Source organism: Tessaracoccus lacteus (assembly GCF_029917005.1).
In the GTDB taxonomy this organism is placed as follows: Bacteria; Actinomycetota; Actinomycetes; order Propionibacteriales; family Propionibacteriaceae; genus Arachnia; species Arachnia lactea.
Window position 1 is genome coordinate 2855397 of record NZ_CP123967.1, and the last position, 57671, is coordinate 2913067.

Annotated in this window: 50 protein-coding genes and 2 pseudogenes (1 of these 52 only partly in view); 22 read left to right on the top strand and 30 right to left on the bottom strand. The window is 69.1% G+C overall.

Annotation, left to right across the window (positions count from 1 at the left end):
- The 6 genes from QH948_RS13220 to QH948_RS13245 all read right to left on the bottom strand — a co-directional run.
- On the bottom strand, window positions 1-1033 hold the 5' portion of the coding sequence (locus QH948_RS13220) for a DNA cytosine methyltransferase (RefSeq protein WP_281144795.1). Its footprint begins 452 nt before the window's first position; 1033 of the gene's 1485 nt are visible here — the first part of the coding sequence; it begins with the start codon at window positions 1031-1033; its stop codon lies beyond the left edge, outside the window.
- Window positions 1034-1999: 966 nt separating this feature from the next.
- Window positions 2000-3439, bottom strand: coding sequence for an MFS transporter (locus QH948_RS13225; protein ID WP_281144796.1), 1440 nt, complete (start codon window positions 3437-3439; stop codon window positions 2000-2002).
- 177 nt (window positions 3440-3616) lie between these two features.
- Window positions 3617-5131, bottom strand: a complete 1515-nt coding sequence (locus QH948_RS13230) for a C-glycoside deglycosidase beta subunit domain-containing protein (RefSeq protein WP_281144797.1) — start codon at window positions 5129-5131, stop codon at window positions 3617-3619.
- A 38-nt stretch (window positions 5132-5169) separates the two neighbouring features.
- Window positions 5170-6354: an ROK family transcriptional regulator gene (locus QH948_RS13235; RefSeq protein WP_281144798.1), complete on the bottom strand. Its 1185-nt coding sequence runs from the start codon at window positions 6352-6354 to the stop codon at window positions 5170-5172.
- A gap of 29 nt (window positions 6355-6383) precedes the next feature.
- Window positions 6384-7772: an MFS transporter gene (locus QH948_RS13240; protein WP_281144799.1), complete on the bottom strand. Its 1389-nt coding sequence runs from the start codon at window positions 7770-7772 to the stop codon at window positions 6384-6386.
- A gap of 194 nt (window positions 7773-7966) precedes the next feature.
- A complete protein-coding gene (locus tag QH948_RS13245; protein ID WP_281144800.1) occupies window positions 7967-9142 on the bottom strand; it encodes a Gfo/Idh/MocA family protein in 1176 nt (391 codons plus the stop codon).
- 142 nt (window positions 9143-9284) lie between these two features.
- Here QH948_RS13245 and QH948_RS13250 point away from each other — a divergent pair, with 142 nt between their 5' ends.
- From QH948_RS13250 to QH948_RS13275, 6 genes are all read left to right on the top strand, one after another.
- Entirely contained in the window at window positions 9285-10550 is a 1266-nt protein-coding gene (locus QH948_RS13250) for an ROK family protein (RefSeq protein ID WP_281144801.1), read from the top strand.
- 132 nt (window positions 10551-10682) lie between these two features.
- Entirely contained in the window at window positions 10683-11684 is a 1002-nt protein-coding gene (locus QH948_RS13255) for a sugar phosphate isomerase/epimerase family protein (RefSeq protein ID WP_281144802.1), read from the top strand.
- A gap of 11 nt (window positions 11685-11695) precedes the next feature.
- Window positions 11696-12694, top strand: a complete 999-nt coding sequence (locus tag QH948_RS13260; RefSeq protein WP_281144803.1) for an ROK family glucokinase — start codon at window positions 11696-11698, stop codon at window positions 12692-12694.
- On the top strand, window positions 12691-13698 hold the full coding sequence (locus QH948_RS13265; protein WP_281144804.1) for a sugar phosphate isomerase/epimerase family protein: 1008 nt from the start codon (window positions 12691-12693) through the stop codon (window positions 13696-13698). The genes QH948_RS13260 and QH948_RS13265 overlap by 4 nt, the downstream gene beginning before the upstream one ends.
- A gap of 1 nt (window position 13699) precedes the next feature.
- Entirely contained in the window at window positions 13700-14086 is a 387-nt protein-coding gene (locus QH948_RS13270) for a C-glycoside deglycosidase beta subunit domain-containing protein (protein WP_281144805.1), read from the top strand.
- Between the two features lie 15 nt (window positions 14087-14101).
- Window positions 14102-15799: a GMC oxidoreductase gene (locus QH948_RS13275; RefSeq protein ID WP_281144806.1), complete on the top strand. Its 1698-nt coding sequence runs from the start codon at window positions 14102-14104 to the stop codon at window positions 15797-15799.
- A gap of 161 nt (window positions 15800-15960) precedes the next feature.
- Here QH948_RS13275 and QH948_RS13280 read toward each other — a convergent pair whose 3' ends face one another.
- Window positions 15961-16929 carry a hypothetical protein gene (locus QH948_RS13280; protein WP_281144807.1) on the bottom strand — a complete coding sequence of 323 codons (969 nt, stop codon included), beginning with the start codon at window positions 16927-16929 and terminating at the stop codon, window positions 15961-15963.
- 87 nt (window positions 16930-17016) lie between these two features.
- Between QH948_RS13280 and QH948_RS13285 the strand changes: the two genes are divergently transcribed.
- Entirely contained in the window at window positions 17017-17361 is a 345-nt protein-coding gene (locus QH948_RS13285) for an iron chaperone (protein WP_281144808.1), read from the top strand.
- A gap of 153 nt (window positions 17362-17514) precedes the next feature.
- On the opposite strand, the gene QH948_RS13290 is transcribed toward QH948_RS13285, so the two are convergent.
- Entirely contained in the window at window positions 17515-18183 is a 669-nt protein-coding gene (locus QH948_RS13290; protein WP_281144809.1) for a PepSY domain-containing protein, read from the bottom strand.
- 122 nt (window positions 18184-18305) lie between these two features.
- Between QH948_RS13290 and QH948_RS13295 the strand changes: the two genes are divergently transcribed.
- Window positions 18306-19490 carry a winged helix DNA-binding domain-containing protein gene (locus tag QH948_RS13295; RefSeq protein ID WP_281144810.1) on the top strand — a complete coding sequence of 395 codons (1185 nt, stop codon included), beginning with the start codon at window positions 18306-18308 and terminating at the stop codon, window positions 19488-19490.
- Window positions 19491-19501: 11 nt separating this feature from the next.
- Here QH948_RS13295 and QH948_RS13300 read toward each other — a convergent pair whose 3' ends face one another.
- The 3 genes from QH948_RS13300 to QH948_RS13310 all read right to left on the bottom strand — a co-directional run bounded on the left by QH948_RS13300 (window position 19502) and on the right by QH948_RS13310 (window position 22989).
- Window positions 19502-20800, bottom strand: a complete 1299-nt coding sequence (locus tag QH948_RS13300) for an MFS transporter (RefSeq protein ID WP_281144811.1) — start codon at window positions 20798-20800, stop codon at window positions 19502-19504.
- Window positions 20801-20990: 190 nt separating this feature from the next.
- On the bottom strand, window positions 20991-21521 hold the full coding sequence (locus tag QH948_RS13305; protein ID WP_281144812.1) for a YbaK/EbsC family protein: 531 nt from the start codon (window positions 21519-21521) through the stop codon (window positions 20991-20993).
- 94 nt (window positions 21522-21615) lie between these two features.
- Window positions 21616-22989 (bottom strand): hypothetical protein, encoded by a 1374-nt coding sequence (locus QH948_RS13310; RefSeq protein WP_281144813.1) that lies wholly within the window; start codon window positions 22987-22989, stop codon window positions 21616-21618.
- Window positions 22990-23084: 95 nt separating this feature from the next.
- Here QH948_RS13310 and QH948_RS13315 point away from each other — a divergent pair, with 95 nt between their 5' ends.
- Both QH948_RS13315 and QH948_RS13320 read left to right on the top strand, forming a co-directional pair.
- Window positions 23085-24305: an SLC13 family permease gene (locus tag QH948_RS13315; RefSeq protein WP_438874144.1), complete on the top strand. Its 1221-nt coding sequence runs from the start codon at window positions 23085-23087 to the stop codon at window positions 24303-24305.
- Between the two features lies 1 nt (window position 24306).
- Window positions 24307-24786 (top strand): universal stress protein, encoded by a 480-nt coding sequence (locus tag QH948_RS13320; protein ID WP_281144815.1) that lies wholly within the window; start codon window positions 24307-24309, stop codon window positions 24784-24786.
- 2 nt (window positions 24787-24788) lie between these two features.
- Here QH948_RS13320 and QH948_RS13325 read toward each other — a convergent pair whose 3' ends face one another.
- The 13 genes from QH948_RS13325 to QH948_RS13385 form a co-directional block, all read right to left on the bottom strand.
- Entirely contained in the window at window positions 24789-25910 is a 1122-nt protein-coding gene (locus tag QH948_RS13325; RefSeq protein WP_281144816.1) for a L,D-transpeptidase family protein, read from the bottom strand.
- 476 nt (window positions 25911-26386) lie between these two features.
- On the bottom strand, window positions 26387-28183 hold the full coding sequence (locus QH948_RS13330) for an ABC transporter ATP-binding protein (protein WP_281144817.1): 1797 nt from the start codon (window positions 28181-28183) through the stop codon (window positions 26387-26389).
- 49 nt (window positions 28184-28232) lie between these two features.
- Complete coding sequence (locus tag QH948_RS13335; RefSeq protein WP_281144818.1) at window positions 28233-29243, bottom strand: LacI family DNA-binding transcriptional regulator; 1011 nt, start codon at window positions 29241-29243, stop codon at window positions 28233-28235.
- A gap of 58 nt (window positions 29244-29301) precedes the next feature.
- Complete coding sequence (gene manA, locus QH948_RS13340; RefSeq protein ID WP_281144819.1) at window positions 29302-30441, bottom strand: mannose-6-phosphate isomerase, class I; 1140 nt, start codon at window positions 30439-30441, stop codon at window positions 29302-29304.
- A gap of 55 nt (window positions 30442-30496) precedes the next feature.
- Window positions 30497-32626, bottom strand: coding sequence for a cellulase family glycosylhydrolase (locus QH948_RS13345; protein WP_281144820.1), 2130 nt, complete (start codon window positions 32624-32626; stop codon window positions 30497-30499).
- A 126-nt stretch (window positions 32627-32752) separates the two neighbouring features.
- Complete coding sequence (locus QH948_RS13350; protein ID WP_281144821.1) at window positions 32753-33571, bottom strand: carbohydrate ABC transporter permease; 819 nt, start codon at window positions 33569-33571, stop codon at window positions 32753-32755.
- Entirely contained in the window at window positions 33568-34521 is a 954-nt protein-coding gene (locus tag QH948_RS13355; protein WP_281144822.1) for a carbohydrate ABC transporter permease, read from the bottom strand. The genes QH948_RS13350 and QH948_RS13355 overlap by 4 nt, the downstream gene beginning before the upstream one ends.
- 64 nt (window positions 34522-34585) lie before the next feature.
- Entirely contained in the window at window positions 34586-35917 is a 1332-nt protein-coding gene (locus tag QH948_RS13360) for an ABC transporter substrate-binding protein (RefSeq protein WP_281144823.1), read from the bottom strand.
- 219 nt (window positions 35918-36136) lie between these two features.
- Window positions 36137-37513, bottom strand: coding sequence for a phosphomannomutase/phosphoglucomutase (locus tag QH948_RS13365; RefSeq protein WP_281144824.1), 1377 nt, complete (start codon window positions 37511-37513; stop codon window positions 36137-36139).
- Window positions 37510-38676, bottom strand: a complete 1167-nt coding sequence (locus QH948_RS13370) for a glycoside hydrolase family 130 protein (protein WP_281144825.1) — start codon at window positions 38674-38676, stop codon at window positions 37510-37512. Before QH948_RS13370 ends, QH948_RS13365 begins: the two co-directional genes overlap by 4 nt.
- A complete protein-coding gene (locus tag QH948_RS13375; protein WP_281144826.1) occupies window positions 38673-39926 on the bottom strand; it encodes an AGE family epimerase/isomerase in 1254 nt (417 codons plus the stop codon). Before QH948_RS13375 ends, QH948_RS13370 begins: the two co-directional genes overlap by 4 nt.
- A complete protein-coding gene (locus QH948_RS13380; RefSeq protein WP_281144827.1) occupies window positions 39919-40902 on the bottom strand; it encodes a glycoside hydrolase family 130 protein in 984 nt (327 codons plus the stop codon). The genes QH948_RS13375 and QH948_RS13380 overlap by 8 nt, the downstream gene beginning before the upstream one ends.
- Before the next feature lie 234 nt (window positions 40903-41136).
- Entirely contained in the window at window positions 41137-42078 is a 942-nt protein-coding gene (locus tag QH948_RS13385) for a sugar-binding transcriptional regulator (protein WP_281144828.1), read from the bottom strand.
- A gap of 115 nt (window positions 42079-42193) precedes the next feature.
- Between QH948_RS13385 and QH948_RS13390 the strand changes: the two genes are divergently transcribed.
- Window positions 42194-43804, top strand: coding sequence for an alcohol dehydrogenase catalytic domain-containing protein (locus QH948_RS13390; protein WP_281144829.1), 1611 nt, complete (start codon window positions 42194-42196; stop codon window positions 43802-43804).
- A 540-nt stretch (window positions 43805-44344) separates the two neighbouring features.
- On the opposite strand, the gene QH948_RS13395 is transcribed toward QH948_RS13390, so the two are convergent.
- Window positions 44345-44716: an RNA-binding S4 domain-containing protein gene (locus QH948_RS13395; RefSeq protein WP_281144830.1), complete on the bottom strand. Its 372-nt coding sequence runs from the start codon at window positions 44714-44716 to the stop codon at window positions 44345-44347.
- 298 nt (window positions 44717-45014) lie between these two features.
- The gene (locus QH948_RS13400) at window positions 45015-45806 is read right to left on the bottom strand and encodes an HAD-IIA family hydrolase (protein ID WP_281144831.1); all 792 of its coding nucleotides are present in this window, start codon (window positions 45804-45806) and stop codon (window positions 45015-45017) included.
- 66 nt (window positions 45807-45872) lie between these two features.
- Here QH948_RS13400 and QH948_RS13405 point away from each other — a divergent pair, with 66 nt between their 5' ends.
- On the top strand, window positions 45873-46553 hold the full coding sequence (locus tag QH948_RS13405) for an SDR family NAD(P)-dependent oxidoreductase (RefSeq protein WP_281144832.1): 681 nt from the start codon (window positions 45873-45875) through the stop codon (window positions 46551-46553).
- Window positions 46554-46607: 54 nt separating this feature from the next.
- Here the strand turns inward: QH948_RS13405 and QH948_RS13410 are convergent, their stop codons facing one another.
- A complete protein-coding gene (locus tag QH948_RS13410) occupies window positions 46608-47903 on the bottom strand; it encodes a resuscitation-promoting factor (RefSeq protein ID WP_281144833.1) in 1296 nt (431 codons plus the stop codon).
- A 235-nt stretch (window positions 47904-48138) separates the two neighbouring features.
- A complete protein-coding gene (gene poxB / locus QH948_RS13415) occupies window positions 48139-49869 on the bottom strand; it encodes a ubiquinone-dependent pyruvate dehydrogenase (protein ID WP_281144834.1) in 1731 nt (576 codons plus the stop codon).
- 145 nt (window positions 49870-50014) lie between these two features.
- Here poxB and QH948_RS13420 point away from each other — a divergent pair, with 145 nt between their 5' ends.
- Window positions 50015-50491, top strand: a complete 477-nt coding sequence (locus QH948_RS13420; RefSeq protein WP_281144835.1) for a cupin domain-containing protein — start codon at window positions 50015-50017, stop codon at window positions 50489-50491.
- Between the two features lie 118 nt (window positions 50492-50609).
- Complete coding sequence (locus tag QH948_RS13425) at window positions 50610-51869, top strand: MFS transporter (protein ID WP_281144836.1); 1260 nt, start codon at window positions 50610-50612, stop codon at window positions 51867-51869.
- 14 nt (window positions 51870-51883) lie between these two features.
- On the opposite strand, the gene QH948_RS13430 is transcribed toward QH948_RS13425, so the two are convergent.
- Window positions 51884-52756: an ArgP/LysG family DNA-binding transcriptional regulator gene (locus QH948_RS13430; protein WP_281144837.1), complete on the bottom strand. Its 873-nt coding sequence runs from the start codon at window positions 52754-52756 to the stop codon at window positions 51884-51886.
- Between the two features lie 79 nt (window positions 52757-52835).
- Between QH948_RS13430 and QH948_RS13435 the strand changes: the two genes are divergently transcribed.
- The 6 genes and pseudogenes from QH948_RS13435 to QH948_RS14260 all read left to right on the top strand — a co-directional run.
- Window positions 52836-53447, top strand: coding sequence for a LysE/ArgO family amino acid transporter (locus tag QH948_RS13435; RefSeq protein ID WP_281144838.1), 612 nt, complete (start codon window positions 52836-52838; stop codon window positions 53445-53447).
- Between the two features lie 95 nt (window positions 53448-53542).
- Window positions 53543-54001 (top strand): MarR family winged helix-turn-helix transcriptional regulator, encoded by a 459-nt coding sequence (locus QH948_RS13440; protein ID WP_281144839.1) that lies wholly within the window; start codon window positions 53543-53545, stop codon window positions 53999-54001.
- Window positions 53994-55277, top strand: coding sequence for an MFS transporter (locus tag QH948_RS13445; RefSeq protein WP_281144840.1), 1284 nt, complete (start codon window positions 53994-53996; stop codon window positions 55275-55277). The genes QH948_RS13440 and QH948_RS13445 overlap by 8 nt, the downstream gene beginning before the upstream one ends.
- A 15-nt stretch (window positions 55278-55292) precedes the next feature.
- Window positions 55293-55637 carry a serine dehydratase beta chain gene (locus tag QH948_RS14250; protein WP_438874103.1) on the top strand — a complete coding sequence of 115 codons (345 nt, stop codon included), beginning with the start codon at window positions 55293-55295 and terminating at the stop codon, window positions 55635-55637.
- Window positions 55637-55699: pseudogene (locus tag QH948_RS14255) on the top strand (hypothetical protein); the annotation flags it as partial. The gene QH948_RS14250 and the pseudogene QH948_RS14255, both read left to right, overlap by 1 nt.
- A gap of 321 nt (window positions 55700-56020) precedes the next feature.
- A pseudogene (locus tag QH948_RS14260) lies at window positions 56021-56464 on the top strand (L-serine ammonia-lyase, iron-sulfur-dependent, subunit alpha); the annotation flags it as partial.
- A gap of 9 nt (window positions 56465-56473) precedes the next feature.
- Here the strand turns inward: QH948_RS14260 and QH948_RS13455 are convergent.
- Window positions 56474-56641, bottom strand: coding sequence for a hypothetical protein (locus QH948_RS13455; protein ID WP_281144841.1), 168 nt, complete (start codon window positions 56639-56641; stop codon window positions 56474-56476).
- A 104-nt stretch (window positions 56642-56745) separates the two neighbouring features.
- On the opposite strand from QH948_RS13455, the gene QH948_RS13460 reads away from it, so the two are divergent.
- Both QH948_RS13460 and QH948_RS13465 read left to right on the top strand, forming a co-directional pair.
- Window positions 56746-57165 carry a DUF8108 domain-containing protein gene (locus tag QH948_RS13460; protein WP_281144842.1) on the top strand — a complete coding sequence of 140 codons (420 nt, stop codon included), beginning with the start codon at window positions 56746-56748 and terminating at the stop codon, window positions 57163-57165.
- Window positions 57166-57190: 25 nt separating this feature from the next.
- On the top strand, window positions 57191-57589 hold the full coding sequence (locus QH948_RS13465; protein ID WP_281144843.1) for an MmcQ/YjbR family DNA-binding protein: 399 nt from the start codon (window positions 57191-57193) through the stop codon (window positions 57587-57589).
- The last annotated feature ends 82 nt before the right edge of the window (window positions 57590-57671 follow it).

The following is a 57671-nucleotide window of genomic DNA, read 5'->3' on the forward strand; positions in this document are numbered from 1 at the left end:
GTGCGTTCCACTCCATCTTCTGGAAGCTGGAGTGCATCTCCCAGGGCTTCCATTGATCCAGCCAGGGGTCGATCCAGGGGCGGTTGTCCTGGTAGAACTCACGGTTCTGTCTGATGAAGGCACGCTTCCATCGGGGGAACTGGTAATCGCTATCGCGGCTGGCGTGACTCGGGATCCGCTCCTTCTGTCCGTCGACCGCGCATTCAAGGCTCTGGCCGAAACTGCCTTTGACACCCATCTGACGTAAACCCCACACCGGTCGACGATCCCACACTCCTGGCGGAGTCTCGTCCTCGTACGGATAGGTGGCGCCGAACTCCATGGACCAGATCGGGAACGAGGGCATTTTCAGCGAGGCCGGCGAACGACGGAGAAAATCGCCCCACATATCGATCGCATGAAGCGTTCGCTCGGGAATCGAGCGAGTGAGGGATGTGTCTCGGCGAAGCACCGAGGTAATGTCCGTCGGGCCACTATGCTTGGTCGGCCACTCGAACCTGCTCAGTCCGTCGAGCGAGCCCACAAAATAAGCGCGATCCCGGACTTGCGGGATGCCGAACTCATGAGGCGAGAAGTGTTCGACTTTGACCGAGTATTCGAGCGAATGGAGCATCTCGATGATCTTGCGCTTAGTGCGGCCGCCATCATGCTTCAGAATATTAGGCACATTTTCGAGGATGAAGCGGCGGGGACGCTTGACGCGAAGGATCTGGTAAACCTTGAAGAATAGGCTGCCCTGTTGGGTGTCGGCGAAGCCCATCTGATCGCCAGCCTTAGAGAACGGTTGGCAGGGAAAACCCGCAGTTAGCACGTCGTGGTCGGGCACCTCGCGCTCGATGTCTCCATCAGTGTCAAGATCGTTGATGTCACTCCAAGGTTGGATACCGAAGTTGGTCTTGTACAGGGCGTTGAGTGTCGGCTCCCACTCGGCTGCAAACACTCCTTCGCCTCGGAGGCTCTCGAGGGCGACATGGAAGCCTCCAAGTCCGGCGAAAAGGTCGACGAACTCGAAGGTTGGTGCTGCGGTTGCCACATCGCCTCCTCATCGGGTCGCTCCTGCCGGTCCTCGGCCGGAGCGAGCGGTCTCACTCCGCCGTGTCAACGAGTCTCCCAGCACCCACTGACATTTCTGAAGTCGACATGCGGTGGCCGTGCGAAGTCAATGAGAGCGGCCGTGACGCGAAGCCTCCAATCAGGACGCGTCAAGCTTCGGCCCCTGTCAGGCTGTTGCTCCTTACGGCGCGCACAACGTCGTCACGGATTCAGACGGGAAGGACTTGTGGACAGCGCAGGCCGCCCGCCCAGGCAGGCCCGACTAGATGTCGCCCGCCACACAGCAGTCTCCCTCCCCAACTTGAGACGCGAGCTTCCCAGGTGCCCTGCCCGGTGAGATTGGGGTCTTGGTGCTCAAGCAGGGTCGCGTTCTGGGGCTGTTGGTCGGACTCCGTCTTCAGTTCATTTCTCGTGGCGAGCTTGTGCACGATCTGCTGAGCCAGTTCTGAAGCCATGAAGACTCGGGACGTCAGGCTCTACGGACAGGGACCGAGCCACTTCAGCGGATCCTGGAGCCCCACAGGGAGAGATGTCCGCACCTCTACCGAGCCAGGGGCGGTGCTGGGCGACCTCGACCCCGAGGCGGACGGCCGCCGCACAAGTGGTAGAATCGTCAACGTTGCAAGCGCGTAGAGGCGTCTCATCTCCCCGGAGAGAGGCGCCTTTGTCGTGAACGGCACCTGCCGCTCATGGCTCGGTAAGCGCACGCGCCGCAGCACCTGGAGGTACTCATGACCAACGAGCCCATCACGTTTGATCCTGCGTTCAAGGACATCGCCCGTGAGGTGTCACGGCTTGTCAGCCGTATCAGGGTCGCCCTCGGAACCGATGGACGCTCTGCGGCCCACACCACGGGCCACTGACCACCTGACCTGACTCGGTCAGCCAGAGGGCCTCGGATGCGCACACCGCGCATCCGAGGCCCTCTTCTTTGCACCGAGCCCGCTCAGGCCAGGTGGACGACCTGCTCGCGCCGGGGCTCTCCCACACCCTGGGGAGCCGAGGGTCGAATGAGGAACCACCCGACCACCGCGGCCGCTGCGAAGATGCCGGCACCGATCCCGAACGCGACGCGGTATCCCTGCACCAGCGCCTCCGGACCGCTGGCCTCCGAGGCTCCCATCGCGACCACATAGGCCGCGGTCACGACGGCCAGGCCGATGGATCCGCCGACCTGGTTGGTGGCCGTCACCGTCGCGGACGCGACGCCGGCGTCATGGTCGGCCACGCGGTACAGCGCAAGGTTGTTCAGCGGAACGACGGTGAACCCCATGCCGATGCCCATGAGCACCAGGCCGGGGAACACCTGCAGCCAGTAGCCGCCGTCGGCGGTCACGAGGGACAGCAGCAGGAGCCCGACTGCGCTGATCAGCGGTCCGACGATCATCTGCCGGCGGGGACCGATCCGGTCGATCATCCGCACGGCGAACGGCACCATGGCCATCAGCGAGGCCGTGTAGGGCAGCGTCGCGACGCCGGCGACGAAGGGCTGCAGCCCCAGGACCAGCTGCAGGTGGAAGGCGAGGTAGACCATCGTCGCCACGCCGACGGCGCCGATCAGGAACTGCACGAGGAACGCCCCGGCGCGGATGCGGTCCGACACGATCCGCAGCGGCAGCAGCGGCTGGCGGGAGCGCCGCTCAATGGCGACGAAGGCGACGAGCAGGAGGATGCCGGCGACCACGCAGCCGATCGTGGCGGGCGCGGTGATCGAATGCTCCGCCAGCGTCAGACCGTAGACGAGCAGGCCGAGGCCGAGCGTCGCGGTGAGAGCGCCGGCGACGTCGTAGGTGGGGCGACCCTCGACGCGGCGCTCGGAGAGCAGCCACAGGCCGAGCACGACGCCGACCGCCACCAGCGGCACGTTGATGAGCAGGCACCAGCGCCACGACAGGAGCTCGGTCAGCACTCCGCCGGCCAGCAGCCCGACGGCGGACCCGATGCCGCCGATGGACCCGAAGATCGCGAACGCCTTGTTGCGCTCCTTCCCGTCGGGGAAGCTGATCGTGACGAACGCCAGCGCGGCGGGGGCCATCAGCGCGGCGGCCGCACCCTGGCCGGCCCGCGCGACGAGGAGTTCCGCGCCGCTGTGCGTGAGCCCGCCCCACAGGGAGGCGGCCCCGAACACCACGAGGCCGAGCAGGTAGGTGCGCTTCAGCCCCCAGTAGTCGGCGATGCGGCCGCCCAGCAGCAGCAGGGCTCCGAACGCGAGCGCGTAGGCGGTGACGACCCACTGGCGGCTGGAGTCGCTGAGCAGCAGCTCCGCCTGGGCCCTTGGCAGGGCGATGTTGATGATGGTGCCGTCGAGGATGATGAGCAGCTGGGTGAGGGAGACGGCGGCGAGCGTCCACCAGCGGTGGGCGGCTGGGTCGGTTCTGCGTGGCATGGGTGTGGCCTTCACTGTTGTCTGATGATGTCCCGGGGGTTTCCAGCCCTCGATCGGCGCCATGCCGGACCAGCGCCGGGTCGAACCCGGCCAGACGGATGGTGATGCGCGACGGCGCATGCGCCCGCGCGCGGGGACGGAGGGGCCGGCTTCGGCCGACCCCTCCGTCGCGATGGATCAGCCGACCAGCTGCGGCTCGCGGTTGGCGAGCCCGGTCAGGATCTTCTGCTCGAGGCGCAGGTGACGCTCGAGCTGCTCGTGAGCGTCGTCAAGGTGGAACGCGTGACCCTCGTACTCCGACAGCAGGACGCCCTCGAAGCCGGACTCGACGATCGCGGCGAGCAGCCGGTCGACGGGGATCTGCGGGTCCTGGAGGTCCTCGGTCACGTGGTAGAACTTCGAGTGGAAGTACTGCGTGCGGTGCAGGAGGGTCTTGAAGCCTTCCACGTCGGCCGGCCCGAAGGACAGGAACCCGAACATCTCGGAGATGGCCCACTTCTCGGCCTCGCCGCCGCCCATCCCGGCGATCTTCGCCTGCATGCCGGCCTCGTCGAGGCCGTCGTGGCGGTGCGCGATGACGTAGTCGAGCAGCTTCGGGTCCGCGCCGTTGGCGATGTGCCGGTCGAGCGCGGGCTGCGCAGGGCGCTCGATGAAGCAGCCGAAGTCCGGCACCAACCCGAGATAGGGGCTGTCGATCTCGTCCATGGTCTTCAGCATGGCCTGGACGCTGTCGTCGCTCGGCTTGTGGGGCGCGTGGACCTCGATGCCGATCCGCACGCCGTAGCGCTCGGCCATGGCGGCGGCCGCGGGCATCAGGTGCAGCGGGATGTCGCCCGCCCTCAGGAACGTGGCGCCGAGGTCGCGGGCGGTCATCAGATCGGCCGTGATGTCGAGCATCAGGTCGGCGTCGGTGGCGTCGTGGCCGGTGATCTTGCCCTTGTCGAGGTAGCCGCCGTAGCTGTTGATCTCGACGCCGAAGCGCTCCGACAGCCCGCGGACAGCGGCGATCTCGGCGGCGGTGGGGCGCGGGTACTGCGAGAAGACCATCGAGCCGATCAGCTCGTACTTGCGCACGCCGAGGGCGTTGAGCTCGGCGAACATGTCGGCGAGGCCGTAGTTGGGGTCGTCGACGAGGCGCTGCTCGAAGCCGTACAGCGAGACGGCCTGCTCGATGGTGCCGATCGTCGCGCTGGAGACGCCGGCGCGGGCCGGGACGGTCCCGGTGGAGGCCTCGATGGCCGACGGTCGCGCCAGGGCCGGGCCGTCGGTCAGCGTCAGGGTGCGGGTGACCGAGCTGTCGACCATGCCGTAGGCGCCGGGGCCGAACTGCATGTACACGTTACGCACGTGCAGCACGAGCTCCACCTCGTGGTCCCCCGCGGCGAGGCCGCCGTTGAACACCTTGAGGCGCAGGTCCCGCTTGAGGTCCCAGAACTCGGTGAAGGCCAGGGCGAGCTGATCCGGCATGAACAGCTTCTCGTTGAACTCGAACAGCATCAGCTCTGGCGAGATCGGAGCGCCGTCGACGATGACGTCGAGCTTCTCGATCGACGACAGGGGCATGCCGCGGTAGTAGTTGAGTCCGATGTCGAGCGTGAAGCCGACGGTCTGGTCGCCGAGGACGAGCCTGCGCAGGCAGTCGGGGCGTAGGACCTTCTCCTCGTGGGGCAGCTTCATGAACAGCGTTGGCATGGTGTTCTCCTGGTTTCGTGTGGTGGGTGGTGCGTGGTTCAGCTGGCCAGGCTGTGGTCGAGGATCGCCTCGAGCGCCCCTGGCGAGAGGGCGCCGTCGATGGCGAGTTGCGCGGCGCCGCGGACGCCGCCGAGGGACCCCGCCTGCGCGACGGTGATCTGGAGCCCGCGGCTGGCCAGCGGCAGCGTGCGGGCGAAGACCGACTCGCGGACGCCGGCGAGCACGGGCTCCCCTGCCGCGACGATCTCGCCGCCGAGGACGACGACGGCCGGGTTGAACAGGGCCGTGCAGGTGGCGAGCACGTCGCCGATCGCGCGGCCGGCGGTGCGCAGGGCACGCACGGCGCGCAGGTCGCCGCGTCGCACGGACTCGACGACGTCGCGCGGGGTCTGCACGTCGAGACCCTCGGCCTGCAGCGCCTGGGTGATGGCAAGGCCGCCGGCCACGGTCTCGAGGCAGCCCCTGTTGCCGCAGCGGCAGGGGCGGCCGTCCGCGGCGGGAGAGTAGGCGTGACCGAGGTCGCCGGCCGCGCCATCGGCCCCGTGGAGGAGACGGCCGCCCGAGATGATGCCCGCGCCGATACCGGTGCCGAGCTTCACGAAGAGCAGGTCGTCCACGCCCGGGTGGGCGGCCGCCCGCTCGCCGAGAGCCATCACGTTGGCGTCGTTGTCGACGAAGACGGGGCAGCCGATTCTCGCGGAGATCCGGCCCCTCGCGTCGTACCCGTCCCAGCCGGGCATGATGGGCGGGCTGGCGGGCAACCCGCTGGCGTGGTCGACTGGGCCGGGAAGACCGACGCCCGCCGTCCTGACGGACCCCGGCGCGATGCCGGCCCCGGACACCAGCTCGCCGAGTCGGCTGACGACGAGCTCCATGACGACGGCCGGCCCCTCCGCGATGCTCACGTCGTCGCTCGCATCGGCGAGGACGCGACCGGAGAAGTCCGTCACGGCGTAGGTGGCGTGGTTAGCGCCGAGGTCGACGGCGAGGGCGTGGTTGCCCTCGACGTCGAACTCGAACGCGGCAGAGGGGCGTCCCCGGGTGGCAGCCGAGTGCTCGGCCTCGCGGATGAGCCCTGCGTCGAGCAGCAGGTCCAGCCGCTGGCTGACCGTGGTGCGCGCCTGGCCCGTGAGGTCCGCAAGCTGGCTGCGGGTGCGCGGCCGCAGGTCACGCAGGATGCTCAACACATGTCCGGCGCTGCCGGGGGCATGCTGGGTCTCCATCGTCGCTCCTCTCCCTCTGCCTCCCTCCCTCAGGCCTCGTCGGTCGTCTGCTGAGCCGCCTGGCGCGCCCGGAGACGGGCGGTGATCTCCGCGTACTTCTGCTCGGTGATCGGGTAGAGGGCGACAGGGATGATGGCGAGCAGGCTCGCGGCCGCCGGGAAGAGGTTGACCGTGACGTTGATGCCGAGCGCGGCGACCTCGGTCTGCTGCTGGTTGGCGACGTAGCCGAACGCGCCGAGCAGCATTGCGCCCATAGCCCCGCCGACCGCGGAGGCGATCTTGGTGCCCATGGAGGTGGCCGCGTAGGCGGTGCCGTCGCTGCGGACGCCGGTCTTGTCCTGGGCGTAGTCGATGGCGTCGGGCACCATGGACATCAGGACCGGGACGGCGAAGTTGCCGAGGCCGTACAGGGCGGTGAGCAGGATGACGAGCGTCAGGTTCGACGGGTCGACGAAGAACAGCAGGATGGTCGGGATCGCCGTGATGGTGAGCGACAGGATGACCGTCTTCTTCTTGCCGAGCGTCTTCGACAGGCGGGCGAAGCACGCGATGCCGATCGCGCCCATGATCGAGGGCAGCATCATCAGCGGGGCGATGAGGTCGTAGCGGCCCATCAGGTAGATGTAGTAGTAGATGACCACTGCGAGGCGGCCGAACAGGTTGGTCAGGCTGAGGAACAGCGCAACGGTCACGAGCATCAGCGGCTTGTTGCCGAGGACGACCTTCAGGGTCTCCTTCAGCGGAACGCGCGTCTCGGAGATCTGGGGCTGGATGATCTCCTTCGACTTGGCGAAGACCAGCCAGAACATCGGCACGGCGATGCAGGCGAGGATCGCGGCGGTGATCGTGAAGCCCGTGGTGGTGGTGGTCTCGCCGTCGCCGACGCCGGAGAAGTGAAGGACCAGGGGCATCGTCAGGGCGCTGAGTGCGACGGCGCCGAGGTTGGTGCCGATCATGCGGAACGACATCAGAGACACGCGCTCGTCGCCGTCGCGGGTCATGACGGAGGCCAGGGCGCCGTAGGGCAGGTTGACGGCCGAGTACATGAAGCCCATGAAGAGGTAGGTGGCGCCGGCCCAGAGGAACTTGGTGACGTCTCCGCCGGGGACGGTCATGAAGGTCAGGACGACGCTCACGGCCAGGATCGGGGAGGCGTAGAGGAGCCAGGGCCGGAAGCGCCCGTGCTTGGTGGGGTGGCGCTCGGCGTAGGCGCCCAGCAGCGGGTCGAAGAGTGCGTCGGCGACGCGCGCGACCAGCATGAGGATGCCGACGGACCCCGCGGCGAGGCCGACGTTGTCGGTGTAGAAGAGGACGAGGTAGGACGAGGCGAGGCTCCACATCAGCTGGCTGGCGAAGTCGCCGAGGCCATAGGTCAGCTTGGTCCCGAAGGACAGCTTGCCTTCGGTCGAGGGAGCCACAGCACCATTGTGCTGCTCGGTGGTCGTATGGGTCATGTCGAATGTCTTCTCTCAATGGAACACAACACTGTGTTGCCGGCCAGCGGCCGACAGGGACGGGAGCCTGTCCCGGCCCTGGCGCCGCCCCGCGAGGATGCGGGGCGGCACCGGTTGAGTGGCCCTGCCGGGCCGACGGATGACCGTCTGAGCTGGGCTCAGGCGGGCTGGTAGTTCTGGGCGGCGATCGCGGCCGCCTCGCCGTCGAGGTCCTCATCCAGGCCAGCGGGCTGGTTGAAGTAGACGGGTCGCCCGGTCCTGGCGGAGGTGTAGATCGCGTCGAGGATCTCGGAGACGACGCAGGCCTGCTCGGCGGTCACGAGCGGCTCGGTGCCGTTGGTGATCGCGTCCAGCCACTGGCCGGCCTCCAGGCCGCCCATGTAGCTGAAGCCGGACTGGGACTCGCCGCCGAGGCCGAAGTAGGCCGCGCCCTGCTCGGGCTGCGTGTTGACGAGCATGCCGCCCTGCACCGAGTTGAGCGTGACGAGCTGGTCCGAGCCCTTCTGCACAACGTCGATCCCGCCGTCGGTGCCGAACAGCTCGACACAGGACTCACGCGACTCGGGCACGTTCAGCGCCCAGGAGGCGCGAACCTGCAGCGAGGCGCCGTTGGTGAAGCGGACGAAGCCGAAGGCGGAGTCCTCGACGGTGTAGGTCTCGGGGTTCCACGGGCCGGCCGCGTTGCCCTCGGGCTTGTCACCCAGCTTGTAGTTCACGACGCCGGTGACGGACTCGACCTCGTAGTTGCCCATGTACCAGAGCGCCAGGTCGATCGCGTGTCCGCCGAGGTCGATCAGCGGGCCGCCGCCCTGCTTCTCCTTGTCGGTGAAGACGCCCCAGATCGGGACGCCGCGACGACGGACGGCGTGCGCCGCGCCGGCGTAGATCTCGCCGAGGCGACCCTCGTCGACGAGCTTGCGGATGTACTGCGACTCGTTGCGGAAGCGGTACTGGTAGCCGACGGACAGGGTCTTGCCCGACTTCTCGGCGGCCGCGACCATGCGTCGCGCCTCCTCGCCGGTGATGGCCATCGGCTTCTCGCACAGGACGTGCTTGCCGGCCTCGAGCGCGGCGACGGTGATCTCGCAGTGGGTGTTGTTCCAGGTGCACACGTGGACGATGTCGATCGACTCGTCGGCGAGCAGCTGGTGGTAGTCGGTGGTGACGTAGGAGTCGGCCGAGCCGTACTTGGCCTGCGCGTCCTTCGCGCGGTCCTCGTCGATGTCGCAGAAGCCGACGATTTCGGCCTTGTCGGGGTGCTGCGCGAGCCCGACGAGGTGCTTCTGGGTTCCGATGAAGCCCAGGCCCACGATGCCGATGCGGTGTTTCGTCATTGAAGTCCTCCAGGGGTGATGTTATGACCACGTCTGTCGTAACAAGACAGACCTTATGCACGTTCCGTGCATAAGTCAACCCCTAGAATGGAACCCGGTTGCGGAAGGTCTGGCAGCAACCATCCGAAGGAGGCTGAAGAGCGTGGTCGCGCCGTCACATCAGGACCCCTGGGCCCAGGTATCAGAGGTTGTCCGCCTCATTCACAGCGGCGAGGCACGCACCCGCCCGGAGCTGGCCGAGAACACGCGGCTCGGTCGCAACATCATCACGCAGCGCATCCAGTCCGCCCTCGACCTCGGGCTCATCCGGCCGTCGGGTGAGCAGCGGAGCCGCGGCGGTCGCGGCGCCGAGGTGTACGAGTTCTCCGGCGACCAGGGGCGCATCCTGGCCGCCACGATCGGCACCGCCGAGCTGCGCGTCGCGCTGACCGACCTCGACCTGCAGATCATCGAGTCCCGGAGGATCGAGTGGGATCTGATGGTCAGCCCGCAGGCAACCTGCGAGCGTGTGGCCACCGAGATGGAGGACCTGCTGCGCGCCCACCCGGAACACGCGGCCTGGGGCGTCGGCATCGGGGTCCCGACCCCGGTCCAGCCCGTGACCGGCCGGACGATCGGCCCCCTCATCGCCGGACCTCACGCCCTGGAGTGGGCGACGAAGCTCGACATCCGCACGTGGTTCACCCAGCGGATGAACTCGCCGGTGTGGACTGAGTCCATCTCCAACCTGGCTACGCTCGGAGCCGCCGCCGAGCCCGACTCCCCGAGCGACCTCCTCTACGTCAGGATGGGGCGAGGGGTCAGCGCGGGCATCATCTCCGGAGGCCGCCTGCACCGGGGAGCGGATGCGCTGGCCGGCGAGATCACGCACCTGACCGTCGACCCCTCATCGACCCAGATCTGCCTCTGCGGCCGGATCGGATGCCTCGACACCTTCGCCTCCCAGTGGGCGGTCGAGGCCGCGGCGGGCCGCCTCCTGATGAGCGGCGACGGCGGGGCCCTCGAGTCGAGGGCGGTCACCGTCGCGGACGTGGTGGCGGCGGCCGAGGCCGGCGACCCCGGCTGCGTCGACCTCATCCTGAGGGCGGCCGACGCGACGGGCCGCGCGCTCGCATCGGCCGTCACCTGGTTCAACCCCCGGCGGGTGGTTGTCGGCGGCAACGCGCTGGCTATGAGCCACCTGTTCACGGGGGCGCTGACCCGGACGCTGAACGCGCAGGCACCGGCCGGCGCACTCCAGAACCTGGATCTCACACAGGGATCCGCTGAGCGCACAGAGGAACTGCGCGGCGCAGCCGCGCTCGTCACCGAGACGCTGCTCTCACCCTCCTACCTCATGGAGTGGGGCCCGGGCGGCTTCCCGATCGACGTGACGAAGATCCTCGATCGCTATCCGCTACTTGTGTAGGGACTTCCTTGCAAACCTCCTGTACTTATGCATATAGTGTGCATAAGTACAGGAGGGCGAGCGCTCTCCGCGGGCAGAGTGGCCACACCGGTGTGCCAGCTGTCGTACCAGAGGATCCTGGAGAGATTCACCATGTCGCGATTGGTCACTCTGTTCACCGGCCAGTGGGCCGACCTGCCCTTCGAGGAGGTGTGTCGGCGGGCCTCCGAGTGGGGGTTCGACGGCCTTGAGGTCGCCTGCTCCGGCGATCACCTGGACGTGTGGGCGGCCGCCGAGGACGACGCCTACCTAGCGTCGAAGCAGGAGACGCTCGCCCGCTACGGGCTCGAGGTCTACGCGATCAGCAACCACCTCACCGGCCAGGCCGTCTGCGACGACCCGATCGACGCCCGCCATCAGGGCATCCTGTCCGCCCGCACATGGGGAGACGGCGACCCCGAGGGCGTCCGGCAGCGGGCGGCCGAGGAGCTGAAGGTCACCGCGGTCGCCGCGCGCAGGTTGGGCGCGAAGGTCGTCACCGGCTTCACCGGATCGAAGATCTGGAAGTACGTCGCGATGTTCCCGCCGGCCAGCGAGGACATGATCGCCGACGGCTACGCCGACTTCGCCCGACGCTTCAACCCCATCATGGACGCCTTTGAGGACAACGGCGTGCGGTTCGCGCTCGAGGTCCACCCCTCCGAGATCGCCTACGACTACTGGACCACGAAGGCGACGCTCGAGGCGATCGGACACCGCGAGGTGTTCGGCCTGAACTTCGACCCCAGCCACATGAACTGGCAGCAGCTCGACGCCGCCGGTTTCCTCGTCGACTTCGCCGACCGCATCTACCACGTGCACTGCAAGGACTCGAAGCGCCGCTTCAACGGTCGCAACGCCCCGCTCGGCTCGCACCTGCCCTGGGGAGACCCGCGACGCGGCTGGGACTTCGTCTCCGCCGGCCGCGGCGACTGTGACTGGGAGGCCCTGTTCCGCACCATCAACGCGATCGGCTACGACGGCCCCGTCTCCGTCGAATGGGAGGACGCCGGGATGGAGCGCTTCGTCGGCGCCCCCCAGGCGTTGCAGTTCGTGCGCGATAACTGGCTCGTCCCCCCGACCGCGGCGTTCGACTCCGCCTTCTCCAACCGCTGAGGAGCACCACCATGGACACGAACACGGCAGAACTCACCGTCGGCGTCGACATCGGCGGCACCAAGATCGCGGCCGGAGTCGTCGACGCACACGGCCAGATCCTGGCTCACGCCTACCGCGCCACCGACCCCCACGATCCCCGGCAGATCGAAGGCGCGGTCGCCGAGACCGTCGAGGAACTGCGCTCGCAGTACCCGCAGGTCGACGCGGTCGGCGTCGCGGCGGCCGGCTTCGTTGGCTCCGACCGCACCACGATGCTGTTCGCCCCCAACATCGCCTGGCGCAACCACCCGCTCGGATCGATCCTGACCGACCGCATCGGGCTGCCCGTCGTCATCGAGAACGACGCCAACGCGGCCGCCTGGGCCGAGTACCGGTTCGGGCAGGGACGAGGGGCCGACAGCATGGTCATGCTCACGCTCGGCACGGGGCTGGGCGGCGCCATCATCAGCAATGGCCAGCTGATCCGCGGATCCTTCGGGGCGGCCGCGGAGCTCGGCCACATGACGATCGTCCCCGACGGGCACTTCTGCGGCTGCGGTCAGGAGGGCTGCTGGGAGGCGTACGCGTCGGGCACCGCGCTGGCGAAGCTGGCACGCTCGGTCGCCGTCGCCGACCCCGACGGCGCGCAGGCCATGCTCGCCGCAGCGGGGGGCGACCAGATCGTCGGCGCCCACGTGACCGCCGCGGCGCGCCAGGGCGACCCGCTCGCCCTCAGCCTGCTCACGCGTTTCGGGCACTACCTCGGCGTCGGCATCGCGACGCTCACGGCGGTGGTCGATCCCGCGGTGGTCGTCGTGGGCGGGGGCATCGCCGCCGTGGCAGGGGACCTGATCCTCCCGTCGGCCCGCACGTCGTTCCTCAACAACCTGTCGGGTCGCGGATTCCGCGGGGAGCCGCGGATCGTGACCGCCGACCTCGGCAACGACGCCGGCATCATCGGCGCGGCGGACTCCGCGCGCGTCCCGGCCCGCACCACGGAGCGCGTCCTCGAGGGGGCCGCGCGATGAGCGGCATCAGGACCTCCGTCAGCCTGTACAGCCTGCAGGACTCCTACGCGCGCGGCCGCGTCGACCTGGCCTCGGCGCTCGCCTTCGTCGCCGACACCGGCGCGACGGGCGTCGAGCTGATCAGCGACCAGATGATCGTCGGCACGCCGTTCCCCACGGACGAGACGGTCGCCGCCTGGCGCACGGCGCTGGACGCCTCCGGACTGGCCCCGGTCTGCAACGACATCTTCATCAACTCCACGCTGTACGCCAACCGCGTCCTGCGGCCCCGCGAGCAGCTCGAGCTGCTGAAGCGCGACCTCGACGTCAGCGCCCGGCTCGGCTTCGACCTCGTGCGCCTCGTCTCCGACACATCCGCCGAGGTCACGCTCGCGGCGCTGCCGTACGCGGAGGGGCTCGGCGTCACGATGGCCCTGGAGGTGCACGCGGGGATGAGCTTCGACAGCCCCGGCACCGCCGGGTGGATCGCCATGATGCGCGCGGCCCAGTCGGAGCGGCTCGGGCTGGTCGTCGATACGGGCATCTTCTGCCACCGGCACCCGCGCGTCAGCACGCAGTACTTCCTGGGGCTCGGGCTGACTCCCGCCGTCGCCACGAGGATCGACGAGCTGTTCGCCGAGCACGGCGACACCATGCGGCTGTTCAGCCAGGGCGGGCAGATGGTGTTCCCCGACGACCTGACCGCGCTCTTCAGCGGCCCCGTCGACGGCGAGTATGCCTTCTTCTCCACCGGCTACGAGAACACCCCACTCACAGTGCTCGACGAGTACGCGCCCTATATCCGGCACGTGCACGGCAAGTTCTTCGAGATGACGGGTGGCGAGGAGTACTCGATCGACTACCGGGCCGTCGTGCAGGCCCTCCACGGAATCGGCTACACCGGCTACATCTCCAGCGAGTACGAGGGGAACCGGTTCGTCCCCGTCGACGGTGCCGTCGACGACCAGGGCCAGGTCAGGGCCCATCAACGCCTGCTCAGCCAGCTCGTCGCGGAAGTGGAGTGACATGTTCGACAACTACGTATTCACCGAGGGCTCCGCGCGCAACGTGATGACGGAGACGGGAGAGTCGGCGTTCCAGGCCGAGACGCTGATCACGTACTACCGCGGGATCCCGCTGTCGATGGTCCACGACCTCCAGCTCGTCGTCGACGGCGCCGAGGTTCCGCGCGGCGAGCTCGCCATCTCCCCCGGCGGCGACGAGTGGTTCATGCTCGACGAGGCCACCACCGTCACCAGCTACCGCTGGGAGTACGGGACCCCGCTCACCGTCCGGTGGCTCGGCACCCACCTCTCCTCCGGCGACCACGAGGTGACCATGCGGTTGCGCATCCGCGTCGCCTACATCCCCATTCCGTTCGGTGGCGAACGCACCCGGACCATCACCGTCTGAGCAAGGAGGCTTGGCATGTTGAACCCCGACCACACCTACGACGTCATCGTCATCGGCTCCGGCCCCGCGGGCAGCACCGCCGTCAAGGAGCTGACCGAGCGCGGCCTCGACGTCCTCCTTCTCGAGGCCGGGCGCGAGCTGCGCGAGGAGGACTTCGAGCCCCTGAAGAAGAAGCCGGCCGCCATGGGCATGGACCTCGTCCCGCGGGCGAAGGCCATGGCCCGCGGCCAGTTCCGCCAGGCGTGCCGGCCCTATTTCAGCGAGTCGTCGAACCGTTTCCTCGTCAACGACGTGGAGGACCCGTACACGACCCCGCTCGCCCACCCGTACCTGTGGGTGCGGAGCAAGCTGCTCGGCGGCCGCATGAACAGCTACGGCAAGGTGCTGCAGCGCATGTCGGACGTCGACTTCAAGGCCGCCTCCCAGGACGGCTACGGCGAGGACTGGCCGATCAGCTACGACGACCTCGAGCCCTGGTACGACCGCGTCGAGGAGTTCCTCGGCGTCTACGGCGACCGGGACGGCCTCACGCACCCGCCCGACGGCCGCTACGCCGGGCCCGGCTTCCTCACCGGTCTCGAGAAGGACTTCAAGTCCACGGTCGAGGCCCGCTGGCCTGAGCGCAAGGTCATCTCGTGGCGCGTCCAGGCGCCGTTCCTCGACCGGGTGCCGCCGGGCATCGCGGCGGCCCTGGCGACGGGGCGGCTGACCATCCGCACCGATGCCGAGGTGACCCGCATCATCACGAGCGAGGCGACGGGGCTGGCCACGGGGGCCGTCTTCCGCGACCGCAATTCGAAGCGCGAGCACCGCGTGAGCGCCGACGCGGTGATGGTGTGCGCGTCGACGATCGAGTCGATCCGACTGCTGCTCAACTCCGGCTCGGCGCGCCACCCCGGCGGGCTGGGCAACTCGTCGGGCGTGCTGGGCCACTACTTCATGGACCAGACGATCAGCGTCGGCTTCTTCGACTCCCCGCAGCACGCGGGCACGTGGGACGCGCCGGACAACATGCCGGCCGATCCCTTCTACGGCACGCCCGGCGGTGTGCTGATCCCCCGGTACGAGAACCTCGACGGCCGTTCGGAGGCCGGGTTCCGGCGGGGCATCTCGTTCCAGGGCCTCGGCGGCCGGTTCCCGGTGCCCGCCGGGTCGCCCGCACCGTTCGGGCTGGGCGGCTCCGGCGAGATGCTCGCCCGCTACGACAACGTCGTCTCACTCAGCGGTCGCCTCAAGGACCGCTGGGGCATGCCCGTCCCGCACATCGATGTCACGATGGGCGACAACGACCGCGTCCTGCTGAAGCGCACGATGACGGCGCTGAAGGAGATGGCCGACGAGTGCGGCTACCGGGTCAACTTCATCGGTTCGGCCGCGGGGCTCGAGACCGAGAGGATCTGGCCGGACTTCAATCCGCTGCAGCGGCTCATCTTCCGGCAGGGCATCAAGATGTCCATCGTGCTGGGCGCCGCGATCCACGAGTGCGGCGGGGCGCGCATGGGAACGGACCCGCGCACGTCGATCATGAACGGCGTCAACCAGCTGTGGGACGTGCCCAACGTGTTCGTGCCGGATGCGTCGTCGTTCGTCAGCAGCAGCACCGTCGGGCCCGCGCTGACGATCATGGCGCTGGCCGCAAGGACCAGCGCGTTCGTCGCGGACCGGCTCGCCGACGGTGATCTCCGCGAGACGGCGGCAGACGCTACCGTGTGAGCCCACAAGGGGTCTGACCATCCGCGATACACCCTGGCCACTAGAAACTGTCAGTCACCTGTGGGATGGTGAGGCTGTGGTTGGGGGACCACAACCCCTCAGATGAGGGTCGGGGGGCCTCGCCTGCCGGACTACCGCGGGCGGGGCCCTTCCATGCCCCGTTAGGGCAGCACGATCGACGGCTGCCCCGCGCGCACGTCGACGGCGCGGCCGATGGCCTGCAGCAGCACATCGTCGGGGAGCACATCCGCCCATGAGCCTGCGCCCTTGAGCGTGGACCGTGCCGCGGCGCGGAGGTCGGCGGCGTAGTCGGGGTCGATGAGCAGCGGGTAGCGGGACCCCTCATCGCCGAAGACGTCGGCCAGGAGGCTGCTGCCGCAGCTGGTGGCCACCTCGGCGGCGGCGAGGCGCGGCTTCTCGTCGGGCCCGTGGGCGTCGCCGTGCAGGAGCGCGGCATAGGTCGCGATCGCGGCCACGTGGTGCGTGAAGTCCAGCGCGTCGAGCAGGTCCCTGCCCTGCCGCATCTCGGCGGCCTCCTCGTGGTAGTTCGCGGTGACCTGGACGGCGTAGCTGTCGACGTCGGGCCGACCGGAGCTCTCCAGCGCCGCGACGTAACCGAGGAACTCCGCGTCGAGCCCGCCGTAGGTCAGGTAGGCCTTGTGGACGACGTCGATCTCCTTCGACAACGCCATCGACTCCGCGACCGACGCCCACGCGTCGTCGCTCTGCGCGACGGTGAGCGTCAGGACGGCCGCGTCGAGGGTCTGCGCGAACGCGGCGCGAAGCTTGCCGACGAGGTCGGGGCTCTGGCTGCCGGCGAGCGCGGCGAACTCGAGGCAGGACTGGCGAAAGAGCACGGCGCAGGCCTGGGAGCCAGGGTCGTCGAACCCGTCGCCGTCGACGATCGCGGCGAGCCCCCGCTGGGCGGAGGCCAGGTCGCCCTCGCGGAGGTCGTCGGCCAGCTGCGCCGCGACGACCCCGAACTGCGCCCCGAAGCCCGCGCCGAGGCCCTGCGGGAACAGCACCTTGGTGCGCCGCGCCGAGAACCGCATGGCGTCGAGTCCGAGCCCGACGATCTGCGCCGCGACGGCGGGGTCGTCGACGGTTCGGGCGAGCGCGAAGTAGATCATGGCCCGAGCCTATCCACCGCCGCGACACACAGACACCCGGGCGCTCCCCTCCCACCCCGACTGCGCGGCGCATGCCACGATGCCGCCATGGGATCCATCGACGAATACCTCGCGACCCTCGATCCGGCCGACGCGCAGGTCATCGGGCGCTGCTACGACGTGGCACGCGTCGTCGTGCCGGACGCGACGCAGGGCCAGGGCTACGGAATGCCGGCCCTGACGCACCGAGGCAAGCCGCTGCTGTCGGTGATGCGGGCCAAGACACACTTCGGGCTGTACCCGTTCAGCGCGCGCGTGGTCTCGTCGCTGGAGGACCAGCTCGGTGGGATCGACCATGCGAAGGGGACGATCCGCTTCCAGGCCGACGCGCCTCTGACGGAGGAGCTGCTCACGTCGCTCGTCGCGGCCCGTGCCGCCGAGATCGAGGCCTGACCCGACCTTGCGGCCCGCGCCCCGCACCGTCGCCTGGGCTGCGATGAGCACGACACACTTGTCGTCGCGTGTGTGACCGTTCAGATCACGATTTTCAGCCGCTGAGAAGGAGGATGTGCTCATCGCGCCCGCGCATCGGTCGACGACGATCGATCAGTCTAGATTCGCCTTGCCGGACTTCGTCTGCACGGTGACGTCCTCGGAGTCGTCGCCCTTCGCCACCTCGACGGTGTAGACCTGCACGTCGTCGTCCCACTCCAGCGTCCACTCGGTGACGGTGCCGCTGCGGACCTTCAGGGCCGCGGCGATCGCGTCCTGCGGCGACATCTCGGTGATGTCGACGGCCTTCTCGCGGTCCTCGTCGTCCTCGGTGTCCTTCTCGTTGGCGATGATGTCGCCCGTGGCGGCGTCGACGACGACGGTGGTGTCGGTGGACCCCGCCTGGAAGCCGACCTTGTACGTCCAGGCCCGGTAGTAGTCGGAGTACCCGAGTTCGACCTGGTGCATGGTTCCCTCGGCAGCGCCCGATGCCCGCTTGACGGCATCGTCGACGGTGACAGGAACGTCCCACGACGCGAGGTCGGTGGTCTTGGACGGCGCGACGGTGTCGGGGCTGACTGTCGCGGCCGCCGTACTGGTGGACTCGGCCGCTGACGCTTCGGCGGTGGCATCGTCACCCGGCTGAGGGCTGGACGTCGCGGCCGAGGTGGCGACCGCGGTCGCCGTGACGGCCGGTTCCGCAGCCGGGTCCTGGTAGGTGCAGGCGGAGAGCGCCAGGACGGCGGTCAAGGCCAACGCGGCGGGCTTCCAGGAGACGCTCATGACGGGTTCCTCTCATCGGGTGTGCCTCACGCTAGACGGCAGGGATGAGAGCACTTCTCATAATCCGGGGCGGCCGCCGGCAAATCCCAGGAACTGTCGGAGGGTCTGCCTACTGTTCACCCATGGAACCCGTACGACACGTCAGCGACGACGAGCGTCGCCACCGCCTTGGCATCCGCCACGCGCTCGCGCACCTGCATCGGGTCCGCACCGTGCGTGAGGCGGCTGACTCCGTCGTCGCGCTGCACGCGACCGACCCCGACGGTCTGAACATCTCTGCCTGGACCCGGATGCTCGACCCTCTGCCGGATGACATGGAACTCGCCCTGGCCCGGACGACGCTGATCCGCCAGCAGTCGATGCGGCGCACCGTGTTCGCCATGGACCCCGAACTGCTGCCGACCGTCACGGCCTCCGTCGGCCCACGCATGGCGACCGCCGCGCGCAAGGAACTCACGAAGGGCGTTGTCAAGGCTGGATTCGACCAGGCGGAGGCGTGGATCGAGACGGCCCTGGCCGGCCTGGTCGACGCAGTCTCGGTCAGGGCGCTGACCGCGAACGATATCCGCCGCGGCGTGCCGGAGACCGTCGGCAGCTACCGGCAGGGCATCGGGAGGTCGTGGGAGTCCACGGTTCACCTGACCCCCAAGGTCATCCGGCTGGCCGAACTGGAGGGACTCGTCGTGCGGCTCACGGTTCCATGCGGTCCGGCCGAAGGACGACTGTGCTGGCTGAGCGCGGACCTGTTCCGGCCAGATCGGCCGCGGCCAGACGCCCGTCAGGCCTGGGCCGACCTCGCCCGCCGCTGGCTCCGCGCCTTCGGGCCGGGCACCGTCGAGGACTTCGCGTGGTGGTCGGGAGGCACGAAGGCGGCCGTCCGCCAGGGTTTCAAGGACGTCGGCGCCGTGCCCGTCACGCTCGACGCGCCCGCACCGTCGGACCCGCGGCCGACGGGTTGGCTGCTGCCCGACGACGTCGCACCCATCGACACGCCCGGCTGGTGGGTGTCGCTGCTGCCCGTTCTCGACCCGACGGTCATGGGCTGGAAGGAGCGTGGCTTCCTGCTCGGCGACCATGCGCCGCTGCTGTTCGACTCCGTCGGCAATGCGGGCACCACCGCGGTCGTCAACGGGCGTGTCGTGGGCGTCTGGGTGCAGGACGAGCGGCGTCGCGTCCGCATTCGCTTCCTCGAAAGCGTGGACGCGTGGGCTCAACGGGCCCTGCGTAAGGAGGCCGAACGGCTCACCGCGCATCTCGGCGGAACGCGCGCGTTCCCCGTCTACCCGTCGCCGGCGATGCAGGGCTGAGGCGGTCCTCGTCAGCCCGGACCGCGGGATGCCGCCGTTGCGATGGCGTAGCGGCGGAAGGCGGGGAACAGCACCGCGATCGCCGCGACGCCGACCACCACCAGGAGACCGCCGAGACCCGTCGCGAGGCCGGGGCCGACCACATCGCCGGCCCATCCGTGCAGCACGTCGGCCAGACGCGGTCCGCCTGCGACCACCACGATGAACACGCCCTGCAGGCGGCCGCGGACGGAGTCGTCGGTGGCGCTCAGCAGGATGGACTGCCTGAACGCCGCCGAGGCCATGTCGGCGGCGCCGCCGACGGCGAGCATGGCCAGCGCCACGCCGAGCATGAGCTGCATCTGCCACGGGGCGAGGCCCACAGCTAGGCCCATCGCCGCCATCGAGAGGCCCCAGACGCCCACTGCCCACAGCACCGCGGTGCCCTGCCGGTTGACCCGTGACACCCAGCCGCCGAACACCCCGCCCAGCACCGCGCCGACGGGCATCGCCGCGTAGAGCAGGGCGAACTCGACGCCGCCCTCGGTCGGTCCGCCGAAGGAGACGTGGGCGATCTCCGGGAAGAGAGCGCGCGGCATGCCGAAGATCATGGCGACGAGGTCGACGACGAAGCTCAGCATCAGGATCTTGTGCGCGCTGAGGTAGATGAGGCCGTCGATGACCGACCGCAGTCCCGGCGCCTTCCCGACCTGCCCCGCGGTGGGCATCGACGGTAGCCGCCACACCGCGTACAGCGTCGCGAAGAGCGTGACGGTGTCGATCAGGTACAGCCACGAGTACCCGATGACAGGGATCAGCGCACCACCGACGAGCGGGCCGGCGATCGCGCCGGCGGACATGACGGTCATGTTGAGCGCGTTCGCGGCCGGCAGCTCATCGTCGGGGAGGAGCTTCGGGAGGATCGCGACGCGCGTCGGCTGGTTGACGGCGAAGAACGCCTGCTGGAGCGCGAAGACGCCGAGCAGCAGCCAGACGTTGTTCACCCCGGCAGCCGACTGCAGCCAGAACAGTGCGGACGTGACGATCAGGCCGGTCGTCGTGATCTCGAGCAGGCGTCGTCGGTCGAAGTGGTCGGCCAGTGCGCCGCCCCACAGGCCGAACACGATCAGCGGTACGAGCCCGAAGATGCCCGTGAGCCCCACCATGGCGGAGCTCCCGGTGATGGCGTAGATCTGCGCGGGGACCGCCACGACCGTCAGCTGCGCCCCGATCACCGTGACGATGTTGGCGACCCACAGCCGTCGGAAGTCACCGTTGCGCAGCGGCCTGGTGTCGGCGAACAGCGCCCTGATCTTGTCGCGGACTCCCACGCCCACCTCCTCACGAACGGGCAGTCACGTTACTCCGGCCGACCTCCCCGACGACGCACTGCTCACGCGGTGCCCCGTTCGGTTCGTTGAGCTTGTCGAAGCGCCTTGAGCCTGTCGAAGGCACCCCTGCCGCGCACAACTGCGGAGGCAGGGGGCGGGCCCGGGCAATCCAGGAGCGCGCTCGTTGCGGTCAGCGAAGGGCGAGGGGTAGCACCCTGGCGTTGGGAAGTTCGGCGAGGGCGGCACCGTCGAGGAGGATCTTGGAGCCCCGCACCCCGCCGCCGATGACGATCGGGCCGGCGGCGACGACGGCCTCGTCGACGAGGATCGGCCAGTCGGCGGGCAGCCCGACGGGCGTGATGCCGCCCTGCGTCATGCCGGTGAGCTGCTCTGCCGTCGGCTGATCGGCGAAGGACATCTTCCGCATCCCGAGCTCCTTGCGGACGGTCTTGTTGACGTCGGCCCGATCGGTCGCCAGCACCATGACTGCGGCGTGGACGCTCTCCTCGCCGCGACGGCCGAACACGACGACGCAGTTCGCGGACGCCTCCTCGGCTACGTCGTAGGCCGCGCAGAAGGCCGCCGTGTCGGCCAGCGTCGCGTCGATCTCCGCGACCCTGGCACCTGGCACCAGCGGGGCGGCCGCCGCGACGGGCGGCGCCACAAGTTCCGGATGCTCCTCCAGCGGGAGCCAGGTCAGGTTTCCTTCGGCAGTTGGCATGCGGGTCACGTTACCCACGTCGGCCACAGTGGGCCGACCATGCTCACGGAGCGAGGCAGCGCCGAGGCGACGTGAGGGCGACCAGGGTGGCTGGTCAGGGGGTGAGGGCCGGGCCGATGGTGGCGGGGTCGGGGGCGGCCTTGTCGGTGCCCGTCACGACGCGGGGGCGCTGGGGCCAGCGCTCGAACAACTGGTTGCGCAGGTCGCGGCCGAGCGATGCATTGCCCATCGCCGCGGCGAGCCCGCTGACGCACAGCGCGATGCCGACGTTACGGACGAACACCGAACTGGGAAGAACCGCAGCGAAACTCTCATCGGAACCGCTGTAGACCGACGCGAAGTCCTCCAGGCTTCCGCTGCCGAGAGAGACGCCCGTCCAGCCCAGCACGATCGCGACCGCGCCGAGCGCCATGGCGGCACGCGCCAGAGAGGGGACAGCCGGCCCCGAGTACTTCACCAGAACCTCCGACGGCGGGCGCGGGGCATCCGGATCGACGACGGCGGCACGCAGGTGACGCCGCTCATGCAGGTCCGTCACCCCGTCGATGATCGAACCCACCACCACCAACAGGAGACCAACGGTCATCAGCACTGTGAAGACGACAGTGCCGGCGTCGACGAACCCCTCGAGCTCCGGCGTCAGCTCGGCACGCTCGCCCGCCTGGCCACCGGGCCAGCGCTGCGCGTCGGGGTGGGTGATGAACAGCAGCACCGACATGAGCAGCAGTGCGGCGGCCACGCCCACCGACCCGACGGTGATGGCAATCCCGGCCGCTCGACCGGACGGGGTACGGGCGGGCCGCGTCGTGTTCGGCGTGTACTGAGCCCTCGTCCACGCGGCCTGCTCGTGACGCGGCCACCAGTGGTCGGAGATCTCGCCGCGACGGCGGCCGTGCGCTGCCCTGATGCCGAGCCTGAGCCAGGCCGTCACCGCGATCAGCACCGCGCCACCGCCGACGGTCACGCCCAGGATGATCAGCATCGACGGCGCGTCACCCGGTTCGGAGATCAGCATCCACAGTGCGACGGGCGCGGCGATGGCGAACAAGACGATGTGGAAGAAGCACCACATCATCAGCCAGCCCCCGGGACTGGACACGATCGCCGCGACCTGGCCCGGGGAGGGGACCTGCGTGACGGGCGCACCCGCCCGCGCGGCCTTCGCGACGGCCCGCGACACTGCGACCGAGCCGGCCACCTGCGTGATCGACGCGACGAGCGTAAGCGCCCAGACGAGCGCCAGAACAGGGAGCATCGAAGCACGGGTGAACTGGTCGAGGATTCTCGCGACCTCATACTGCAGCACGCCCTCCTCCCCCAGCAGGCCGACGGCCACCACCAGGAGGAACACGCCGCCGAGGCCGATCAGGAAGGCCACCAGAGTCCGGGCGGTCGCCCAGCACAGGTCGCCGACGAACCCGACGGGGTACTCGTACCAGCGGAAGGGCTCCTGCGACGCGTCAGACATGCGCCACACCGTAGCCACACGACGGGCCGCGCAGGTACCGTGTCGCCGTGAGTGAGGGGCTGGCGGAACCCATCGCCATCGTGCTGCTGGTGGCGGTGCTGGCGTTCGCCATCATCCGGCCGCGCGGCCTCCCTGAGGCCGTCGCCGCAGCCCCGGCCGGCCTGCTCGTCGCCGCGACAGGGCTCATCACCTGGGGCGAAACCTGGGAACAGGTCACGACGATGGCGCCCACCATCGCCTTCCTGGCCGGGGTGCTGATGCTCTCGAAGCTGTGCGAGGCAGAGGGGATGTTCGCAGCCGCGGGAGCGTTCATGGCCCGCCGCGCGAATGGTCGCCCTGTCACGCTGCTGGGGCTGGTGTTCGCGGTCTCTGCCCTTGTCACAGCTGTCCTGAGTCTCGATGCGACCGTCGTGCTGCTCACCCCCGTCGTGTTCGCCACCGCCGCCCGCTCAGGGGTGAGACCCACACCGCACGTGTACGCGACGGCGCACCTGTCCAACTCCGCCTCCCTGCTGCTGCCCGTCTCCAACCTGACGAACCTGCTGGCGCTGAGCGCCGCCGGGATCAGCTTCCTGCAGTTCGGCGCGCTGATGGCGGGCCCGTGGCTGGTCGCCATCGCCGTCGAGTACGTCGTGTTCCGCCGCTACTTCGCCTCGGAGCTGAGCGTGCACGCCACCCCCGACGACGACGTCGAGGACGTCCCGAACCCGGTGTTCGCGCTCGTCGTGCTCGCCTGCACGCTGGTCGGTTTCGCCCTCAGCTCACCGCTGGGCATCGAGCCCTTCTGGGCGGCGCTGGCCGGCGTCGTTGTGCTCGCCATCAAGCGCCTCGCGACGCGCGCCGTCGCGCCCGGAAGGCTGGCCGCCACGCTGGTGGAGGCCGCGAACCCCTGGTTCCTCGTGTTCGTCCTCGGGCTGGCGATGGTGGTCAAGGCCGTCGTCGACCACGGCCTGGCCGACTGGCTGCGCACCTTCCTGCCCACCGGCGGCGACCTGCTCAGCCTGCTGCTCATCGCGCTCGTCGCCGCGGTGCTGGCCAACGTCGTCAACAACCTGCCCGCCGTCCTGGTGCTGCTGCCGCTGGTCGCCGACGGCGGCGCACTGCCGGTGCTGGCGGTCCTGATCGGCGTCAACGTGGGGCCGAACCTGACCTTCGTCGGGTCGCTCGCGACCCTGCTGTGGCGGCGGATCCTCGCCGATCATGACCACGAGACCGAGCTCGGCGAGTTCACCCGGCTCGGCCTCCTCACCGTGCCCGCGAGCCTCGTGCTGTGCACGATGGCCCTGTGGGGTGGAGCGCAACTGATGGGAGTGTGAGATGCGGGTTCTGGTGTGGATCGCGCCGGCGACGTGGCCGGCCGCGATCGAGGCCGCGAAGCTGCGGCCCGAGGACGACGACCTGACCCTGGTGGCCGTCGACGATAGCCACCAACTGCCCCGGCCGATCGGGGGGCTCTTGGGCCGCGGGTCGCCGCCCCGCGACGTGGCTTCGGCGGCCCTGACCGCCGACCGGGCGGCCCGCCTGCTGAAGAAGGCCGCCGCCGCGCTCGGGCGCGACTGCACGACGGCCGTGCTCACGGGCGAGACCGAGCGGGCCGTGACGCGGGCCTGCGACGACGCGGACCTGCTGATCATGGCCCGCGACGGCGACCGCTCCCGGCTGGGGCCACCAAGCCTCGGGCGCGCGGCGCGATTCATCCTCGATCACGCGCCGTGCACCGTCGAGCTCATCTGGCCGGAGAACCCGCCGTCACTGTCGACGATCCCACCGAAGCCGAGGCACGAACCCCGGCACTGAGATCACGCCTTGATGGAGATCAGGTCGCCGGAGTCGACGGCGTGGACGATGTCGACCATGAAGCTCTTCGACACCGACACGCAGCCGGCGGTCGCTCCGTCGCCGTTGACGTGCAGGAAGATCCCCGCACCCTTCTTGCGCACCTTCTCGAGGTTGAAGTCGATGACGATGGCGTAGCGGTACTCGGTCTTGTAGTCGATGAGGTGCTCGGCGTCGGAGGTGTCGAAGCCGCTCGTGCCGGAGCGGTACTCGTTGTAGTGCACCGAATCGTTGTCCTGGACCCAGTAGTCGTTGCCGTCGACCTTCCGCCACGACACGCCCCTCGTCTTCGGCACCGAGCCGACCGAGAAGCCCTGCGTCATCGTGTAGGTGCCGGCCGGGGTCGTGAAGGTGTCCTGCTTGCGTTTGGCGTCCGCGACGATGCCCCTGGCGCCGACGCGGCCCTTTTCTGAGCGCATCTTCGTGAAGGAGCACTTCACACCCGAGGCGCGGTCCCACAGCGTGACGACGGCGTAGGAGCCACTCGTGCCGTTGACCGTGACGAGGTGGCCCGCCTCGGAGTCGACCGCCAGCTTCACGCCCCCGAGCGTCACCGTGCAGCTACCCCACGTGCCCGACGATCCTGTCTGCGCCAGGTGGCCGTTGCGGATCCAGTTCCCCGCCGACGTCTGCCGGTAGCCGCCCACGACGGTGTGGGTCATCCGCACGACGGTGCCTTTGTCGAGGACCTTCACCACAGATCCGCCGACGGCGGCGTAGGCGTGCACCCCGTCGACCGTGGTGCGCATGTAGAGGTGCGTGGACACATACAGGTCGCTGTTCCTGATCCAGTGCCCGCTGGTGAGCCTGCGGTAGCCGCTGCTGACGGTCTTCGTCGCCGACACCTTCGCCCCGCGCACCAGCGTCTTGATGACCTTCGTGCGCGCGGAGTTGTAGACCTTCACGCCGTTGCGCTCGGCCCGCAGGTACACCGTCGACGACGAGCCGTCCGCCAGCAGCCCGACGGCTCCCCCTCCCAGCGGTGGCGCCGCGCTCGCGGCGGGCGTCCCTGTGATGAGCAACGCGAACGGGAGCAGCGCCGCGGCCACCAGGTGTCCTGCCTGGGGTCGACCCCGTGGGTACATCGTCGGTCCTTCCCTGCGGCGGTGTCGGTGCCTTCCGCCGTCGGAGGGACGTTAGCCTCCTGGGAGGTCGTCGGCCATCAACGCGGTAGTCAGGGCAACCCGGGTCGCCGAGCCTGTCGAGCCGGGTCACCGAGCCTGGCAAGCCGGGTCACCGAGCCTGTCGAGGTGCCTCGAGCGGGCGAGAGGACGATGGCCGGGCGCCGACCCTTCGACAGGCTCAGGGCCCTTCGACAAGCTCAGGGAACCGCCATTACCCAGGGCCCTTCGACAAGCTCAGGGAACCGCCATTGCCCAGGGCCCTTCGACAAGCTCAGGGAACCGCCATTACCCAGGGCCCTTCGACAAGCTCAGGGAACCGCCATTACCCAGGGCCCTTCGACAAGCTCAGGGAACCGCCGTTGCCAGGGCCCTTCGACAAGCTCAGGGAACTGCCGTTGCTCAGGGCGTTGCGAAAAGCTCATGGAACCGGTTGGCTCTCAGCGGACGATGCCGAAGCGCGCCAGTCGGGCCTTGTCGGCCTTCCGGGTGGAGGCCTGGAGCGACAGCAGCTCGGCGTAGATGCCGCCCGTGGTGGCCAGCTCCGCCGGGCTCCCGACCTCGTCGATGCGACCGTCGCGCAGCGTGACGATCCGGTCGACGCTGGAGATCGTCGACAGCCGGTGGGCGATGATCAGCGTCGTGCGGCCCTCCATCAGCTCGTCGAGGCCAGCCTGGACGGCACGCTCGGCCTTGGTGTCGAGCGAACTGGTCGCCTCGTCGAGGACCAGGATCGGGGCGTCCTTCAGGAGCGCCCGGGCGACCGAGATGCGCTGCTTCTGGCCGCCTGAGAGCTTCACGCCGCGCTCGCCGATCTCGGTGTCGAAGCCCTTCGACAACCGCGAGATGAAGCTCATCGCGTTGGCGCGCGTCGCGGCGGCGGTGAGCTGCTCGTCAGTCACCTCTCCCATGCCGTAGGCGATGTTCTCGCGGATGGTGCCGCTGAACAGGCTGGCGTCCTGGAACACGACGCCGATCTCGCGGCGCAGCACGCCGACGGGCACGTCCGCGACGGACAGGCCGTGCACCGACACCGTGCCGGAGGTCGCCGGGTAGAGCCTCATGATGAGGTTCACCAGCGTGGTCTTGCCGCCGCCGGACTCTCCGACGAACGCGACCTTCTCGCCGCGATCGATGGCGAGGTTGATGTCGGTGAGCACGAGCTCGCCGTCGTCGTAGCCGAAGTCGACGTGGTCGAAGTTGATGACAGGGTCGGCGTCGCTCCAGTCGACGGTGCTGATGTGTTCCGCCTCGAGTGGGTTGTTCGGCTCATCGACCTCGCCCATCACCCGGAAGTACTCCGCGCTGCCGGCCAGCGCCCGCTGGGTCGTGTCCACGAGGTAGCTCATGGAGGCGACGGGCTGGCGGGCCATGTTGACCAGCTGGATCAGCATCACCATGACGCCGATGCTGAAAGCGCCCTGGGCGGTCTGGACGAACAGGATGGCGTAGATGGCGAAGAAGACGACGTCGAGCACCGAGCGGCGGGCCGTGTCCATCCGGTGCCAGAAGGACGACTGCTGTGCGGTCAGGCCGACGGCGTCGTCGTAGTGGGCTGCGAACCGGTCGACCTCACCGCGTTCGGTGACGAACGACTTCACGACGCGCATCTGCGCGATGGCCTCGGCGAACCGTCCGCCGGCGACGTCGTAGTGGTCGTTCTTGCGGTGCTCCCACACCTGCCAGCGCTTCGACGTCAGGGCGGTGAGCCACACGAACGTCGGGTAGATGATGATCAGCAGCACCGCCAGCCAGGGCGAGTAAAAGGCCGTGATGATGAGCACCGCGAACAGGGTGATCAGCATGGGGAAGAAGTTGTTCGCGAACATCTGCAGGAAGTCGGTGATCGACGTGATCGACCGGTTCAGCCGGGAGATGAGCGTGCCGGTCAGCTCGTTGTCGAAGTAGCGCTGCGGCAGCCGCAGGAGTTTGTGGAAGTACCTGACCGACAGGATGCGGCGCAACCTGGTGGCCATGAGGTCGCCCCAGTAACCGGTGATGTTGCTGATCAGCGAGTTCGCCAGCGACAGCCCGAGCAGCGCGACGGCCAGCCACATGAGCGACGCGATGGTGCCGGGTCCGCCGGCCGCCATCGACACGACGATGTCGGTCGCCGCAGCGATGACGAAGGGCATCAGCAGCGACGTGGCGGCTATCGCCACCGCGCCGAGCACGATGCCGAGATAGAGCGGCCACAGCTGCCTGGCCGCCGTCAGAATCCTGACGATGTCGCGCATGCGAACCTCCTGGAGCAGGAGTGACTCTACTTGCCGGGAAGGCAGTGCCCTACGCCGAGGGAGCTGCCGCCGTCGAGTCTCGCTTGATCAGGCGCGGAATGTAGTCGAGGTGCGCCGCGGGGGTCGCGCCGTCGATTAGCTCGAAGAGGCGCCGCCCAGCGTGCCGGCCCGAGGCCACGACGTCGTGGCTGAGCGCGGTGAGCCGCGGGAGCGTGTGCTGGCAGAGGATCGAATCGTCCCAGGCGACGATCGACAACTGCTCGGGGACCGAGATCCCGAGCTCCATCGCGACGGTGAGCCCCGCAACGGCCATCACGTCGTTGTCGTAGACCATCGCGGTCGGGGGCTCGTCGCCGGTCAGGAGGGCACGGGTGACCTCGGCGCCGCTGTCGGGGGTGTAGTCGGTGCGGACCAGCACGGGGTCAAGCCCGAGGGCGTCCGCCTCGCTCATGAACACGTCGTCCCGGATGAGGGTGTGGGCGAGCTGCGTGAGGCCGGAGACGCGCGCGATGCGACGGTGACCGAGGTTGGCCAGGTGGTGCACAGCCTCGCGCATCGAGGCGGCGTCGTCGGTCCAGACGCATGCCAGCGGGCCGGCGACCGACGGGTCGCCGATGGCAATCGCGGGCAGCTCGTCCGACTCGGCAAGCAGCGCCACGCGGGGGTCGTCGATGGTGAGGTCGACGAGCAGCACGCCGTCGACCCGGCGGGAGCTGCGCCAGCGCGACAGGGTCTCCAGCTCGGCCTCGGGCGTGGGGACGAGCTGGAGCAGGAGGCCGTACCCGCGGGTGGAGAGCTCGGCCTCGAGGCCCGCGAGGAACTGCATGTAGAACGTCTCGACGCCCAGGAGGGCGGGGTCGCGGGCGAGGACCAGCCCGAACGTCTCGGTGCGGGACTCGGCGAGCGACCGGGCGGCGGTCGAGGGGGCCCAGCCCATCTCCTTGGCCACCTTGAGCACGCGGGCGCGGGTCTCGTCCGAGACGCCCTTGCGCCCGTTGAGCGCGAACGACACCGCGCCGATGGATACCCCGGCGCGCTCAGCGATGTCGCTGATCGTCACCCGTCGTCTTCCGCCTGCCACCCCTGCACCCTACCGGTACCGGCCGAGTGGGCCTCGGTCAGCGGGAGCCGGACCCGCTCGCCAGCACCGCATGCCCAGAGCCCGTCAAGGAGAGCCGCCCGGGGTCGGGGACGAAGGCACTCTCGCCGCGGACGAGTCGGGTCGGAGCACCGCCGCCCAGCGTGAACTCCCCATCCAGGACCATCACGATCGACGGAGACTGAGTCACGACGGCCGCGTCGCCCGTGGCCATGAACAGCTCGAACCCCGCTTGCGGAGGCCGATAGGTCGAGAGGTGGGGCGTCACCTCGACGGGATCCAGCAGGGCCGTCGGGCCAGCGGTGAAGTCGAGCACAGCGAGCAGCTCGGCGACATCGACATGCTTGGGCGTGAGCCCGCCGCGCAGGACGTTGTCGGAGGGCCCCATGAGCTCGACTCCGAGGCCGCGGCGGTAGGCGTGGATGTTGCCGGCGGGAAGCCAGAGGCACTGCCCCGCCGACAGCGTGAGGTGGTTAAGGAGCTGGGCGACGGCGATGCCGGGGTCGCCCGGGTAGCTGCCGGCGAGGTCGCGGACCAGCGGCAGCTCGGCCGGGTGCAGGGCGGCCTGGCGCTCGAGTTCGTCAACGAGCGACCGCACCTCCCTCGCCCCCGACAGCAGCCAGGCGACCGAACGGCGCAGGCCGTCCTCGCCGGCGAGCAGGTCGCGCCAGCGGCCGAGCGCCGCCCCGTCGGTGGCACGCGCGATGGCGCCGTCGACGAAGCGCACCGACTCGTCGAGCGGCCGGAAGCCGCACAGGGCCTCGAACCCGTCGGCTAGAGCCACGATGAGTTCGGGCTTGGCGTGCGGGTCCTTGTAGTTGCGCCACGGTGCGTCCAGAGGGACACCCTCGTCGTTCTCGCGCTCGAACCCGGCGCGCGCCTGCGCCGCGGTCGGGTGGGCCTGGAGCGACAGCGGCGTCTCCGCGGCGAGCACCTTGAGGAGGAACGGCAGGTCGACGCCGGTGCACCGCTCCCACTCCGCGAGATCCGTCCAGGGTCCGGTGCCCGCGAACCGGCTGGGCGATCCCGGGTGGGCGCCCAGCCAGAGCTCGGCCTGGCGGTCGTCGGTGGCGGGCCAGCCGAGGGCCGCGGAGATCCCGCCCGGGATGCCCCAGGCGTAGTCGCGCGGCGTGTTGACGATGCGGTGGACCGAGGTCATGGTCGTTCCTTCGGGTAGGGCGGGCCCGGTGCGACGCACCGGGCCCGCGGGGTTATCAGGACAGGGTGAGTCGGTCGACGGAGTAGGAACCGGCGCCGAAGTACACGAGCACGTCGTGCACCTCAGCCAGATCGGCCGTCGCGCAGCCGAACGTCTCGAGGCCGACGGTGACGGTCTCGCTGGTGTTCTCGGGCACCCAGTGCCAGGGCGACTGGCACCAGGTCCAGGCGTCCCCGTATCGCACGGCGACAGACACCGAGGTGCCGACGTCGCCGGTGGTGAGGTCGAACTCGATGGACCGGCGGGCGGACAGGTCGAGCGTCGGGTCGTCGGCCGGGGACCCGAACCAGGCGCCTTTGGAGGCGACCTGCAGTGCGGAGTCGCCGTCGGTCGCGCCGGAGGGTCCGGTGGTCAGGGCGCCGGCGTCGGACTGCCAGTTGGCGGCGGTCCAGCCCTCGAGGCCGTCCTCCCACGAGGCGAGCACGACGGGGTCACCGGCCGCCGGGCGGACCGTGACGGTCAGCGTCGCGGTCGACGTCGTCCTCCCGTTGCCGATGGAGTACGGGAACGCGACGGTCCCGACGAATCCCTCGGCGGGCACGAACGACACGGTGCCGCCCTTGACGATGCTCAGCGCGCCGCCGTCCTTGCTGACCGTGGTCTGCCGCCCCTTGCGGGCGATGTCCAGGTCGACCGTGCGTACGTTCACCGTCCCGCTGAGCGAGATGTCGTTGGCCGACACGTCGATGGTCGCGGTCGTGTCGCGCTCGACGAGCAGGGTGTCGTCGTCGGCCAGCGTCGTGCGGAGCAGCGAGGACGTGTTCTTCCCGGAGACGAGCTGGCCCTGCAGCGTCATGAGGGAGCAGACCGGGCTCGGGCAGTAGACGGTGAACCCGTCGTAGTCCGCGTACAACGTGCCGTCGTCCTGCTCGGAGGCGAGGATCCAGTAGAGGGCGCCGTCGACGCCCGTGTCCCGGACGGCCTTCAGCCACGTGTTGTACACGGGCATCCGGGTCGACTTGTCGAGGAAGCCGAACTCGCCGAGGTACACCGGCTTGCCAATCTTCTTCGCCGCCGCGGCGTGCTCGGTGATCCACCCCGTGCCCCACTCGACGGACGTCTTCCAATGGTCTGGGTAGAGGTGCATGGACATCATGTCGATGTTCTTCAGCGAGGCGAGCGCGACGGTGTCCACGCCGTCGGCGCAGTCCTCACCGAAGCCCGCGCCATAGCCCGACTCGCCGTAGCGCTGCGTCAGGGTCCACCTGCTCTCGCCGCGGCAGAAGAAGCCCTCGTCTCCCACGGAGAGGAGCTGCTTCCTCCCGACGGACTTCACGTAGGTGCTCATCTCGTCGGCCCAGGCCGTGATGGTCGAGGTGTCGCAGTCGCCGTCCGGGTATGCACCGGCGCTGGTACAGCGCGGCTCGTTGGCCAGCTCCCAGGCCATGATCGTCGGGTCGTCCTTGTACTTGACGCCCGTGAGCGAGTTGGTGCGGTTCATGAGCGTGGAGATCCAGTCCTTGAACCAGCCCTTGATCTGCGCGTCGGTGTAGAAGTCGGCGTGGGTGTCCTCGCCCGCCCAACGGACGTACTGGTCCATGCCGCCGAAGGCGTTCCAGTTGTTCGTGAAGGGGATGACGAGCCTGATGCCGCGCTCGGCGGCCGCCGCGACGACGTAGTCGAGCCGCTCGAGACCGTCGGCGCCGGTGTTGACCACCGGCGCCCCGGCCTCCTCGTCCCAGGCCTGGTACCAGACGCCCTCGAAGTTCTGGTGGACCGAACCGGATCCATCGGGGTTCTGGTAGTCCTGGAATCCCCAGGTCCGCATGACGATGAGCCCGGCGTCCGCGGCGTCGTCGAGGGCCGCATCGACCATGGCGTCGGACTTGTAGCCGAGGTAGTAGGTGTTGGTCCCCGAGAACTCGAAGACCTTGTTGCCGAGCATCAGCTTGTCGCCCTTGGCGGTGACGAACCGCGACGAGGTGCTGGCGCCGTGCTTCTTCGTCGTGCCGGTGCTCTTCTTGGTCGCTGGGGAATTGGCAGCGGCCGGCAGCCTGTCCTGCGTGTCGGGTCGGGCGTGTGCGGAGGCGGTCGCGGGGGCGAGCACCGAGGCTCCCACCGCCACGGCGGTCAGCCCGACGGCGACCGCCTTCCACCATGTCGATCTGCGTGTTGGATGAGTCATCTTTGACCTCCTGGGTGGCGAGTCCTGCCCGCTCTGCGGGCTGTCGGCCGCGGATGCGGGCGCGACGGTCCCGCCCGACGGCGGGTGCCGTCGGGCCGGTCTGTGGTGAGCTGCTCGTCCCGGGGGCTACTTGACCGCGCCTGCGGCCAGCCCCTTGTAGATCCACTTCTGCAGGAAGATGAACGCGATCACGGTGGGCACGATGACGACGATGGTGGCCGCCGCGATCATCTCCCACTGCGCCCCGTAGGGTCCCTTGAAGTCGAACAGCGCGGTGGAGATCATCGGCTCGGACCTCATGTAGAGGAACGGCAGATAGAACTCGTTGTAGATGGCGATGCCCTTGATGATGATGACGGTGGCGATCGCGGGCTTCAGGTTGGGCAGGATGACGCGCCGGTAGATCTGGAACGTGTTGGCACCGTCCATCCGGGCTGCCTCGTCCAGGGAGACGGGGATCGAGGCCATGAACTGCAGGAAGATGTAGATGGCGATGATGTCGGTGCCGGCGAACAACAGCACCAGTGCGGCCCGCGTGTTGTAGAGGCCGAGGCCGCTGATGATCTGGAACGTCGCTACCTGGCTGGTGACGCTCGGGATCAGGGTCGCGATCAGGAACAGCGCCATCACGAGCTTGCGGCCGCGGAACTGGAACCGGTCGATCGCGTAGGCGGCGGCCGTGCCAACCAGGATGGTGATGGTGAGCGAGAGCGCCAGGATGATCGTGGTGTTCATCAGGCCGCGCAGCATGTCGGCCTGATCGATGGCGACGGCGAAGTTGGAGAAGTTGAGCCAGTTCGACGGCGGGTCGAGCGGGCCGGTGGTGGCGTACTCCTCCTTGGTCTTCAGCGAGGCGAAGAGCACGACGGTCAGCGGCAGCAGCACGACGATGCAGGCCGCCACGAGGCTGACGTACTTGCCGATGGTGGAGAGCGTGCGGGTCATGTGAGATCGACCTTCTCGTCGGGGAAGAACTTGCGTTGGATGCCGGTGACGACCAGCACGATGACCAGCAGGATCACGGCCATGGCGGACGCAAGGCCGACGTTGTGGTGGTTGAACGCCGTCTGGACCGTCTGGATGACGAAGGTGGTGGTGCCGTTCGCGCCGCTCGTCATGATGAACGGGATCTCGAAGACCGACAGCGACCCGGAGATCGCCAGGATGAACGAGAGGCCGACGATCCGTCGGATGCCCGGCATGATGATGTAGCGGAACTGCTTCCACCGGTTCGCGCCGTCGAGCTCGGCCGCCTCGTACAGCTCCGGGTTGATCGACTGGATCGCGCCGAGGAACAGCACGAAGTTCAGTCCGGTGTAGCGCCACACCGACGTGGCGGCCAGCGAGATGTTCGCGACGCTGCGGTCGCCCAGCCAGAGCGGCGTGTTGTCGACGCCGAACCAGCCCAGCACGGTGTCGAGCGTGCCGCCCGGCTGGAAGAAGTACAGGAACACGAAGCCGATGGCGACGCCGTTGAGCAGGTACGGGAAGAAGATGATCCCGCGGAACAGATTTGAGAACCTGGTGCTGAAACTCAGAATAGTCGCGAAATACAGCGCCAGGCCCATCTGCAGGAAGGTGGCAGCAAAGTAGTAGAGGCTGACGTAGAAGACGCGGAACACCGTGGGATCTGTGAAGACCTTCACATAATTGTCCAGGCCGACGAAGTTATCTGCGGTGATATCTCCGAGCCCGCGCCAGTTGGTGACCGAATAGCCGATCATGTTGATCGCCGGCAGGTAGGTCAGCAGGAGCAGCAGGCCGACCGCGGCGGCGACGAACAGGTACGGGGTCAGGACCGTCAGCAACGGCCTGCGCCGCCTGCGCTGGGAAGGCGGCGGGGCACTCTCGGTCTCCGCTTCGCTGAGCTTCTCGCTCACTGCGGTGGTGGCCATCATCGGCTCCTTCTGCGGGTGGCCCGGGGCGCGGCCTCGCGGCCGCACCCCGGATCGATGGATGTCAGCTGACGAGCGAGGTGACCGCGTCGCCCCAGCGCTGGTTCAGGTCGGCGAAGAACGACGCCTTGTCGCCGTCGGCCTGGCCGCGGGCGGTATCGACGAGCTGCTGGCGGTAGAGGTTGCCCCACACGTCGACCTGGGACTCGTCGGCGACCTTGTTCAGCAGGCCCTCCTCACCCTCGGGCGAGGGGTTGTTCTCGAAGAGCTCGACGCCCGCGTCCTGCAGGGCGGTGAGGTTCTCGGGGAGGTCGGTGACGGCCTTCGAGGGCGAGATCATGCCGGAGATCTCGGCGAAGTCGGAGTCCTTCACGAGGAACTCGAGCCACGCCTGCGCGGCCTCCGGGCTCTTCGTGTTGACGTTGATCGCCAGACGGCGGTCGCCGCCGATCTTGGCGTACTGCTTGCCGTCGATGTTGGACGGGAACGGCATGAACCCGACGTCCTCAGGATCGGCGCCCGCGTCGGTGGCCGCCTCCTGGAACTGGGCGATCGACCAGGAGCCGAGCACCATCGTGGCGATCTTGCCCGTGGCGAAGTCGGACTTCGACTGCTCCCAGTTGGTCGTCAGCGGGTCGGTCTCGCTCAGGCCCTGCGCGACGATGTCGTACAGCAGGCCGTCGACGATGTTGGCCGGCTTGCCCTCGTCCCAGGGGGACGTGTCGGTGGCCATCTCGTTCTCGACGTCGCCGTTGCCGCCGACGCCCGCGAAGTTGTCGGTCCACTGCCCGCCGAGCGGCCAGCCGTCCTTGTAGTTGGTGTAGTACGGCGTGGCGTCGGTGTTGTCCTTGATCGCCTGGAGGTCGGTCAGGAACTCGTCGGGTGTGGTCGGGAGATCGGTCAGCCCGGCCTCCTCCCAGACGGCCTTGTTGTACAGGACGCCGAAGGTGTTACCGCCAACGGCCAGCGCGTAGACCTGGTCCTCGTAGGCCTTGTCGCTGACGAAGCGGTAGTCCTCCTCCAGCTCGGAGACCGAGCCGAGGCTGGTGAAGAAGTCGTGGTACTGGTCGACGCCGACGGCGTCGGGGATGAGGAGGACGTCGCCGTAGCCGTTGGGCGTGTTCATCCGGGTGCGGACTTCGTCCTCGTAGTTGGTGATGGACTCCACCGTGACCTTGACGTCGGGGTAGGTCTCGTTGAACTCCTCGACGTAGCGGTCGAAGGTACCGTCCTTGTCGAGGTCGGTGCGATTGGTCAGGAACGTGATGTCTCCGGAGACGGTGCCGTCGCTGGTGCTGGAAGCGGCGTCGCTGTCGCTGGATCCTGAACAGGCGCCCAGCATCAGCGACGTCAACGTCGCCGCTGCGACAAGGCTGATCGTTGCCTTGCGTGCCATGGTTTCTCTCCTTGGGTCTGGTACCTGCGCCATGGATGGGTAGGGAGCACTCATCCGGGGGTACGTGGCTAAAGCTTAAGGTGTTTCACACCTGAAACTTAAGCGGTTTAGTGATGTGTTATGAAATCTTTATAAAGTACATTTGGAAGGGGTGGTAAATGGCCGCTCGGGTACTTCTCCGAGCGTTTCCGGGCGGAGATTTGAGCGGGGCCGAGATTATTACCGGATCAGAGCGAGCACCTCATCCCGGATCTCGGTCATTTCGTCGGATGTGGCGGCCTCGACGTTGAGTCGGAGCAGCGGCTCGGTGTTGGAGGGGCGCAGGTTGAACCGCCAGGTGCCGCCCTCGACGCTCATGCCGTCCAGGTTGTCGAACTCGACGCCGGGCCGCGTGGCAAAGGCGTCGTGCACGGCCGCTGTCGCCGCGTCAGTGTCGGCCACCCTCGTGTTGATCTCGCCGCTGGGCACGTAGCGGGCATAGTCGGCGACCAGCTCCGAGAGCCTGGTGCCAGCCTGGCTGCGCCCGAGGGCTGCGAGGACGTGCATCGCGGCGAGCATCCCGGAGTCGGCGTTGAAGAAGCTGCCGAAGTAGTAGTGGCCGGAGTGCTCTCCCCCGAACACGGCGCCCGTCCGGGCCATGTGGGCCTTGATGAACGAGTGCCCCACCTCGGTGCGCACCGGGGTCCCGCCCAGTTCGCGGACGAGCTCGGGGACGGCCCGCGAGGTGATCAGGTTGTGCAGGATGGTCGCGCCGGGTCGCCGGGCGATCTCCCGCTCCGCGATGAGGGCGGTCAGCGCCGACGGGCTGACCGCCGCGCCGCGCTCGTCCACGACGAAGCAACGGTCGGCGTCGCCGTCGAAGGCCAGGCCCAGGTCGGCATCCTCCGCGACGACGCGGGCCTGCAGGTCGACGAGGTTGGCCGGGTCCAGGGGGTTGGCCTCGTGGTTCGGGAAGGTGCCGTCGAGCTCGAAGTAGAGGGGCACGATCTCCAGCGAGTCGCCGCCGAGCACCTTGGGCACCGTGTACCCGCCCATGCCGTTGCCCGCATCGACGACGACCTTCAGCGGCCGGATTCCGGTGAGCGGGACGAGCATGTGGAGGAACCGGGCGTACTCGCCGAGCAGGTCGATGCTTCGGACGCGGCCGGGCGCGACACCTTCGGGCGCATCGATCTCGTGCTTGACGAGGTCGCGCATGGCTCCGAGGCCGGTGTCGCGGCCTACGGGCACGGCCCTGGCGCGGCAGAACTTGATGCCGTTGTAGCCGGCGGGGTTGTGGGAGGCGGTGAACATCGCACCGGGCAGCTCGAGCTGACCCGATGCGAAGTAGGCCATGTCCGTGGAGGCGAGGCCGATGTTGACGACGTCGACGCCCTGGGCCGTGACGCCGGCGCAGAAGCGCTCGACGAGCTCAGGGCCGGACGGTCGCATGTCGTGCGCGACGATGACCGCGCCGGGCCCTCCCTCGGCCGCACTCGCGCCGGTCACGCGGGCGAAGGCTCCGCCCAGCCTCTCGGCGAGGTCGCCGTCGAGCTGCTCCGGCACGAGGCCCCGGACGTCGTAGGCCTTGATGACGGCGTCAAGATCGCGCTTCATGCGAGGAACTCCCTGTTCGCCTCGATCAGTTCGATGCGCTGCTCGACGCTGGCCGCCGAGCGGAGCCCGTCGACCGGGGTGCTCGTGACGTAGTCGAGCAGCCGGTCGATGGTGCTGGTGGCGACGTGGCACCTCGTGTCGGAGGACGCGTAGTAGATCCGCACGCTGCCGTCGGCGCGCGACGTCCACCCGTTGGCGAAGGCGACATTCGACACGTCGCCGATGCGCTCCTCGAACTCCGGGGCGAGGAAGTAGCCGCCGGGACGGTGCGTCACTCGCCACGGCTCGTCGAGATCGGTCAGGTAGAGGTAGAGCACGTAGCGGAGGCCGGCCGCGGTGTTGCGGACGCCGTGTGCGAGGTGCAGCCAGCCGCGCTCGGTGCGCAGCGGGGCCGGGCCTTCGCCGTTCTTCGCCTCGGTCACGGTGTGGTAGGCGCGGTGCTCGATGACCGTCTCGTGGTCGATGACGGCGCCCTCCATCGTGTCGGCCAGGCCCCAGCCGATGCCACCGCCACTGCCGGCGGTGATGAAGTCGTCCTGAGGGCGGGTGTAGAAGGCATAGCGGCCGTCGACGAACTCGGGGTGGAGCACGACGTTGCGCTGCTGCGGCGACGGGGTGACCAGGTCGGGGAGGCGCTCCCACGTCTTCAGGTCGCGGGTCCGGGCGAGCCCGGCCTGCGCGCTTGCGGCCGAGAGGTCATCGGAGGTGGTGTCCTTGCGCTCGGTGCAGAACAGGCCGTAGATCCACCCGTCCTCGTGCTGGACGAGGCGCATGTCGTAGGTGTTGGTGTCGGGCTCGTCGGTCTCGGGCATGACGACTGGCGTGTCCCAGAAGCGGAAGTTGTCGATGCCGTTGGGGCTCTCGGCGACCGCGAAGAAGCTCTTGCGGTCCCAGCCCTCGACCCGGCACATCAGCAGCGTGCGACCGTCGATCTCGATGGCTCCGGGGTTGAGCACGGCGTTGATGCCGAGTCGTTCGAGGCCCAGTGGGTTCGTGGCCGGGTTCAGGTCGTAGCGCCACGAGACGGGGGTGTGGGCGGCCGTGACGACGGGGTTCTGGTAGCGGGCGTAGATGCCGTTGTACCAGCGCTCGTCCTCCCGGTTGGGGAGCGCGAGCAGTTCCTCCTGCTCGGAGATCAGCTGGGCGAAGGTCTTGATCCTCATGCGGGTTGTCCGTTCCATGCCGGATAGGGCGTGTTAGTGGTGGTCAGCCTGCGCGCGGCCTCGAGCAGCGCACGGACGTGGTGGTAGGGGCACTCCCAGGGGCCAGCCTTGGGGTAGGTGTCGTCGGGCGCGCGGTCGGCGTCAAGGACCTTGAGCCAGTCGCCGCGGTCGCGGTCGATGTGGTGTCGGGAGATGACGCGCCAGCAGGAGGCGGCCGCGGCCTCGAAGGCCGGGTCGCCCGTGATGCGGTAGGCCTCGAGGAAGCCGACCATCCCCTCGGCCTGGGCCCACCAGTGGCTGCTGCGGTCGGCGTGTCCGTCGCGGGTGCCGACGGCGGGTTCGAACTCGTGGAGGATGAAGCCCTCGTCGTCGATCCCGTGGTCGAGGACCGCGACGGCCAGCTGGACAGCGGCGCGCTCGGCGCGTCGGATCAGGTGGGCGTCGCCGAGAACGTGGGCCGCCTCGGTGAGCAGCCAGGCGCCTTCGATGTCGTGCCCGAAGGACACGGCCCCGGTCAGCGGTCGCCATTGGCGGTCGAAGAACAGCCGGAAGGCACCCTCGTCGTCGGCCAGCACGTGGTCGAGGATGTCGATGAGGACCGCGGAGAGTCGGTCGCGCACGCGCGGGTCGCCGGTGCGCGCCGCCAGCGCGGAGTAGGCCTCCATCACGTGGAGATGCGTGTTCATGGACTTCGGGGCGTCGAGGTCGCGGAGGCTGAGCCGCATCTCGGCCGCCGGGGACCAGTCCCGGGCGGCCGCCTCGACGTAGCCGCCGAGTTCACCGTCCGCGGTGTGTTGTTCGATCAACTCGAAGATCTCGCGGGCCAGGCTCAGGGGCTCGTCGTCGTCGGTCGCGACGCTGTAGGCGACGAGGCCGTAGATGGCGAAAGCCTGGGCGTAGGTGTGCTTGCGGTCGTCGACGACGGTGCCGTCCGCCGCGACGCTCCAGAAGACCCCGCCATGTCCGGGGTCACGCAGCACGTCGCGCAGGTAGCGGTAGGCGTGCCCGGCGACCTGGAGATGGCCGGGCTCATCGAGCTCGGTCGCCGCGGTGGAGAAGGCCCAGAGCACCCGCGAGCAGAGCACCGCGCTCCGCTCGACGGTGTCGTCGACCGCGCCGTCGTTGCCGACGGCGCCGTGGAAGCCCCCCGCCGGGTCGACCGGCACGGAGGACCAGAAGGGCAGCACGTTGCCGGTGAGCTCGGCCAGGAGCTCACCGGCGTCGAACCGCACCGGGGCGGACTCAGCCACGGAAGGAGTCCGCGTCGCCGGGGGCCAGCTCGGAGTCGGCCTTGAGGGCCGCGACGATCCCGTCGATCGTGCCGAACGCGATCGCGGAGTAGGTGTCGGCGGCGCCGTAGTAGATGGCGAGGCGTCCGGTGTCCCCGTCGCACAGGGCCGCGCAGGGGAAGATGACGTTGGGCACGAAACCGGTGGTCTCGTACTCACGCTCGGGGGTCAGGAGGTAGCCGCGGCTGCGGTAGAGCACCTTCTCGGGGTTCTCGAGGTCGAGGAGCGCGGCGCCCAGCGAGTAGACCATGCCGTTGGCCGTGCCGGAGACGCCGTGGTAGAAGACCAGCCAGCCCTCGGAGGTCTCGATGGGGGTCGGTCCGGCGCCGATCTTGACCGACTGCCACCAGGTGGACTTGTTGCTCGTCATCACGCGGCGGTGGCGGCCCCAGTGGGTGAGGTCGGGGCTCTGGCTGACGAAGATGTCGCCGAAGGGGGTGTGGCCCGAGTCGCTGGGCCGGGTCAGGAGGCGGTAGGTGCCGTCGATCTGACGCGGGAAGAGGACGCCGTTGCGGTTGAACGGGGTGACGGGGTTCTCGAGGCGCACGAAGGTCTCGAAGTCGTCGGTGTAGCCGAGGCCGAGCGCGGCGCCGCCGAACTCGGTGCACCAGCAGACGTAGAAGCGGCCGTCGATCTCCACGACGCGCGGGTCGTAGGCGTAGGACGGCTGGTAGGGCTCGCCCTGCTCGTCGACCCAGCGGATGGGCTCGTCCCTGATGTCCCAGGAGAGCGCGTCGGAGCTGAACCCGACGTGGATCGCGGCGGTGCCGGTGCGGTGGTCGGCGCGGAAGACGCCGGCGAAGCCGTCGCCGAAGGGCACGACCGCCGAGTTGTAGATGCGTGCCGTGCTCGGCGTCGGATTCCAGCCCAGGATCGGGTTCTCCGAGTAGCGCCACAGGGCGTCGGTGCAGCCCTCGGGGCGGTCCTGCCAGGGCATGGTGGGGAGGGGACCGTGGGCGGTGGCGGTCACAGCGGGCATCGGCGTTGGCTCCAGTCGTTGTCGGCGTGTCTCGCCGGACCCCTGGCGACCGTCTCTGGCCGACCTGGCGGCACCGAGGCGCCGTCGAGCAGCAGTGCTGAGGATCCGACGACAACGATGATGGCAGGAAAAACCCGAGAAGTAAAGCGCTTAAGTTCTAGGCATTGGGGAACCGATCAGGGCGAGGAGAAGTCAGGCCCAGCGGTCCAGCAACGCGGTGGCGGTCGGCTCGTCGGTGACAAGGGCGTCGATCAGTCCGCCGGCGATGGCACCGCGGATGGCGTCGACCTTCTCGACGCCCCCCGCCACCCCGACGACATTGTCGAGTTCGCGCAGCTCATCGAGGGCGACACCGAGGCGACGACGCGACCAGTCGGTCTCGACGACGCGGCCCTCCACGTCGTACCACTCCCCCAGCATGTCGCCGACGGCTCCCTGCTCGGCGAACGCTCGGACCGCCGCGTCCGTGGTCACGCCGGCCAGCACCGCGGAGCCGCCGGGAGTCGCGGCCCCCATGCCGGTCAGCGTCAGGTCCGCCCGCCGCGCGAGGTCCAGGATCTCGCGGACGGCGCCCTCCTCGCGGAACGTGGACGCCACCTCCGGGGTGGAGACCAGCAGCGGCGCGGGCAGCGTGCGGAGCCGGCGGATGACGCCGGGGCTGCGGGTCAGGACCTCGTCGATCGCGCTCAGCGACCCCGTCGACGCGACGAGCTGCACGCCGTCGAGGGACTCCTCCGAGAGCATGGACAGCGCGCGGGCGACCGAGTCGCCCCAGCTCAGGCCCACCACGGCGCCGGGATGCAGGTGCCGGCGGGCATACGCGGCAAGGGCCGCGGCCACCCGCTCGTTGGTGCGCTCGCGCGAAAGCTGGCCGATCGCGGTGGGCACCACGATGGCGTCGGCCAGGGAGAACGCCTCCTTGACGCGCGTGGCGAGCCGCATGGCACCGAGGTAGGCCGCGTCGAGTTCGATGCGGACGATGCCCTGCTGGCGGGCGGACTCCAGCAGCCGCCCGACCGTCTGGCGCGACACGAAGAGCCTGCTCGCGACCTGGGCCTGCGTGAGTCCGTCCTCGTAGTACAGCCAGGCGGCGCGTACTGCTAGATCAAGGTCGGTGGGGCTGGCAGCTGCCACGGAGCGCTCCTCGGGTTGGACGTCCCATGAGCATATGCCCAACTCCTGCGCAGACGCTCAGCGGGGGTCTCCAGTCCCGTAGATTGGGCAGCGTCAGTCAGAGAAAGGCCTCCCCGTGACCCAGATCCCGACGCATCAGCACGCGATCCAGTTCGTCGGCGTCGACGAGATCGTGCACAACACCAACAAGCCCGTGGACGCCGTCGGCCCGCACCAGTTGCTGCTGCAGGTCGAGGCCTGCGGCATCTGCTTCAGCGACACCAAGCTCCTCCACGCTTTCGACTCGCACCCACGCAAGTCGGAGGTCGTCGAGGGCATCTCGGCCGAGGCACTGGCCGAGATCCCCAGCTACAAGCCCGGGATGCTCCCGACCGTCCCTGGCCACGAGCCCGTGGGCCGCATCGTCGAGGTCGGCGCCGAGGTCACCCACTTCGCCGTCGGTGACCGCGTCCTCGTGCAGGCCGACTGGAAGCACCTCCGGACCGCCAACTCCAACGGCGCGTTCGGCTACAACTTCGAGGGCGCGCTGCAGGAGTACGTCGTGATCGACGAGCGCTGCGCCGTGTCCCCGTCTGGCGAGGAGTTCCTGATCCACGTCACCGACGGCCCGTCCGCCGCCGCCGTCGGCCTCATCGAGCCCTGGGCGACCGTCGAGGGTTCCTACGCCTGGGCCGAGCGCAACCACGTCGCCGACGGAGGCCGCCTGCTGGTCGTCGCCGACGGGCCGGTCACCGGCATCGACGCACTCACCGCCGAGCACCAGCCGGCCGAGATCGTCACCCTCCGCTCCGGTGAGATCGCCGATCTGGCGGGCGAGTCGTTCGACGACATCGTCTACTACGGCGCCGACGCCGCCACGATCGAGACACTTGCCGCCATGCTCGGCACCCGCGGCGTCTTCTGCGTCGTGCTCGGCGGACACACCATCCCGCGCAAGGTCAGCCTCGACATCGGCCGGGTGCACTACGACTTCATCCGGTTCGTCGGCACCCCGGGCGACAATCCCGCCGACGGGTACGCCTGGATTCCGCCGCACGGCGAGCTGCGCGCCGGCGACAAGGTCGCCATCATCGGCGCAGCCGGCCCCATGGGCATGATGCACACGATCCGCGCCGTCACGTCCGGTTTCGAGGGCATCACCGTCACCGGCACCGACCTCAGCACCGACCGGCTCGAGCACCTGGCGGCCACCGTCGATCCGGTCGCTGCCGAGCGCGGCGTGCCGATCACCTACGTCAACACCGGGGAGGAGCAGCTGCGCTACGGCTTCACGCACATCTCGTGCATGGTGCCGGTGCCCGCGCTGGTCTCGCAGGCCGTCGACCTGGCGGCCGAGGACTCAATCCTCAACGCCTTCGCGGGCATCCCGGCCGGTACCAAGGGCGAGTTCGATCTGCAGGGCATCATCACGCGTCGGGTCTTCATGCTCGGAACCTCGGGATCCGACGTCTCCGACATGCGCACGGTGCTGCGGAAGATCGAGGAGGGGATCATCGACACCCACATCTCGCTCGACGCCGTGACAGGCATGGCCGGGTTCACCGACGCCATCGGTTCGGTCATGAACCGGACGTCCGGCGGCAAGATCATGGTCTTCCCGATGCTCCACGACCTGCCGCTCACCCGCCTGGTCGACATGGCGGAGAAGCTGCCGCACGTCGCGGCGAAGCTGAAGGACGGCATCTGGACCAAGGAGGCCGAACAGGCGCTGCTCGCCGGTCGGTGACCGCTGGGTCGCCCAGCACTTCGACAGGCTCAGCACAGGCCTGTCGAAACACCACCTCGGGTCGTTGAGCCTGTCGAAACGCCCTGAGCGAAGCGGAGGGTCCAACCCGATCACGCCTCGCTCCGCTCGGCGCCCTTCGACAAGCTCAGGGACCCGGACGAGCTCAGGGACCCGGGTCGCCCAGCACTTCGACAGGCTCAGCACAGGCCTGTCGAAACACCACCTCGGGTCGTTGAGCCTGTCGAAACGCCCTGAGCGAAGCGAAGGGTCCAACACGATCACGCCTCGCTCCGCTCGGCGCCCTTCGACAAGCTCAGGGACCCGGACGAGCTCAGGGACCCGGACGAGCTCAGGGACCCAGACGAGCTCAGGGACCCGGACGAGCTCAGGGACCCAGACGAGCTCAGGGACCCGGACGAGGAGCACTTCGACAGGCTCAGCACAGGCCCTGTCGAAACACCACCTCGGGTCGTTGAGCCTGTCGAAACGCCCTGAGCGCAGCGAAGGGGCCCAGCCCGGACACTGCCAGTCCGTCGACGACTACTGGTCCCCATGCAGGAAGCGGTCGAGCTGGCGACGCTCGCGCTTGGTCGGGCGCCCGGTGCCACGGTCGCGGACGCCGACCCGACCGGTCATCTCCGCGATGGGCGGCGGCTTCTCGGGGGTCCGGTCGAGATACGCGGCCTGAGCGACGGGGGCACCGACGCGCTTGGCGAGCGTCGGGTCGCGGACCTCGATGATGCGCTCGTCCTGGTCACGTCGGACACGGATCACCTGTCCGGTGACGACCTCCTGCGACGCCTTCGGCAGCTTGTCGTCGACGCGAACGTGCCCGCCGCGCACGGCGGCGGTGGCCATCGAGCGCGTCTTGTAGAGGCGCACGGACCAGAGCCAAGCGTCGAGTCGAGCCATGCGCCAACCTTAGTCGCGCCGTCGAGAAGGCCCGCGACGAGGACGCCGTCGAGACCGCCCGCGATCAGGCGCCACCCTTACGCGCAGACGCTACCCGTCGCTACCGATGCCACCGCCATGGCGGTGGCATGTGTCACGAAGGGTGGCGTCCGTCGGTAAGGGTGGCGTCGGTTGAGAAGGGTGGCGTCTGGAGAGGTGACGACGCCGGACTCAGCGGCACGCCGGACCCAGCGGCACGCCAGTCTCACCGGCGACGTCGGACTCACCCGCGACGCCGGACTCACCCGCGACGCCGGTCTCAGCCGCGCGCCCCCGGCTCCTCGAGGAGCTCGAACACCCCGTCGACGACCTCCGTCGGACGGAAGGGGAACTCCAGCATGGTCTCGCGGGTCGCGATGCCGGACATAACCAGCACGGTGTGCAGGCCGGCCTCGATGCCCGCGACGATGTCGGTGTCCATCCGGTCGCCGATCATGCCCGTCTCCTCCGAGTGCGCGCCGATCCGGTTGAGCGCGGAGCGAAACATCATGGGGTTGGGTTTGCCGATGACGTAGGGCTGCCGGTTGGTCGCCGTCGTGATGAGCGACGCGACGGCCCCGGTGGCGGGGATGATGCCATCGGCCGCGGGGCCGGTGGCGTCGGGGTTGGTGATGATGAACCTGGCGCCCTTGTTGATGAGCCGGATCGCGGTGGTGATCGATTCGAACGAGTAGGTGCGGGTCTCGCCCAGCACGACGAACTCGGGGTCGCGGTCGGTCATGATCATGCCGTGCTCGTGCAGCGCAGTGATCAGGCCTGCCTCGCCGACGACATAGCAAGTGCCGCCCGGCATCTGCTGCGCCAGGAACTTGGCAGTGGCAAGGGCCGACGTCCAGATGGACTCCTCGGGCACGTCGAGGCCGGAGTCGCGCAGGCGGACCGACAGGTCGCGCGGCGTGTACGTCGGGTTGTTGGTCAGCACCAGGAAGGGCGTCTCGTTCCGCTTCCACTGCGCGATCAGCTCTGGCGCGCCGGGGAGGGCCTTGTTGTCGTGGACGAGGACTCCGTCCATGTCGGTGAGCCAGCACTTGATGTCCGCACGGGTACGCATGCGACCACCGTACCCACCCCCGCACGGCCTAGATTGGGGTGCGGACAAGATCGTCGAGAGGACACCATGACCAAGAAGGCCATCGTCACCGGACACAGCCGCGGCCTGGGTGCCGCGCTCACCAGCCAGCTCGCCGCTGCGGGCTGGGAGGTGCTGGGCGTCTCGCGCTCCGCCGGGGCGCACGTGGACCTGAGCGACACTGCGGCGCTGACCGCCTGGCTCGACGGCGGGGAACTCGCGTCCTTCATCGACGGCGCCACCGAGCTACTGCTGATCAACAACGCCGGCATGCTCGGCCCCGCCGACCTGGCCGGCCATCAGGACCCGGCAAGCGCCATCGCGGCGGTCAACGTGAACGTCACGGCGCCGATCCTGCTGACCGACGCCGTCATCCGGCACCGTGGCCAGGGCGTGCCGGTGCGCGTCGTCCACATCTCATCGGGCGCGGGTCGCCGACCGCTCGCCGGCTGGAGCGTCTACTGCGCCACCAAGGCAGCGGTCGACCTGCACGCAACCACCGTCGCCGCGGAGAAGCTCGACGGCGTGCGGATCGCCGCGATCGCCCCCGGGGTGGTTGACACGGACATGCAGGGACTGATCCGCAGTTCTGACGGCTTCCCGGCCCGCGACGACTTCGTGGCGATGAAGGAGCGCGGCGACCTCCTCACCCCCGAGGAGTCCGCGCGCCGCGTGCTCGCCATCGCCAACGGCCCGGACTTCGGCGAGAAGGTGCTCGAACGCGTCTGACCGAGAAAACAGCGACGGCCGCCCCGCGAGGGGCGGCCGTCGACGTTCTGCAGATCAGTAGAGGCCGAGCTTGCGGGAGCAGGCGGGCCACTGGCCCCAGCCCGAGCGGGCCTGGAGGATCTTCGCCCGCTTGGTCTGCTCAGCGGCGGAGGCCTGCGACGGGATGCCGGAGCCGCCGACGGATTGCCAGGTGCTCACGGTGAACTGGTAGAGGCCGTGGTACAGGCCATTGGAGCTCACGATCGACGGGTTGCCACCCGACTCACACTGAGCGAGCTTGGCCCACACGCCCGACACCGACGCCGAGCTGGAGGAGCTCGAGGAGGACGAGCTGGACGACGATGACGAGCTGCTCGAGGATGACGAACCCGAATCCGAGGAGGACGACGACGTGGTCGCCTTCACGACCGGGCGCTCCTTGGTGCCGACTGTCGTGACCTGATCGACCTTCTTGGTGGTGGTCTTCTTGGAGACGAGTTCCTTGGAGACGACCTCGCCGTCGCGCTTGACGATGCGATAGGTCTTCTTGATCTTGCCGTCGACGCCCTCTGTGGTGATCTTGGACTCACCGACGTACAGGTCGTCGCTCTTGACGGTCTTCTTGTCGTAGTCGACGGTCGTGGTGGTCGACTTCTTGACCGTCTCCCACCGGACGATCGTCACGATCGTCGTGCCGTTCTCGTTCGCGGACACGGAGACGTCGTCGCCTTCTGCCAGTTCGATCTTCTGCGCGTCCAGCATGGCCTGCAGGTCTGTGGGCTCGTCGAGCGTGACCTTGGTCGACCCGTCCATCGTGACGATCTTGACCGTGCCGCTGAGCGGCAGGTCGATCGCGGCGCGGGAGTTGGAGCGCGTGACATCCATGTCGAGGTCGCGTCCGTCCTCGGCCGCGGCGGCCAGCGCGGAGCCGACGTCACCCTCGGTGGTCCACAGGGTCTGCGAGGTGCCGTTCGACGTCACGCTCACGGCCTCGGCACGCGTCACCTGGACGGCCGCACCGTCGGTCAGCGTGGAGTCGAGCGCAGGAGTGACGGCGTCGTGGGCGCCGACCTCGATGCCCTGATCGGCGAGGAGGTCGGCCACGGTGGTGGTGAAGGTGCCGACCTCGGCAGTGGTGCCGTCGGCGGCGACCGTGACCGACTTGTGGGCGGAGGAGACCATGTAGCCGCCGACTCCGAGAGCCAGCGCCAGGACTCCTGCGACGCCCGCGGCGACGCGCACCTTGCGGCGCTTCGGGGCTGCGACGGGGGCGTCGGCCGAGGGGGTCTCGGCGACGTCCAGAACCTCGGTGGGCTCGGCCCCGTTGGGTGCTTCGGCGTTGTTCATGGTGCTCCAATAGGTCTCAGACAACAGCACCACTGTAACTGAGAGATCCTCAGAAACCTAAGGCCGCTCTCAGTTTTCTTGACCGAAGACCGCCCGAACGCTACCCCACAGCAGGGCCACAGGGCCCCGACAAGGCCCATTGCCCGCAGTGGCGACCCCCAGGTCGACCCTCAGGTCGGCTTGCGAGCTCGGTCCCTGAGCCTGCTGACGCTGTGCCCGCTTCCCACGTCTCTCTGCAGGCCCAGGGACCACACCGGGCTCAGAAGAGCTGCCGCCAGTTGGTGGCGGCCAGGTCGACAAGCTCGTCGCCACGGCCTGACAGCACCGTCCGCAGCGCGTAGAGCGCGAAGCCCTTGGCCTGTGCGGCCTGGACGCTCGGCGGGATGCTCAGCTCCTGGCGGGCTGTGACGATGTCGACCAGCGCCGGGCCGTCGTGCGCGAAGGCCTCGCGCAGCGCACCCTCGACCCCGGCCGAGTCCTCGACGTGGAACGCTCGGATCCCCATCCCCTCGGCGACCTTCGCCAGGTTCGGGTTCTCCAGCCCCGTGCCGTAGTTCACGAAGCCGGCCGACTTCATCTCCAGCTCGACGAAGTTCAGCGACGAGTTGTTGAACACGACGATCTTGACGGGCAGCTTCGACTGGACGAGCGTCAGCAGGTCGCCGAGCAGCATCGTGACCCCGCCGTCGCCGGACAGCGTGACGATCTGGCGCCCCGGGAAGGAGCTCTGCGCGCCGATGGCCTGCGGGACGGCGTTGGCCATCGATCCGTGGTTGAACGAACCGATCAGGCGACGCCTACCGTTCATCCTCAGGTACCGGGCGGCGTAGATGACGGGAGAGCCGACGTCGGGGATGAAGACGGCGTCGTCGTCGGCCAGCCTGTCAATCAGCGCCGCGACGTACTGCGGGTGCACCGGCTCGCCGGCCTTCGCGGGAGCGGCGAGCTCGTCCAGCTTCCGGCGGGCCTTCGCGTAGTGCTTCTGGGACGCCTCCAGGTGCGACCGGTTCTCCTTGCGCTGCACCAGCGCCGCGAGTGCAGCGGCCGTGTCCTTCACGGTGCCGGTCAGTCCGACGTCGACGTGGGTGCGCCGCCCGATGTTCTCCCCGCGGACGTCCACCTGGATGACGGTGGCCTTGTCGGGATAGAACTGCTGATACGGGAAGTCGGCGCCGAGGATCAGTAGCGTGTCGCAGGACTCCATCGCGCGGTAGCCCGACGAGAAGCCCAGCAGGCCTGTCATGCCCACGTCGTAGGGGTTGTCGAACTCGACGTGCTCCTTGCCGCGCATGGTGTGCACGATCGGGGCTCCGAGCGCTTCGGCCAGCGCCATCAGCTCGTCGTGCGCGCCAGCCGCCCCGGCGCCCGCGAGGATGGTGACCTTCGCGGCCTCGTCCAGCACATCCGCCGCGCGGCGAAGTTCAGCCTCCGGGGGCAGCACGCGGACCGACGGGTCGCTCGTCGCCACGATCTCGGCCGACGAGGTGGGCGCCAGCGCCACGTCGCCCGGGATGACCAGCACCGCGACGCCCCGCTTCGCGACGGCGGTCTGCATCGCGATCCGCAGCAGGCGCGGCATCTGATCCGGCCGCGTCACCAGCTCGCAGTAGACGGAGCACTCGCGGAACAGGTCCTGCGGATGCGTCTCCTGGAAGTACGTCGACCCCATCTCCTCCGACGGGATGTGTGCCGCGATGGCGAGCACGGGCACCCTGCTGCGGTTGGCGTCGTAGAGGCCGTTGATGAGGTGCAGGTTGCCGGGGCCGCAGGACCCGATGCAGACCGACAGCCGGCCGGTCAGCTCGGCCTCGGCCCCGGCGGCGAAGGCCGCAGACTCCTCGTGACGGACCTGCGCCCAGGTCAACTCCCCGGAGCGTCGCATGGCGTCGGTGATGCCGTTGAGGGAGTCACCTGGGACCCCGTAGACGTGCGTCACCCCTCCGGCGACGAGCGATGCGATCAGGTTGTCGGCGACTGTGGTCATGTGCATTCCTCCTCCTTCTCCGCGAAGCGCGGGGACCTCTCCATCCTGCCCCGATCGAAGCCCCAGACCAGCAGTTCATCCGTCGGGGAAACCCCGCCTGTCCCACCCTGTGACTAGGCTCGTACCCAACCGATCACAAGGAGCATCCACGATGAAGATCATCGACAACGGGCCGAGGCCCAACGCGTTCGACATCGAGACCGCGACGGTCGAGAACACCAACTATCGAACGGTCGCCTGGACCGGCAAGTACCTCCAGGTCACCCTGATGTCCATCCCGGTCGGACACTCGATCGGTCTCGAGGCGCACCCGGAGACCGATCAGTTCCTCCGCATCGACAAGGGTCAGGGCCGCTGTGTCATGGGCCCCGACAAGGATGACCTGCGCTTCAAGCAGGACGTCGGCGACGGGTGGTCCATCCAGGTGCCCGCGGGCATGTGGCACGACGTCATCAACACCGGCCAGGAGCCGCTGCAGCTCTACACCGTCTACGCCCCGACGCACCACGCACTGGGCAAGGTGCATGCCACCGCCGCCGAGGCGGAGGCCGACGAGGAGGCAGGTGGCGACGAGCCGCCGACGTGGAGCCATCAACCGGCCCCCGACGTGGAGGACAAGTCGGCCTGAGAAGGTAGGACACCGCGACGGCGGTCGGACCCAGCGCGGTTCTGACCGCCGTCGCGCGTTCCGGGCCGCATGCCGGACGCGGAGGTGTCGACCCGCCGGATGCCAGAGACTGTGACGCGTGAAGAGGTCCCTGCACCCGGCCTGGGTGGTCGCGATGGTCGCCTGCCTCGTGCTGCTGGGGGCGGCCGGGTTCCGCGCCGTGCCGAGCGTGTTCATGGATCCGCTGCACATGGAGTTCGGCTGGTCGCACGGCACGATCGGGCTCGCGATGACGGTCAACATGACCCTGTTCGGGCTGTTCTCGCCGTTCGCGGCGTCGCTGATGGACCGGTTCGGCATGCGGCCCGTCGTGGTGTTTGCTCTGACGATGATCGCGGCGGGCTCGGCCTTCTCCGTGTCCATGACCCAGTCGTGGCAGCTGACCCTCTACTGGGGCGTCTTCGTCGGGCTGGGCACGGGCTCGATGTCGATGGCTTTCGTCGCGACGGTGACTGCGCGCTGGTTCGTCGCACGCCGCGGACTCGTGAGCGGCGTGCTGACCGCCGCCAGCGCGGCTGGGCAGCTCGTGTTCCTGCCGATCATCGCCCACCTGACGACGCAGGACGGTTGGCGGCGCGCGGCCCTGGTCGTCGCCATCGCCGCGGCGGCCGTGATCCCGATCGTGCTGGTCCTGCTGCGCGAGCACCCTGAGGACCTGGAGACCACGGCCCTCGGCGCCACGACGTCCGATCCCGGTGCTCCCCGGATCCGGTCCGGCGGTCCACGCGCCACCGTCGCGGCCCTCGGCCGGGCCGCCCGGCACCCGGCGTTCTGGTTGCTGGCGGGCAGCTTCGCCATCTGCGGCGCCACCACGAACGGGCTGATCGGCACGCACTTCATCCCCGCCGCCACCGACCACGGGATGCCGGTCACCACATCGGCGTCGCTGCTGGCGCTGGTCGGGGTCTTCGACGTGGTGGGCACCATCTGTTCGGGCTGGCTGACCGACCGGTTCAACCCCGCGCTGCTTCTCGTGGCCTACTACACCGGCCGCGGGTTGGCCCTCGGGTTCCTGCCCGGCCTGCTGTCCCCCGACACCACCCCGTCGACCTGGGTCTTCATCCTGTTCTACGGCCTCGATTGGGTCGCGACCGTCCCGCCGACCATCGCCCTGTGCCGCGCCTGGTTCGGGGGCGAGTCCCCCGTCGTCTACGGCTGGGTGTTCGCGGCGCACCAGCTGGGCGCGGGCGTCGCGGCCGCGGGCGCGGGCTGGATCCGCGACGCCTTCGCCACCTACGACCCGGCGTTCTACATCGCGGCCGGCCTGTGCGGCGGCGCCGCCCTGTTCTGCCTAACCGTCTCCCGTCGCGCCGTCCCGACAGCCCCGTCGCTCGCCTGACGCGAGGCACCGTCTCAGTGCACCAGCGACGTGCGCGCGGCGCGACGCAGGGCGGAGGCGACGGCGTCCAGGGTCGGCGTGCGCAGGGCCCACTGCTGCCAGTAGAGGGGGACGTCGACGTGATCCCGGGCGTCGCCCAGGACGACCGCGTCGGCCTCGGTCCAGCCGGGCACCTGCAGGTCGGGCACCATCCCCCACCCCAGCCCGAGCCGGACCGCCTCATTGAACCCGTCGCTCGCCGGCACGACATGGACCCGACGGGGAACGGCCCTGTACCGCTGCAGGACCTGGTGCTGGAGCGTGTCGTGCTCATCGAAGACCACCACGGGCGCACTCTCCAGCGCGGCCGCCGCCAGGCCGTCAGGAAACCAGCGCGCCGCGAAGGCCGGGGCCGCGCGCGGTCGGTAGGTCATGGTCCCCAACCGCTCGACGGTGCAGCCCTGCACCGCCGACGCCTCGCTCGTCACGGCTCCCACGACGTCGCCGGACCGCAGCAGGTCCGCGGTGATGTCCTGATCCTCCCGCACTAGCTGGATGCCCGCGACCTCGGAAACCTCGACCAACGCGGGCAGTGCCCAGGTGACGAGCGAGTCGGCATTGACGGCGATCCGCAGGACCGGGACCTCGTCTTCCCGGCCGAGCTCAGCGGCAACATCGCGGGTCAGGAGTTCCAGCTCACGAGCGAGCCGAAGCACCATCCCGCCCGCCTCGGTCGCCCTGACCGGTCGGGTCCGGTGCAGAAGAACCGTACCGACGCTGCGCTCCAGCGCCTTGAGCCGCTGACTCACGGCCGACGGTGTCAGGTGAAGGCGCTGCGCGGCCAGCTCGAGGCTGCCGGCGTCGACCGCCGCGGCGAACGCCCGCAGCTGAGCAAGGTCCCAGTCCATGCCACTCCTTAAGCAGTGCTTATGATAGCTTAATAACTATCGTTGGACTACACCGGCACCGAGGCCTAGCGTCGACCCCATGCCGCTCCTCACCACCGCCATTGCCGGATTCACCTTCGGGCTCGGGCTGATCGTCGCGATCGGCGCCCAGAACGCCTTCGTGCTGCGTCAGGGCCTGCGGCGCGAGCACGTCGGCGTGGTGGTTGCCGTCTGCGCCGTGAGCGACCTCGCCCTGATCGCCGCCGGGGCAGCGGGGCTGGGTGCGATCGTCGCGGCCCACCCTCGGGTCCTGGCCGCCGTTACCATCCTCGGCGCCGGCGTGCTGCTCTGGTACGGCGTATCCGCGGCCATCCGTGCGATCCGCGGCAGCGGCGGGCTGGAGCCCGGGGCCGACGCGTCGAAGGGGCTCCGGGAGACGCTGCTCACCGCCGTTGCGCTGACCTGGCTGAATCCCCACGTCTATCTCGACACCGTCGTCCTGCTGGGCTCGGTGAGCGCCAGCTACGCGACGCCATGGGCGTTCGCGGTCGGCGCGGGAGCGGCCAGCATCGTCTGGTTCAGCGGGCTGGGATTCGGAGCCCGCGGGCTCGCACCGCTATTCGCCCGCCCGGCCACGTGGCGGGTCTTCGACGCGGTCATCGCGACGGCCATGGTGTCCATCGCCGTGTCACTCCTGGCCGGCCTTGCCTGAGGTTCATCTCACCAGACGGATCAACACGTCGTTGCAGTTTTGATTAGCCTAGCTAATGAGCTAGCCTAATTAGCTGTACGAAAGGTTCCCGACTCGTGACTGTTCCCGCCACCACTCCCGAGGCGACGCTCGCAGAGCAGGAGATGTTCGCGCTCGCCAACGACCTGCGTCTGGCTTGCCAGCGGATCGCGCGCCGCGTCCGCTTCGAATCGACCAGCGAGGTCGCACCCCACCAGTTCTCGGTCCTCACATTCCTGCAGAAAGCCGGACCGCAGACCCCGACGCAGCTCGCGGCGCACGACCGGGTGAGCGCCCCGTCGATGACGAGGACGATCAACTGCATGGTCGACGAGGGACTCGTCGAGCGGGTCCCGCACCCCGACGACCGTCGGCAGATCCTTGTCACCCCCACCGAGCGCGGGAACCAGATCATCGTGGAGACCATCGCCAGCCGCGACACGTGGATGCTGGCGCACCTCGACGGGCTCGGCGACGAGCAACTCGGGTTGCTGCGCAAGGCAACCGACATCCTGCTGGAGGTGTCGAATGCCTAAGTCACGCACCTTCGCCTCCTTCGCGGTCCACAACTACCGCCTGTTCTTCGCCGGGGCCCTCGTCAGCAATCTGGGCACCTGGATCCAGCGGGTCGGTCAGGACTGGCTGGTGCTCACTGAGCTGACCGACAACTCCAGCACCGCTCTAGGCATCGTCACGGCACTGCAGTTCCTCGCCATCCCGTTCCTCGCCCCCTACGCCGGCGCGCTCGTCGACCGACTGCCGAAGCGCAAGGTGCTGCTCGTCACACAGGTCGGACTCGGGCTGTGCGCGTTCGCCCTCTGGGGGCTCATCGCGCTCGGCGTCGTTCAGCTGTGGCACGTCTACGTCATCGCCTTCATCACCGGCGTCATCACCGCCTTCGACAACCCCGCCCGCCAGGCCTTCGTCTCAGAGATCGTGCCGCAGGGCATGATCGCCAACGCCGTCGGCCTGAACTCGACCAACTTCAACGGCGCTCGCCTCATCGGCCCTGGCGTCGCCGGGTTCCTCGTCGCCGGCGTGGGAGTCGGCCCGACGATGCTGATCAACGCCCTGAGCTTCATCGCGATGATCGCGGCCATCGTCATGATGGACGGCACCCAGCTGCATCCGGCCCCCCGTGCAAAGGCTGCAGGAGGCGCACGCGACGGCCTGAGATACCTCGCCGGCCGCCCGGATCTCATCGTCATGCTCGTGATCGTGTTCATGCTCGGCACGTTCGGCATGAACTTCCAGATCTTCAACGCGACGATGGCCACCGAGGTGTTCGGGAAGGGCGCGGGCGAGTACGGCATGCTCGGCACGATCATGGCGATCGGCACGCTGGGCGGAGCCCTGCTGGCCGCGCGCCGCGCCAGGCCGACGCTGCGCGTCGTCCTCGCCGCCCTGGCCGGCTTCGCAGCGAGCACACTCGCCCTGACCTTCGCGCCGAACTACACCGTCTACGCCCTGCTGCTCATCCCCTCTGGCTTCTTCGCGCTGACGGTGATGACGGGCGCGAACGCAGCTGTGCAGATGGGCGCGTCGCCGGAGTATCGCGGCCGCGTGATGGCGATCTACACCGCGATCTTCATCGGCGGCACCCCGCTCGGGGCCCCCGCGATCGGGTGGCTCGGCGAGGTCTTCGGCCCCCGCGCGTCCGTGCTGGTGGGAGCGGTCGCCGCGGCCATCACGGTCGTCGCGGTGTTCGTGTACTTCAGCCTGCGCAAGGGCATGCGTGTCCATCTCGACCGCCACCCGCTGCGGCTGACCACCAGCTATCTGCCCCGGAGCGCAACGACCAAGGCTGCCTGACCTAGGCTCGGCCGCATGGCCATCAGCGCGCTCGACCTCTTCAAGATCGGCGTCGGGCCGTCGTCGTCGCACACGATGGGACCGATGCTGGCCGGCGCGCTCGTCGCCGAGTGCCCGCCGGAGTCCGGCTGTCTCGAGCACGTCGACGGGGTCCGGATCGAGCTGTTCGGGTCCCTGGCCGCGACCGGCATCGGGCACGCGACGGATCGCGCGGTCGTCGCCGGGCTGATGGGCATGCGGCCCAACACCGTCGATCCCGACGCCATGGCGGACCGTGTCGCAGCCGTGGCGCGGGACGCTGCTCTTCCCCTCTGCGGCATCTGCCCCTGGGGTTCTCCTGGGGCCGCGACCTCCAACTGATCCGCGAGGCGCTCCCCCACCATCCCAACGCGCTGCGCATCGTGGCCCTCGACGGTGCTGGACGCGTCGTCGACGAGGAGGTGTACTACTCCGTCGGCGGGGGCTTCGTCGTCGACGCGGATCACGCGGAGTCGGGCGCCACCGGCGTCACCGAGGTCCGCGTCGAACTCCCGTTCGACAGCGGGGAGGAACTGCTGAAAATCTGCGACCTCGAGGGCCTCAGCATCGCCGAGGTCATGGGCCGCAACGAGCGCGCCTGGCGCCCCGACGGGCGCACCCGCGACGGCCTGCTGGCCGTGTGGGAGGCCATGCGATCCTGCGTCGCGCGCGGCATCCGCTCCGACGGGGTGCTGCACTACTTCATGGTCTTCCAGCCCGGGGCGGGCGACGACGACGTGGTCGATTTCCTGCTCACCGCCGCGGCGGTCGGGTCGCTGCTGAAGCGCAACGCGTCGATCTCCGGCGCAGAGGTCGGCTGCCAGGGCGAGGTCGGCTCCGCCTGCGCGATGGCGGCCGCCGGCCTGACGCAGGTGCTGGGCGGCACGCCCGGACAGGTCGAGAACGCGGCCGAGATCGGTCTGGAGCACAATCTGGGCCTGACCTGCGACCCCGTCACCGGCCTCGTCCAGGTGCCGTGCATCGAGCGCAACGCGATGGCCGCGGTCAAGGCCATCAACGCGGCCCAGCTCGCCCTCGGCGGCGACGGCCGTCACCACATCACGCTGGACCAGGCGATCAGGACGATGCGCGACACCGGGCGCGACATGCTGAGCAAGTACAAGGAGACGTCAGAGGGTGGACTGGCCGTCGCCTTCATCGAGTGCTGAACCGGCTGGCTATCGCCGCGTCTCCAACTCGGTACCCTCGGTCCGCTCGTTGAGCTCGATCCACGACGAGTCGCACCCCGGGCAGCGATACACGGGGGCTCCCTCGACGCGCTCGTCGGTCTCGACCGTGCCGCAGGCGTCCTGGCACGGCCAGTTCGTGAGGAACCGGGCGCTCACCGCGGCCTCCCTCCTACTGACAACAGGCCCCTCCAGCCTAGGTCATCGCGACGGCGTGGCTCCCGCCCGGTGGCGCCCGCACGTCCCCGGCTACCCTGGATGGCATGAGCGCGACCCCCGAGCCCAGCACCGGAACACCCCGCGACGGCAGCGACCTCACGCTCGCGAAGATCCTCGCCGACGTGGACGCCGAGTCGCGCGCACGGAACCCACTGCCGCCCGCCGCTCCCTCCGTCGCCCCGTCGGCCAGCTACACGCCGCCGGTCACGGCCGGCTACCGACCTCCGGCGACGACGTACGATCCCGCACCGCAGTACCCGTACGGCCAGCCGGCTCAGGTCGCCTACTACCAGCACTACGCCTACGGTCAGCCGAACGCGATCGTCGGCGGGGTCCCGGTGTACCTGCAGCGAAAGCGCAACAATCCCTGGGCACACGCGCTGCTCTTTCTGTTCACCGGCGGCATCGGGAACCTCGCCTACGCCGGCTACGTCTGGCACTGGAACACCACCCGCGGGCTCTGACATGGCCAAGCGTGAGAATGGCCCCATGCCTCACGCCTTCGACCCGCTCCACCCGACGCTCGTACGGGTCCGTCAGCTCGCCCTTGGGCTGCCCGGAGCAACCGAGAAGCTCGTCGTCGGTCACCCGGCGTTCTACACCCGCAAGGTCTTCGCCTACTTCGGCATGAGCTACAAGACCGGCGACACGTGGACCCACAACCCCGTGTCCGTCAGCGTGCTGCTGCCCGACGACGAGCGCCTGGCCCTCCTGGAGGAGGCACGGTGCTTCGTGCCCGGATACATCGGCCCTGCCGGGTTCGTCGGGGTGCTGCTCGACGACGCGACAGACTGGGAGGAGATCGCCGAGCTGCTCGAGGAGTCGTTCCGGCTCACCGCCGGGACGAGGCTGGTGGCGGCTCTGGATGGTCGGCACCGATCCTGCTGAGCGTCGGCAGAGACGGAAGGCGCCCGATGCCAGGGCATCGGGCGCCACTCCTTCCTAGGTCAGGGGGTCGCCGAGGGGTCAG

Coding starts and splice junctions, on each gene's coding strand:
- QH948_RS13225 (WP_281144796.1), bottom strand. CDS start 3,439: ATGCCACGCAGAACCGACCCAGCCGCCCACCGCTGGTGGACGCTCGCC.
- QH948_RS13230 (WP_281144797.1), bottom strand. CDS start 5,131: ATGCCAACGCTGTTCATGAAGCTGCCCCACGAGGAGAAGGTCCTACGC.
- QH948_RS13235 (WP_281144798.1), bottom strand. CDS start 6,354: ATGGAGACCCAGCATGCCCCCGGCAGCGCCGGACATGTGTTGAGCATC.
- QH948_RS13245 (WP_281144800.1), bottom strand. CDS start 9,142: ATGACGAAACACCGCATCGGCATCGTGGGCCTGGGCTTCATCGGAACC.
- QH948_RS13255 (WP_281144802.1), top strand. CDS start 10,683: ATGTCGCGATTGGTCACTCTGTTCACCGGCCAGTGGGCCGACCTGCCC.
- QH948_RS13260 (WP_281144803.1), top strand. CDS start 11,696: ATGGACACGAACACGGCAGAACTCACCGTCGGCGTCGACATCGGCGGC.
- QH948_RS13265 (WP_281144804.1), top strand. CDS start 12,691: ATGAGCGGCATCAGGACCTCCGTCAGCCTGTACAGCCTGCAGGACTCC.
- QH948_RS13270 (WP_281144805.1), top strand. CDS start 13,700: ATGTTCGACAACTACGTATTCACCGAGGGCTCCGCGCGCAACGTGATG.
- QH948_RS13275 (WP_281144806.1), top strand. CDS start 14,102: ATGTTGAACCCCGACCACACCTACGACGTCATCGTCATCGGCTCCGGC.
- QH948_RS13280 (WP_281144807.1), bottom strand. CDS start 16,929: ATGATCTACTTCGCGCTCGCCCGAACCGTCGACGACCCCGCCGTCGCG.
- QH948_RS13285 (WP_281144808.1), top strand. CDS start 17,017: ATGGGATCCATCGACGAATACCTCGCGACCCTCGATCCGGCCGACGCG.
- QH948_RS13290 (WP_281144809.1), bottom strand. CDS start 18,183: ATGAGCGTCTCCTGGAAGCCCGCCGCGTTGGCCTTGACCGCCGTCCTG.
- QH948_RS13295 (WP_281144810.1), top strand. CDS start 18,306: ATGGAACCCGTACGACACGTCAGCGACGACGAGCGTCGCCACCGCCTT.
- QH948_RS13305 (WP_281144812.1), bottom strand. CDS start 21,521: ATGCCAACTGCCGAAGGAAACCTGACCTGGCTCCCGCTGGAGGAGCAT.
- QH948_RS13310 (WP_281144813.1), bottom strand. CDS start 22,989: ATGTCTGACGCGTCGCAGGAGCCCTTCCGCTGGTACGAGTACCCCGTC.
- QH948_RS13320 (WP_281144815.1), top strand. CDS start 24,307: ATGCGGGTTCTGGTGTGGATCGCGCCGGCGACGTGGCCGGCCGCGATC.
- QH948_RS13325 (WP_281144816.1), bottom strand. CDS start 25,910: ATGTACCCACGGGGTCGACCCCAGGCAGGACACCTGGTGGCCGCGGCG.
- QH948_RS13330 (WP_281144817.1), bottom strand. CDS start 28,183: ATGCGCGACATCGTCAGGATTCTGACGGCGGCCAGGCAGCTGTGGCCG.
- manA (WP_281144819.1), bottom strand. CDS start 30,441: ATGACCTCGGTCCACCGCATCGTCAACACGCCGCGCGACTACGCCTGG.
- QH948_RS13345 (WP_281144820.1), bottom strand. CDS start 32,626: ATGACTCATCCAACACGCAGATCGACATGGTGGAAGGCGGTCGCCGTC.
- QH948_RS13350 (WP_281144821.1), bottom strand. CDS start 33,571: ATGACCCGCACGCTCTCCACCATCGGCAAGTACGTCAGCCTCGTGGCG.
- QH948_RS13355 (WP_281144822.1), bottom strand. CDS start 34,521: ATGGCCACCACCGCAGTGAGCGAGAAGCTCAGCGAAGCGGAGACCGAG.
- QH948_RS13360 (WP_281144823.1), bottom strand. CDS start 35,917: ATGGCACGCAAGGCAACGATCAGCCTTGTCGCAGCGGCGACGTTGACG.
- QH948_RS13365 (WP_281144824.1), bottom strand. CDS start 37,513: ATGAAGCGCGATCTTGACGCCGTCATCAAGGCCTACGACGTCCGGGGC.
- QH948_RS13370 (WP_281144825.1), bottom strand. CDS start 38,676: ATGAGGATCAAGACCTTCGCCCAGCTGATCTCCGAGCAGGAGGAACTG.
- QH948_RS13380 (WP_281144827.1), bottom strand. CDS start 40,902: ATGCCCTGGCAGGACCGCCCCGAGGGCTGCACCGACGCCCTGTGGCGC.
- QH948_RS13395 (WP_281144830.1), bottom strand. CDS start 44,716: ATGGCTCGACTCGACGCTTGGCTCTGGTCCGTGCGCCTCTACAAGACG.
- QH948_RS13400 (WP_281144831.1), bottom strand. CDS start 45,806: ATGCGTACCCGTGCGGACATCAAGTGCTGGCTCACCGACATGGACGGA.
- QH948_RS13405 (WP_281144832.1), top strand. CDS start 45,873: ATGACCAAGAAGGCCATCGTCACCGGACACAGCCGCGGCCTGGGTGCC.
- poxB (WP_281144834.1), bottom strand. CDS start 49,869: ATGCACATGACCACAGTCGCCGACAACCTGATCGCATCGCTCGTCGCC.
- QH948_RS13420 (WP_281144835.1), top strand. CDS start 50,015: ATGAAGATCATCGACAACGGGCCGAGGCCCAACGCGTTCGACATCGAG.
- QH948_RS13430 (WP_281144837.1), bottom strand. CDS start 52,756: ATGGACTGGGACCTTGCTCAGCTGCGGGCGTTCGCCGCGGCGGTCGAC.
- QH948_RS13435 (WP_281144838.1), top strand. CDS start 52,836: ATGCCGCTCCTCACCACCGCCATTGCCGGATTCACCTTCGGGCTCGGG.
- QH948_RS13445 (WP_281144840.1), top strand. CDS start 53,994: ATGCCTAAGTCACGCACCTTCGCCTCCTTCGCGGTCCACAACTACCGC.
- QH948_RS14250 (WP_438874103.1), top strand. CDS start 55,293: ATGGCCATCAGCGCGCTCGACCTCTTCAAGATCGGCGTCGGGCCGTCG.
- QH948_RS13460 (WP_281144842.1), top strand. CDS start 56,746: ATGAGCGCGACCCCCGAGCCCAGCACCGGAACACCCCGCGACGGCAGC.
- QH948_RS13465 (WP_281144843.1), top strand. CDS start 57,191: ATGCCTCACGCCTTCGACCCGCTCCACCCGACGCTCGTACGGGTCCGT.